The sequence below is a fragment of the Aequorivita aurantiaca genome, assembly GCF_030410135.1.
Taxonomy (GTDB): Bacteria; Bacteroidota; Bacteroidia; order Flavobacteriales; family Flavobacteriaceae; genus Aequorivita; species Aequorivita aurantiaca.
Window position 1 is genome coordinate 56,204 of record NZ_JAUGQQ010000001.1, and the last position, 57,671, is coordinate 113,874.

Sequence of the window (57,671 nt, forward strand, 5' to 3'; positions counted from 1 at the left end):
AAGCCGTGGCATGCTGCACCGCGTGACCGCATTCGTGTGCAGCTACCGCCGCGGCCGCCGCATTTCTTTGCATGTAAACAGGCTCGCTCAAATTCACCGTTTTCTTTGTTGGATCATAATGATCCGTCAATTGTCCGGGAACAGAAATTACCTGAACATCGGTTATTCCATTATCCGCCAACATTTTTTCGGCAATCTCCTTTCCGCTCATTCCATTTTGAAGATGGATTTTGCTGTATTCCTTAAATTTACTTTTTAATTTACGGCTAACGTACCAACTCACCAAAAAGATAATTCCTGCAATTATATAGTATCCAATCATTTTTTTATGCCCGCGAAGGCGGGTATCTTTTAATTAAACGTATTATTTCTATTTTCTAAAATTTCAAAATATGCATTTCTAACATAACAAAAACTATGCTAATATAAAGAGATTCCCGCCTTCGCGGGAATTTAACCCACAATATTCACGATTTTTCCGGGGACGATTATTACCTTTTTCGGTGTTCTTCCCTCTAAATACTGGGTTGTTTTCTCGTGTGCCATTACGGCAGATTCTATTTCATCCTGGGTTAAATCCAATGGAAGTTCTAAGGTAAAACGCATTTTTCCGTTAAAGGAAATTGGATATTCCTTTGTGTTTTCCACCAAAAATTTCTGTTCAAACTTAGGGAAAGGCGCTATGGAAATACTTTCCGAATGCCCCAATTTTTCCCAAAGTTCCTCTGCAATGTGCGGTGCATAGGGAGAAATAAGAATTGCCAAGGGTTCTAAAACCTCTCGCGAATTGCACTTTTGTGCCGAAAGTTCGTTCACCGCAATCATAAAAGATGAAACCGACGTATTGAAACTGAAATGCTCAATGTCTTCCTGCGTTTTTTTGATGGTTTTATGAAGCGTTTTCAAACTGTCCTTCGAAGCCGAATCATCCGAAACAAAGAAATTTTCATTTTCACCCGAATGATATAATTTCCAAAGTTTTTTGAGGAAGCCGTGCACGCCCGTAATTCCGGCGGTGTTCCATGGTTTTGCCTGTTCCAATGGCCCGAGGAACATTTCGTACATTCTTAAAGTATCGGCGCCGTATTGGTTGCAAATATCATCTGGATTTACCACGTTGTATTTGCTTTTGGACATTTTTTCTACTTCTCGGGAAACTTTGAAATCACCACCATCTGTAGTGATAAAAGTGGCATCTTTATATTGGATATCATTTTTTGCAATCAATTCAGTGTCTAAATTATTGTGAATGTCTACAAACTCAATTGAAACGTGGCTTTTAAAATAATTATAAAGCGTAATATCCACTTTACCTTTCAAACCAATTTTTTCTATTCGTTCGTAAAGAGGCCTTCTAAAATATTGATTGAGATTATTTGCAATTTCTTCATGTTTCCTTTCTTCATCGTTTTGTGGTTTAAGGTATCTCTTCCTGAAATATTTCACTAAATCATAGGATATACACACATCCTCAACTATTTGGAGAGAATCTCTTAATTCTTCAAACTTAATCTCTTCTTCCTTTGAAAAACTAATATCTCGACCAACGTATTTTCCGAGTTTTACGCCTAATCTATTTACAAACGCACTCTCCCCCAAAATCATCCCTTGGTTTATCAGTTTTTTAAATGGTTCTTCCACAGGAACAAAACCGCGGTCGTGCATAAATTTTACCCAAAAACGGCTGTACAATAAATGTCCGGTGGCATGCTCACTTCCGCCAATGTACAGATCCACATTTTTCCAATAGCTCAACGCTTCTTTTGAAGCAAAAACTTCGTCACGCTTTTCACTTTCCATATAACGGAAAAAGTACCAACTACTTCCCGCCCAACCCGGCATAGTGTTTAATTCAAGAGGAAACACAGTTTCATTATCAATCAACTGACAACTGACAACCGACAACTGTTTTTCATCCCAAGCCCAATTATCGGCGCGGCCCAACGGCGGTTCGCCCTCTTCGGTGGGCAGATATTTTTCAACATCGGGAAGGCGCAACGGCAAACATTCCGTGGGGATTGCGTGCGGCATACCGTCTTTGTAATAAATCGGGAACGGCTCGCCCCAATAGCGCTGCCGGCTGAAAACCGCATCGCGCAAACGGTAATTTATCTTTCCTTTTCCAATGCCTTTTTCTTCCAAAGCGGAAATTATTTTTTCCATCGCTTCGAAATAGTTCAATCCATTTAAAAAATCACTATTCGCAATGATTGTATTTTCCTTATCGGAATAGGCTTCCGCAGAAATATCGATATCTTTATAAATATTCGGAATCGGCAAATCGAAGTGTTTCGCAAATTCATAATCGCGCTGATCGCCGCAGGGAACGCTCATAACCGCGCCCGTTCCGTAGCCCGCCAAAACGTAATCGCCAATCCAAATTGGCAGTGGCTCTTTTGTAAAAGGATGCTCGGCATAAGCCCCGGTGAAAACGCCCGTGATTGTTTTTACATCGGCCATTCGCTCGCGTTCGCTTCGTTTTGCGGTTGCTTCAATATAATTTTCAACGGCTCTTTTTTGTTCCGAAGTAGTAATTTTTGAAACCAAATCGTGCTCGGGTGCGAGCGTCATAAAACTTACCCCGAAGATTGTGTCGGGGCGTGTTGTAAAAACTGGGATTTCAAGTGATGAGTTATGAGTTATGAGTGATGAATTTTCACCGTCTCTTCCTAACTCTGAACTCATAACTCTGAACTTAACCGTCGCGCCTTTGCTTCGTCCAATCCAATTGGTCTGCGAATCCTTCAAGGGTTGCGGCCAATCTATTTCGTTCAATCCGTCCAATAAACGCTGGGCGTATGCGGTGATTCGCATGCTCCACTGCTTCATTTTTTTTCGGACTACGGGATAGCCGCCGCGTTCGGAAACGCCGTTTACTATTTCGTCGTTCGCCAAAACGGTCCCGAGTTGCGGGCACCAGTTTACTTCGGTTTCGGCCAAATAGGTCAATCTATATTTTAAAAGAATTTCCTGTTTTTTTGATTCAGAAAATTCCAGCCATTCAAAAGCCGTGAAATGTTCAATTCCCTCGTCGGAAACCGCGTTTACGTGAACATTTCCTTCCGAAGAAAAAATGGCGCGAAGCTCTTCAATGGTACGCGCTTTGTCCAAATCCTTATCGTACCAACTTTCAAAAAGTTGCAGAAAAATCCACTGCGTCCATCGGTAATATTCTGGGTTTGACGTGCGCACTTCGCGACTCCAATCGAATGAAAAGCCTAATTTATCCAATTGTTCACGGTAACGGGCAATATTTTCCTCAGTAGTTTTTGCCGGATGTTGCCCGGTTTGGATTGCATATTGTTCCGCCGGAAGTCCGAAGGAATCATAGCCCTGCGGATGCAAAACATTAAAACCTTGGTGGCGTTTGTAACGCGCATAAATATCACTGGCAATATAACCGAGCGGATGCCCAACGTGCAGGCCTGCGCCGGACGGATAGGGAAACATATCCAAAACATAATATTTGGGTTTTTCGCTGGTATTATCGGCTTTAAACGTTTGGTTTTTGGCCCAATATTTTTGCCATTTTTCTTCTATATCGTTGAAGTGATATTTGCCCATCTTCGTATTTTTCTTTTGAATTTATTCCCAATCGGGGAAACAGCCGCAAATTTAAGGTTTATTGCAGAAGTAAAACCTTATAATTTAAAAATTTGGGTGCAAAAGGTTTCCGGAATACAGTACCCAAATCATGGAGAGGATTGCAGAAATATTGATAAAGATTCCAAACAGTTTCATTTGCTTCAAAGTGTAAGGTCTGTTTTTGAAAAAAATGAAAATATCCAAAATTAGCCAGAGTGAAAATGCTGCCAAAAATCCGGCCATAACCAAATCATCAAACCAAAATTTGAGTATGTATACTTCAAAAAGAAGAATTGAAAGCATTAATAACTTCGCCTTTTTTCGACCAATAATTACGGCTGTCGTTTTCTTTTTGGCCAATATATCCGGTTCAATATCCATAATTTCGCCGGCTATGTGTGCCTGAAATGCAAATAATGTTAGGTATAAAAAAGTCTGCCACGGGAGCATTTCCAAATCGTTCAGCGTAATGCTGAACAGCGCCGTAAAAACATAGCCCGCTTGAATTAAAATTTCAAAAGGCGGACGCTCTTTCAGCCGAAACGGTTTATAGTTATAAATAATATTGATAACGACCATAAACAGTAGCAGAATAAAAAGTTCACTGCCGCCCACGTACGCGAAAAATGCCAAAAAAGGAATTATTACCAAGCAAATGTGCCACGGAACATTGGTTAATTTCTTTTTACTATACTTTGCTCCGAATAGGAAATTTCCCTTTCTCGGGTTCAGCGAATCTGCTTTGCCGTCAGTAAAGTCATTTAAGCCATAGACCAAGAAATTCAAAGGAAAGGAAACAAAAAAGAGACCAATCCAAAAAAACGGTTTTTCCCAGAAATCGGATGCTATTTGAAAAGGAACCAAATAAATCCAAATTGTTGGAAACCAAAGTCCCGGACGGGAAATTTTTAGGGATTGCAGCAGGTGTTTGATGATACGAATAAAATTTAAAGGCGCTCCAAATTTAATGGAATTATAACAAATTGGAAACTTTAGTCGTTGTTTTACACAAGATGCAAAATTACTTGTATTTTTACGGCAAAATTCGGCAAACACTATGAGTTCCTCTTTTGAAAAATATCAAAAACGCAGACTGATTTCTTCCTATTTTTCGGTAGTTATAAGTATTTCATTGGTGCTCTTTTTGTTGGGTTTACTGGGATTGCTTGTGCTGAATTCAAAAAAAGTAGCCGATTATTTTAAAGAGCAAATTGCAATCACCGTTTTTCTAAAGGATACTGCGAAGGAAGTGGAAATTACTCAGTTAAAACAAAGTCTCGCCCTAGCGGAATATACAAAAAGTGCGGAATTTGTTTCAAAGGAACAAGCGGCTGAGGAACATCAACAAACGCTGGGTGAGAATTTTATTGAATATTTAGGTGAAAATCCACTTCAAAACAGCATTGATGTTTATGTTTTGGCAGACTACGTGACGCCGCAAAAAATGGAGGAAATAACCACGGAGCTGAAAAACAAGGATTTTGTGGATGATGTTATTTACGACAAACCCTTAATTGCGCAGCTCACCGAAAACGTGCAGCGCATCAGTTTTTGGGTGTTGGTAATCAGCGGAATTTTTACCTTCATTGCCGTATTGCTCATAAACAGCAGCATTCGGTTGAGTATTTACGCGAAAAGGTTTACTATTAAAACTATGCAAATGGTGGGTGCCACAAAAAAATTCATCCGCCAACCCTTTGTTTGGAAAAGTGTTCGCTTGGGAATAATTGGCGCCATTGTCGCAATGCTCGGGATGGGAATAGTTTTGTATTATCTTAACCAAAGTTTCCCACAATTACAATTGTTGAGCGACCCGGTGCTGTTGGCCATCCTCTTTTTATTTATCTTTCTAATGGGCGTTTTAATAACTTGGATAAGCACATTTATTGCCACCCAACGTTTTTTAAATTTACGGACGGATGATTTGTATTATTAACGCAGGACTATATTTAGTTTGAGACAATTAATTTTTGAATAAATACTTCACAAAACCTGAAACATATAGCAATGGGCGAGAAAAAAAGAAAAGAAGATTACAAACCGGATTTTGTTTTTGAAAGAAAAAACTACAAATTCATGCTCATTGGAGTGGCCTTTATTGCCTTAGGATTCATTTTGATGACCGGTGGCGGAAGCGATGATCCCAATGTTTTTAATCCAGAAATATACAATTGGAGGCGAATACGCCTTGCGCCTGCACTGGTTTTGCTCGGTTTTGCCATTGAAGTGTATGCCATTTTGTTGAAGCCAGAAAACAAAGAAGAAAATTAGTGGATTATATAGATGCCATAATCCTGGGAATTATTCAAGGTTTTACTGAATTTTTACCCGTTTCCTCCAGCGGCCATCTTGAAATTGGAAAAGCAATTTTGGGAGACACCTCCGTGCCGCAGGAAAGTTTACTTTTTACGGTAATCCTTCACTTTGCCACTGCGCTGAGCACTCTTGTGGTTTTTAGAAAAGACATTATCCAGATTTTTGGCGGCATTTTAAAATTTCAATGGAATGAGGAAACGCAATTTGCCGTCAAAATTATTCTTTCCATGATTCCCGCGGTTTTTCTCGGATTGTTTTTTGAAGAAGAATTGGAATCATTTTTTGGCGGTAGTTTGGCATTCGTGGGATCAATGCTTATTGTAACCGCCGTTTTATTATGGTTCGCAGACCGTGCAAAAAACACGGGAAAAGCAGTAACCTTAAAAGATTCCATAATTATAGGCGTTGCCCAGGCCATTGCCATGTTGCCCGGCATTTCGCGTAGTGGCGCAACAATTTCAACTTCGGTTTTATTGGGAAATGATAGAACTAAAGCTGCCCGCTTTTCCTTTTTGATGGTTGTGCCTTTAATATTCGGAAAAATTGCAAAGGATCTTTTAAGTGGTGAAATTTCCACTCAAAATACGCAATTGGGCGTTATGGGCGTAGGTTTTGTCGCTGCCTTTATTTGTGGCCTGATTGCTTGTACCTGGATGATTTCGCTCGTCAGAAAAAGTAAGCTTTGGTATTTTTCAGTTTATTGCCTGCTCGTGGGTATTATCGCCATCATTTCTAGCTTCTACGTGTAATGACTGCTGAGGATTTCAAAGAAGGCCAAGTTATTTTGATTGACAAACCATTGGAATGGACTTCTTTTCAAGCGGTGAACAAAGTTAGATGGCTGATAAGAAAATCCTTCGGAATAAAAAAAATAAAAGTGGGCCATGCCGGCACGCTTGACCCTTTGGCAACGGGACTTTTGATTATCTGCACCGGAAAATTCACAAAAAAAATTGACACTTTCCAAGCGCAGGAAAAGGAATATACCGGAACCTTTACTTTTGGCGCAACCACTCCGAGCTACGATTTAGAAACCGAAATTGATCAAACTTTTGACATTTCAGAAATCACTTCCAATAGAATACACGAGGCAACAAAGCAGTTTGTTGGTGAAATAGATCAACAACCGCCCATTTTCTCGGCTTTAAAAAAGGATGGAAAACGATTGTACGAATTTGCACGTGGCGGGGAAGAAGTAGAAATTCCATTTCGAAAAATTACGATTTCAGAATTTGAGATAACCACAATAGAAATGCCCAATGTTAGTTTCAGGGTTGTTTGCAGCAAGGGCACGTATATTCGCTCATTGGCGCATGATTTTGGAAAAGTATTGAATAATGGCGCCCATCTTACAGCCTTACGAAGAACCCGAATCGGAAACTATTCAATAGAAAATGCAGTGAGTGTTGAAGCCTTTGAAACTTCGCTCCCGAGTTAAAATAACGCTAATACCAACTTAATTTTCAGCAGTTTTGTGGAATTTTGCGCAAAAATTCGGTACTTGCAACTATGAATTTTAATTATTCATACAGAGCTTTTATTATTACCTCACTGCTAACGGGCATCTTGGTTTTATTTCTTTTTAGCGTAAAACTCTCAAGAGAAACAGTTGAAACCAATGAAGAAACTTATGACGTGGTGATGGCGCCGGAAGAGTTGCTCCCCGAAGATTTGGCCATTGTCGAATTAACGCCCGAAGTGGTAAAAGTGGAAACGAATCGCGCCTACAACGAAGCTGAAAAATTTATTTCCTCCGTAGAAAACGAGGATGAACTTACCGAAACCACCGAAGGCAAACTTGAGGAAATGAGCGAGGCTATGGAAAATTCAAAGAACGATAATGGCAACGGCACCTCCATAACCACAAAGCCGGTTAAAGAGAAAAAGAAAAAATCTTCCAATAGTGAAACTGCCAAGGACGGCGCAGCGGTCGTGAAGAGCGGCAATAGAAATACTACAATTAGCTATCAGTTAGTAAACCGAAAAGATATTGATCTTCCGAACCCCGTTTACACCTGTTACGGTTCGGGGAAGGTTGTTATAAATGTGGAAGTGGACCATCTGGGGAAAGTGGTAAAAAATTCATATAATAAAACTGCCTCTACCACCTCCAATGAGTGTTTGATTGATGCCGCTTTGGAATATTCTTCGCAATCGAGGTTCAATACTGACGCTTCAAAAAGCAGGCAGTTGGGCACAATTACTTTTAATTTTCCTGGGCAGCAGTAAAATTAGTGTGCAGTGGTCAGTTGTTCAGTAAAAAAACAATATTTTTCTGAGAAATACTTTGGAATAAATAATAAAAAATAACAACAAAAAATAAAAATGGTTTCAGAGAAAAAACGCTGTGGGTGGTGCGGAACTGATCCGCTTTATGTGAAATATCACGATGAGGAATGGGGCGTACCGGTGAAGGACGATAAAAAGATGTTTGAATTTCTTCTTTTGGAAACCTTCCAGGCGGGGTTGAGTTGGATAACCATTTTGCGAAAACGCGAAAATTTTAAACTCGCTTTTGATAATTTCGACTATAAAAAAATTGCGAAATACGACCAAGCCAAAATTGATTCCCTACTCCAGAATGAAGGTATAATTCGCAATAAATTAAAGGTACATTCCGCGGTTAATAATGCAATACATTTTATGGAAATCCAGAAGGAATTTGGCAGTTTTACCAACTATATCTGGAATTTTGTAAACCATAAACCCATCATAAATACTTGGAGTAGCCATAAAGACGCTCCGGCCACCAGCAAAGAAAGTGATGCCCTGAGTAAAGACTTGAAAAAGCGAGGCTTCAAATTTGTGGGCAGTACGGTGGTTTATGCACATATGCAAGCCACCGGAATGGTGAACGATCATATAGAGAGTTGCTTTCGTTTTCGGCAGGTGTGAACCCTTAAAAAAGCTTGCCGATCGATTTATCCGAATTGGCCACCGCCACCGCCTTTAAGGTTTGATTATATTGATGGGCTATTTCAGGATCCGTATTATTTTCTACGGAAAATAATCTCTGAAACCACGCTAAGGCCTTGCCATAGTCGCTTTTAAAATAATAAGCGGTTGCCAATTTTTTATAAATGAATGGAGTGCCGTATCCTTCCTTTACCACTTGCTCATAAACACGAACTACATCAATATCTTTATTGACGTCAGTTTTGCGAACAATAGTTTGGGAAAAAGAGGAGGAAATTACACTGAAAAATAATAGCAAGGTAAGCAGGTTAAACTTTTTATTCATGGGGAAAACAGAATTTTACGAATAGCATTTTACAATGAATGAGGCTATGCTATAGGTTCGTTTTGAACGCAAAACTTTAAAATTGACAATATATTGCCGCTACCTACATTTTTTAACAATTAGACCTCAATATGTTTTTTGTTTCCATTATAACTTTATAACCTTTCTATGAATTTTCCCGAATTCACCTTCAAAGGAAACTAACAGGGTGCCTTGCCAGTTTTGGTTAAGATCCAACGTTATTTTTCCATCGCCGCTCTCAACAATCGCTTCATATAATTTTTGGCCAAGGAGGTTATGAATTTTTACTGAAACTTCACCTTGAATGGCATTCATTTTAAATGATACTTTTCCGCTAGTAGGATTGGGAAAGGCCGCTGAAATATGTTTCTGCGCCCATTCCTCCACAGAAAGCGTTTCCACTTGAATGGTCCAATATCCTTCCGGTGCTACAATTGGTCGGTTTATTTCTTTGCCCGAAAAGGATTTCGCCCAAAGGTAATATTCTATATTGTTAGTATTTGGGATAGTCAAATCTGCGGTCCAATAATCAGAATTAGTTGGCTCCATTACAATTTCATTGTACGTAGTTTCACCTTCTTCCCTCCAAAAAACTTTGGCCTGCTCTATTAACGAAATATGTTTTATTAATGCCTCGATGGTTACTGTACTGCCGGCATTTGCCTCATCAATAGGCTGATGTACGATCCAAAGTGGTTCCGAAACCCCTATTGTGTGCGTAATACAATGAATGGCACCCGATGAACTTATTAAATTTTCACCCGGATTATCCACGTCTATCCCAACAACATTATATCCTGGCAGGAGTTCCTGATATTTAGCAAGTGCCGGGCCATCAACAGCTGGCCGATAGATAGGAACCATTATAGTTTTGTTTACAAAAATTGCATTGCTATAGGTATTATACGGGCCGCCCGTGTCGGGATAATTTCCGCCCACACTTGGTGGGGCATCAATCCATTCAATATTATAAGGAGTTCCAAAAGGTGATTCAAAATTGTCCAAAACATATTGGATGTTTGCCTCAATCTGAGGGCCATCGGCTACTCCCGTGGGATATTTGCTCACTAAAATAGTTTCTTCGTCCAACAATTTCATATGCATATCTATGTGATGGATTAGGTCATAAGGAAGTGTTTCCATCTTTATATAGCGGTTAATCCCCATATATTCCTGCATTATTCCATCTATTTGTGCTTCCGTTTTTACACTTACGCCATACGGGTTTCCGGCAGCGTTTTCGTCCAAGACTAATTTTGATGCAAAGGCATTTCCCAAACCATCACTCATATAATTTCCACCGGTGTTCACCAAATCATTCGTACCGGAATTGGTCACGTAAATTGGTATTCCAGCCTGCGTAGCGTGCGCAGTGGGCATTACATCATCACTTGGCCTGGGGCGATTGTAAATCCAATCCGAAAGCGCTAGCTCTCCCACATCGTCAGAGTATATGGTATTTCCCGCATAATCCCTAATCCAAATACTGTTCCACGGCGCGTTCATGAAAATAACATTGGTAAGGTCCACCCCATTTGTAGTAAGGTAGTTAGAAACCGAGGCTTGATTTTGTGTGGTAATAATTACCTTACATTCCTGCACGCCCGCCTGTACAATTTGCCGGAGAATGATGGGATAGGCAGGGTTCCATGTAACCAAAAGATATTCCACTTCTTCCCATTCAGCGGCAGCACGAACGGGGCCCGAGGGCGGTGGGCTGTATCGTGTACTGGTAAACTGAAAATCCGAAATGAGTCCTTTCTCAGTTTCCGTTAAATAATGCGGAAGATTAGGTTTTTCCTGTGAAATGGCAACTGTCGTCTGCAAAGCCACCAATAATACCAAAAGGTATTTTGTGTAGTTATTTTTCATCTAATTAGGGAATTGTATAATACGAAGATATGTTTTTATATTTTTTCGCTGCTAATTATTAGTTAGATTAATTTCAGAAGAAATTTTTAAACCGGAAACCCAAAAGAAATTTACGCTTTAAGCATTCGTAAAAACGCCGTTCTCCTTACCTCTTCAGCGCCCAAGCTTTCCAAATGGTCGTTATAGATTTGACAATCAATAAATTTATAATTGTGTGCTTTTGCATATTCCGATAGATGGTAAAAAGCCACTTTTGAGGCGTCGCTCACAAGGCTGAACATACTCTCGCCGCAAAACACTTTTTTATTTGGAAGATTGACGCCGTAAAGTCCGCCAACCAATTCATCGTTTTCCCAAACCTCAACGGAAACAGCGTGTCCGTCTTTGTGTAAATTTAAATAGGCATTTTGCATTTCTGCTGTAATCCATGTTCCGGCCTGCCCTTTTCTCGGGACCGTTGCGCAATTTTGAATGACTTCGGAAAAATTAAGGTTGAAGGTAATTTTGAATTTTCCATTATTTAGAATTTTCCGAAGACTTTTTGAAACCTTAAATTTTTCTGGAAACAAAACCATTCGCGGGTCGGGGCTCCACCAAAGCAGGGGCTGATCAGCCTCAAACCACGGGAAGATTCCGGAATTATACGCGAGCAACAAGCGCTCCACGGAAAGATTGCCGCCAATGGCGAGCAAACCATCCGAAGTGGTTTCTTCCGGTTTCGGAAACCAAATTTTTTCGGTTAGAAAATGCATTGGTCAAAATTCATCAAATTTTTCGCATAAAAAAAGACCCCGGAGCCTGATTCGATTCCGGGGTCTTAAAAGGTCTAATCTTAAGTTTGGCCTAGATGTTATTTAAAAGGGAAGATCGTCATGTTCCTCTTCGTTAAAATCATTTGCCGGCTCGAATGCCTCAACTGGCGGCATTGGTGGCATTGTACCATTGCCCCCTGCCTGCGATAGATTTTCCACGCGCCAACCTTGAATGCTGTTGAAATATTTGGTTTCGCCCTGAGGGTTCACCCATTCCCGACCGCGAACGTTGATGCTTACTTTCACGTCCTGCCCTACTTTAAAATTGTTCAGCAAATCGGTTTTGTCCTGTACAAATTCAATCAAAATATGTTGTGGATACTGCTCTTCAGTGGTAATTACCAATTCGCGCTTCCTAAACCCATTGTTTCCGTAGGTTTTGGTTTCATCTATCATTTTAATTTTTCCTTGTAATTCCATCGTTTTATTATTTATTATCCATTGCTATTATTTATTTCGAGACTATTGATGCCAATGATACTGTTACTGGCCACTGAACACGGATTACCGCTTATAAAGCAGCACCTTCCATGCTTCCTCAATTTTTCCATCGCAAAGAAACTCTTGTGCCTTTCTGTGGATTGCTTCTGAATTATTTGAGGAAATTATCTTTTTTAGTTCTTTCGAAGCATCGATAAAGATATTGATTTCTTCCGAATTTGGAAAATTTTCTACGTTACCCAACATTCCCAAATCATTCCCCGTCAATACTTTGCTCTGCCGGATTTCCTGAGGCAGTGAATCTATGCCCATACCCAATGTTGTTAATGGTTTTGGCACCTCAAAAAGTCCTGCTTTTGCGCGGCAGTACCAATTGCCTCCAAGCCTTGCCACGGTGTCAATTTTATGTGGATCGATGCTTCCATCTTCACTTAAAATTTCTTCTTTGATGTGAATTTTAACAACCTCGCAGATTACCAAATTTCCTGCGCCGCCTTCTTTTCCGAGGGATATAACTTCGTTCACTTTACATTCCAATTGCACTGGAGCTTGGGCCACGCGTGGAGGTTTAACTATTTCCGAAGCCAATTCACTAAAACCCGCTTTTTTAAATTCATTTACGTCTTTTGCGTATTCGGTTGAGGCAAGCGAAACCTGCTGTACCATTTCATAACTCACAATGTTTATAACCACTTCGGGCACTTCCAAAACATTTTCATAGGTATGTTTGGTAGTATTGTCGCGCCCGCGCCGAGCCGGGGAAAAAACCAGAATGGGTGGCCGTGCGCTAAATACATTGAAAAAACTAAACGGCGAAAGGTTTACATTTCCTGCCGCGTCCGTCGTACTTGCGAAACAGATTGGCCTTGGTGCAACTGCTCCCAAAAGATAGCCGTGCAGTTTCCCGGTAGAAAGTTCGTGTGGTTCAAAAGAAATCATTGCCTGCAAATGTACCCAAAGATTATAGCTTGTAAAAACATGGCTGTACAATAATATCAACATATTTGCTTTATATTTAAACCTGCTTCTTTGAAAGCAATACTGCAACAATGTTTTAATATGTTTGGCAATAAATCACTCTCCCGTTGGGGTTTTATCCTGGCTTCCCTTATAATTATTACGCTAATTTTATGGAATACCTATGTATTTTTCACTCAGCTTAAAGCTAACGAACGCGCCAAAATGGAAATTTGGGCGGCGGCGCAACAGGAACTGGCCCAAAGTGAAGCCGGTGAGGGAAATATGCTGAGCGAAACGGCGCTGACCATTATCCAAAGCAACAGTTCAACACCGATGATTCTTCACACAATAAAGGAAGACAGCTATACCGGACGAAATATTGACGAGGCAGTTTTAAACAATAAAAATGCACTGAAGAAAAAAATAGAACAATTCACCGAGGAATATAAACCTCTGGAAATTACCTATAAAGATCAAGTGCTTTCGGTGATATATTTCGGAAATTCTCCTTTAATCAACAAGTTAAAATATTATCCGGCAGCGCTTATTTTAATTATTTTCCTTTTCATTCTTGCCGTTTATCTTTTTTACAAAACCTCCAAATCTGCCGAACAAAACCGACTTTGGGCAGGAATGGCAAAGGAAACGGCACATCAAATTGGCACGCCACTTTCTTCACTTGTGGGTTGGACCGAAATCTTGAAAACGGAAAATGTGAATCAAGAATATGTTTTGGAAATGGAAAAGGACATTTCGCGATTGGAAACCATTACGGACCGTTTTTCAAAAATTGGATCTGTGCCCAAACTGGAGCTTCACGATCTGGTGGAGGAAACAAAGGCAACCTTTTATTATTTGCAAAAACGGAGTTCGAAGTTGATTGATTTTCAGTTGAAAATTCCGCAGAAACCAATTTATGTGAAAATGAATCCGCAACTTTTTAGCTGGACCGTTGAAAACCTTGTGAAAAACGGAATTGATGCTATGAAAGGAAAAGGAACCATTACCTTGGCAATAGAGGAGAATTCAAAATTTGTATTTTTAAAAATATCCGACACCGGAAAAGGTATTACAAAACGCGAATTCAAAAGAATTTTCGCACCGGGTTATACCACAAAAAAACGCGGTTGGGGCCTGGGGCTTTCATTAGCAAAACGTATTATCGAAGAATATCATAACGGGAGAATCCGTGTTTCAAAAAGCAGTTTAAACCAAGGCACCACTATGGAAATTGCACTAAAGGCTGAGAGTGAATCATGAAAAAGAAAATACACACCCTACATACGGCCCGTTTAAAAAACAACTGTCCCACCTGCTTTGGAACTGATGGTCTTGAAATAAATTTTACACAAGCGGAAAAGGAAACTATGTTTTCTACCAAACCAGCGACGGATATTGAACATACCCTCTATTGTCATACCTGCAAAAACCAGATTTTTCCAGTGAATTGGACCGAGGATATTGAGCGGGTTTTTGACTACAACAAAAAAATAGCGGAAACCAATAAACATTATTTAAAGGTTAAACCACTATTTTATATAGTGTTCATAGTCGCAATTGTTCTTGTAGCCACTACAACTTATCTATTGTTGCCCGCCTAAGACTTCAGCTTTTCGGCAATTGCTTGCGCCAAAATTTCAAATTCTTCCGCGGTCATTTTTACTTTTTTGGTGAAGCGCATATCGTCCATCTCATTTATAGGAATTAAGTGCACGTGTACGTGAGGTACTTCCAACCCGACAACGGCCATTCCCACACGCTTGCAGGCAACGGTTTTGCCGAGCGCCCTCGCTACTTTTCGGGAAAACTGCATCAATTGAAGATACATATGCTCACCCATATCAAAAATTTTGTCAACTTCTTCCTTTGGCACGCATAGGGTATGGCCTTTCGCATTAGGGTTTATATCCAAAAATGCAATGAAGTTGTCGTCTTCCGCTACTTTATAACACGGAATTTCACCCTCGATTATTTGTGTGAAGATTGAAGCCATAATTAGTCTCTGGAAATTTCTAATATTTCAAATTTAAGCAAGCCATTTGGAACTTTAATTTCAGCAATTTCACCTTTTTGTTTGCCCAACAACCCCCTTCCGATAGGAGAATCCACTGAAATTTTACCAGTTTTAAGATCGGCTTCGCTTTGCGCCACCAATTTATAGGTCATTTCCATGCCATTGGTCTGGTTTTTCATTTTAACAGTTGAATGCACCAAAACCTTACTCAAATCTAATTGCGATTCATCAATCAAACGAGCGTTTGCAAGCACCTCCTCAAGTTTTGCTATTCGCATTTCCAGCATTCCCTGCGCCTCTTTGGCAGCATCATATTCGGCATTTTCACTCAAATCGCCTTTATCGCGGGCCTCGGCAATTGCATTTGATGCCTTGGGACGTTCTACATCGCGCAGTTGGTCAACTTCATCGCGCAATTTTTTTAATCCTTCCTCAGTGTAATAAGATACTTTACTCATAACTTCATCGTTTGTTTTTTACAAACCCTTTTTTAATACTTTAAACGCCATATAACAAGATTCCCGCCGGTGCGGGAATAGAAAAATCCCATACGGTGACGGGATTGTGTTTAACAAATATACTAAAAAATTACTTGTAGTATAATTTGTTGTAATTTCGACCAAAAATTTAATTGATTGGATAAAGGGCTCTGTAATAGAATTTTTCAATCAAACCTGAATCACGTTCGAAGGTCGTAGAGGCTTTCTTCAATAAAAAAAGAAGAACCAATGAAAAATAGAATTTTTTTCCTTTTGATTTGCTTAATAATTGTATCATGTTCTAAAAATGATGATAAACAGGAGCGCAATCCATATTTGTCGGATCCTGTTGTGAGCTTGAACTTAAACCTGAATTTACCCGAATATAACTCCCTTAAGTTTCCCGGAAATTCCGTGATAACCACACAAGGCATTAAAGGAATTGTGGTGATTTGCGTGAGCGACACCCAATATTTCGCTTACGACTTAACGGATCCGAACCACGTACCAAGCAATTGTTCCCGTATGACAATTGAAGGCCCTATTGCCACTTGTCCATGCCAGAATGACGAAAATGAATATAATCTGGTGAATTTTGGAAGGCACACCTCAGAACCGGACGCTAAATACCCGATGCAATCCTATCGCGCCGAGCGCAACGGGAACACTGTTACCATCAGCAATTGATTTAGTACCTTCCTCCGTCATAAAAATATTTCATTCCCCTAAAACTTAACCGTTGCACCCACCAAAAAATTTATGGTAGCCTGCGGATAATAGCCCGCACCTTCAATGGTAGTAACCGTTCCTGGATTGGTGAAATCGTCATCGTACGTATAAAAATATCCGTTTGAAATATATTCCACGTTGAAAATATTATTCACCAAAGCTGAAAAAACTACTTCCTTTATCCACGGAAGCGTGTCCAAAGTGTACACAATATTCAAATCATTGATGAAATAGCTATCCAATTTTGAGGCATCGCTGTCAATATTCCCCATATACTGCTCCCCCACAAACTTTGAAAGAAAGCCCAACTGCAACTTTTCAATTGGTGAATATTCCAGCATATTTCCCGCAACAACAGATGGCGAAAATGAGATATTTGTATTGCCCAGATTTACCAATTCGCCATCAATGGAAGCTACAAAATCAACATTTTTATTAGTGCTTAAGGCAATATTTGGAAGCGTTTTAAGGTTTTTTAAAATTTGAATTTCAGCATCCACTTCCAGTCCCAATCGGTAACTTTTTCCGCTGCTCGTTCTCAAAGGCGCGCCCACGTCGTTCAATTCTCCCGAAAGCACTAATTGATCTTTGTAATCCATAAAATAAAGATTGGTATTCACTTTTGTTTTTTCGGAAGCGAAACGCCAGCCGAGTTCGTAATCATCCAATTTTTCGGCACTTGTAATACCTTGTTCGTAATCATTTCGGGAAGGTTCGCGGTGCGCTTTTCCGTAGGAAATATAGAATTGGTTTGACGGATTCAATTTATAGGAAGCACCCGCTTTCGGGTTGAAAAATGAATAATCTTCATCAATTGTCAACGCCACCAAATCTGAAGTGATTCCCGAAGTTTTATAATTCACGAATCTTCCCTGCAAATCACCGAAAACGCTCCATTTTTCATTGACCCGATAAGTAGCTTTTGAAAAAACCGTGAATTCACTTTTCTCTCCATTCCCATCATAATAACGGTCACGAATTTCAGAATCACTGGCGTTACGCGCCCAAATAACTTCGCCGAAATGGTCGCCAGTGTAATAACTATAAAATGCCCCGCCCGTAAAATCAATTTTATTGTTTTTGTAATTCACGTTAGCATTTGCGGCGTAGAAATCATTATCCAGCCAACGACGGCGTATCAAATCGGTCGTATTTATTGTATCTCCGCCAATTTCTATCGGCTCAAATCCGTAGGTTTCAAAATCCTCATTAGCTTTATATTGTTCAAAATAACCCTTCCCTTTTGTATAATTGAAGGAAATATTACTATTCCAATTATTATTGAAACGTTGATTCCAAAGCAATTGATAATGGTCTTGAGCATAATTATCCACTTCATTGTCATAAAACTGAATATTGCCATTTGCATCGGTATACATTCCCGCCAAATTGAAAGTTCGGTCATTCTCGAGAATTTCTAAATCCTCTATTCCATTCCACGCCTGATAAGTTTCCTCTCTTCCTCCAAAAACCAAGGCTTTAACCAAAGTATTGCCATCAACAAATGCCCCCTGCAGAAAATATGATTTCAAGTCGGAACTGGCCCGGTCAATGTATCCATCAGATTGAATGGTTGACAACCTTCCCGCTAATTCAAAATGCTCGGAAAGCAAGCCAGTGCTGAACTTGACATTGTGTTTACGTGTATTAAAACTTCCAAAGGAATTGGCAATTTCGCCATAGGCCTCATTTGAAACGGCATCGCTCAACAGATTCAAACTGGCGCCAAATGCACCCGAGCCATTCGTTGAAGTTCCCACCCCGCGCTGCAATTGTAGACTTTCAACGGAAGATGTAAAATCGGGCAGATTCACCCAAAACGTGCCCTGACTTTCCGCATCATTGTACGGTATTCCATTTATCGTCACATTCACGCGAGAGGCATCGCTACCGCGTACCCGAATGTATGTATAGCCCACGCCGGCACCGGCATCGCTCGTGGTCACAACGGACGGAAGATAATTGAGCATATACGGAATGTCCTGCCCAAGATTCCTTTTTTCCAAATCCTCCTTATCCAGATTTGAGTGCGTAATTGGCGAATCGGCATTAACGCGCACGGCTTGCACCAAAACTTCCTCCAGTGCTTCGACTTTCGTTGTATCCTGTGGCTTTGTCTGCGGTGTTTCCTGTGCGGAAATGGTAAATAAAAATAAGGTGAAAACTGCGGTAATCAATAATTTTTTCATTCGTAAAAAAAATTTTATACGAATAAAAGGGGCGTTATTCTTGATTTGTTAAAAATGGTTTTTCATAAAAAAACCCTGAAAACAATGCGCTGTGCATTATTACAGGGGGTTCCTATTTGTTTTCCCTTGGCAGCATTACCCGCCCAGGTTCTTTGGGTATAATCTCAGCTTCTTCGAGTTCAGAGTTCAGGGTTTAGAGTTAAGAGTATATCAACTCAAAACTCACAACCCATAACTCGTAACTAAAATCTGCACCCCTTTGAGATGTGCGACAAAAGTACATTTCTTTTTTCAATTTCACACTGGATTATGATTTCGATTTCGCTTTGGATTTAATTTTTACCATATCCTTAATACTTCCCCTTTTTTATAGTCTTTACATTTGGGCAATGGCCACCTCAAAGAATAAATTCACTTTAAAAATCATTCTCAGTTATCTGGTTTTAGGGGCGTTGGCGGTGCTTGTGGGAATATTCCTCTATACAGAATTTAAAAAATATACTGCCGAAAAGAACGAAACAAACGGCGAGAAAAAATTCGTTGAAACCGGAACGCTCATCAACCTAGTTTATGAAACCGATGGCTTTTCAAGACTCGCATTGTTAACCGAAAGCGATGCCGATTTTGAAAAATATATGACGAAAACCGATTCGCTTTTCAGAAAAATTGAAGATATAAAACGGCTTACAACGAACGATTTTCAGGTGAAACAACTTGACAGCGTAAAAACGCTTCTCGAGGAAAAAAACCGAAATATCGAACAACTCAGAATTCTTCGGCTTACCAATCAAAAGGATACTTCGCTGGACGATATTATGAAGGAAGTGCGAAAATTGGAAGCTTCCATCGGACTAAATTCCGTGGAATCGATGGTGAGAAATCCTGCCAATCTCAGCAAGCGCGACCGTAGAATTTGGGAAGCATATGCCGATTATCTCAACAGCAGTTGGCTTCGCGACACTTCCACCGTAAAATCCCAAACCGTAGATTCTATGCTTACCGCATCGCGCTACATTGTTGCTGAGGCGAAAAAGGAAAATTCCCGAATCCGTGAATCGTTGATGCAAAAAGAAAATGAATTAATTCGAAATGATCTTAATATTTCAGAAAGACTGCGCGAAATTATCGCCAGTTTTGACCGTGAAATCACCAAAAACAACAATCTCGAAAAACAGCAACGTGCCGATTCCATTGCACGAACTAGCGAAATCTTAAAATTTGCGGGCATTTTGGGCGGCATTGTGGTTTTGCTTTTCTCCTATTTTATCCTTTCGGATTTTTTTAAGGCGGAACGTTATAAAAAGAATTTGGAGGAATCAAAAAATTATGCCGAATCGCTGCTGAAAAGCCGTGAACAGCTCATTTCCACCGTGAGCCACGATTTAAAGACACCTTTGAATACTATAAGCGGCTATTCCGAATTGTTCGAAAACTCTTCCCTTTCCGAAAAGCAGAAATACTATTTGGCGCAAATCACTTCCAGTTCTCATTTCATTTCACATTTAGTAGACGATTTACTGGATTTTTCAAAACTGGAAGCCGGAAAATTGTCAATAGAAAGCATTCCCTTTTCGCTTGAAAATATTATTGTAGAAGCCGGAAATGCCGTTAAACAACAATTTCCGCAAAAACCCGTGGCACTAAAATTTTCCATATCGGAAGAAATTAAAAACAAAATTTTTGAAAGTGATCCGCTGCGGATTCGGCAGATTATAAACAATTTGGTGGGCAACGCCTTTAAATTTACCGAAGCCGGAAGCGTCGAAATTGAAGTGCGAGAAATTGAAAATTTTTACCAAACTTCAAAGGTGGAAATAGCCGTGAATGATACGGGCATCGGCATTTCAAAAGAAAAACAGGAAGTTATTTTTCACGAATTTACACAGGCAGAAAAAGAAATTGCAAACAAATTTGGCGGAAGCGGACTCGGTCTCGCGATCTCTAAAAAGCTTGCTGAACTTTTGGGTGGAAGTTTAAAAGTGCAAAGTATATTGGGTGACGGAAGTTCATTTATACTTACCGTTCCCTTAAAGAATTCAGAACGGGTTTTGCCCAAAATCGCTCCGGAAATAAATGAATCCTTTAAAAATTTACGTGCAGTAATCATTGATGACGACGACGCGATGCGTTCCCTTTTGAAGGAAATTTTTGAACAAATGGAGATTGCCTCGGAAGCATTTCAAAGCTTTGAAGCTTTTAACGCCTCCACTAGCTCAGCGGGACAACTTGATTATGATTTCATTTTAACGGATATCCAAATGCCAAAAACCGATGGGTTTACGGTTCTGAAAAACTTGAAAAAAGGTGAAATCAATTCATATAAAAATCAACCTGTTATCGCAATGACAGGAAGCAGGGAGCATTCCCGGCATTTTTATTTGGCGAAAGGTTTCAGTGAGATGCTTTCAAAACCATTTTCAAAACGCGAACTCGTTGCAGCTCTAACACATATTTTCCCTGAAAGAAATCATTCGATTATAAATAACGACCTAACAAAATGGAGCGAGGAATTTATAGCTGCAAACGAAAAATTTGACCTCTCGCTTTTAAAATCGTTTTTGGACACGCCGCAATCGTTAAATGAAGTTTTAAATGTTTTCGATTCCCAAACCGAAACAGATTTGCAGGAAATTAAAACAGCGATTTCAGAAAAAAACTTGGAACGAATCAAAGCAATTGCGCACAGAATGTTGACGATGTTCCGGCAAATAAGGGCGAGCGGAGTGATTCCAATATTGGAAAAAATGGAGAATTACAATGAAATCGATCCCGATAGTTATGGGAACGAAATAGAAATGAAAAAAGATTTTGAAAAATTAATTATGAATGTTCGCGAGTTGCAAAAAGCTTTGGAAACACGATAATTTTACAGCTCTATTTGATATTGCTCAATCTTATTATAAAGTGTTTTTCGAGTAATATTCAGCAATTTTGCCGCTTTGGTTTTATTAAAATCTGCCGCTTTTAAGGCGTTTAAAATAAGTTGTTTTTCATTGCTTTCCCGTGAAAAATCCATTTGGCTCCTTTTTGAATTTTCAGATAATATGACTTCGCGCGGAATCACTTCCAACGGGATAAATTGTGAATTGGTCAACAAAACCGAACGTTTTATCACATTCTTCAATTCGCGTAGATTGCCCGGCCAGGAGTAATTTTTAAATGCTTCCTCCACCTCTTTCGAAAGCCCTATTACATCCTTTCCCAATGAATTGTTGGCTTCAGCCAAAAAATATTCTATGAAAAGAAACAGATCCTCTTTCCGCTCGTGCAATGATGGAATATGGATTGAAAATTCATTCAAACGGTGGTACAAATCTTCCCGAAATTTCCCTTCGGAAACAGCCTTTTGCAAATCTTCGTTCGTGGCAGAAAGTATGCGAACATCCACATCGATCTCTGCATTGCTTCCCACTGGTTTTATGCGGCGCTCTTGAAGTGCGCGCAACAATTGTATTTGGTTTTCATAGGAAAGATTTCCAACTTCATCCAAAAAAAGCGTGCCCCCATCGGCTGCTTCAAAGTGACCTTTTTTATCATTTACCGCGCCGGTGAAACTTCCCTTTACGTGGCCAAAAAATTCACTTGCTGCAATTTCCTTCGGAATGGCGCCACAATCTACAGCTACAAAATTTTTATCTTTTCGTTTGCTATAATTATGGATTGCTTTTGCGGCAACTTCTTTACCAGTACCGCTCTCGCCCTGTATCAAAACACACATATCGGTGGGGCCGACAAGCTTTAAATATTCATTGAATTTTTTGGAGGATTCACTGATTCCAACAACAAAATTTGGTTTCGATTGAAAATTATCGGTGCTTTTAAAATCATTTTCATGGGCAACTGAATCATCATTTTCCTTTTCTGATTTCGATTTCAGTTTTGTTTTCAATTCTCGTGATTCCGCTTCTATTACCATCAGCAATTCCTCGGGACGAAAGGGTTTGGAGATATAATCAAGCGCCCCTTTTTTTATTGCCTTCACCGCAGTATCAACTTCGGCATAACCCGTCATTAATATAACTTTGGTTTTTGGCGATACTTTTTGGGAAAATTCAAGAAGGTCCAATCCCGAATCATCGGGCAAGTGTAAATCTGTAATAAGCAGATCAAAATTATTTTCGGCTATTGCCTTTCGCGCATTTTTACCCGTTAATGAAACGGATACTGCAAAACCTTTTCGCTCCAAAAAAGACGTGAGCATTTTTCCAAAGGCCACATCGTCTTCCACTATATGTATTTGCTGCGTCATTTTGTTTTGTGAAGAACGCAAAAATACTGTGTAAATGTTTGGGCATACTCTAAATTTATCATAAAAAAAAGACGTCCAAAATTGGACGTCTTTTCCAGAAGTATTGAATCTAAAATACCTGCAGCTTACTGCTTCTTCATTTCATTTTTAATCCACTCGCCTTTTGCATTTGCATACACCGTTGAAGATTTTGCATCTGCAGTGGTAAGTTGGATTTTATAATCCCCTTGGGCATTCACATAAGCCTTAGAAATAGTGGCACCGCTAAAGTCTGCAGCAACTGCATCTTGAACGGTTTTTGGTACTTCAGAAGCTTTTACTTCTTTATAATCCTGAACCGGTTCTGCTACAACCGCAGTTTCCGCAGCTTGTGCCGCCTCAATTCTATTTTCTACTTGCGCTTCAACGGCAGTTTGTTTTTGCTCGTTCATAGCGGTGGCTTCCTTGTCGGTTTGTGCTGTTGCAGCGGTTAAACCTCCCAATACGATTGCTGTACTTAAAATTAACTTTTTCATTTTTTTGTTTTAAAAATTATTATTTATTCGTTCTAAGTTTGTTGGTTGCTTAACCTATTAGAAAAAGTAGTGCCATAGAAAATTTCCTGCTGAAGAATAACATAGTGTGCTGTTTAACAGTTATTTAAAAAGATAAATGCTATTTTTAAGAATAAAAGAAACTGTATAAAAACAAATACACGTGTATAAATTTTATACAGTTTTTGTGTAAACACTATTCAATTTTTGGCGGTTTACGCGAAGATTTTCTAAGTGCGTTTTCCTTTTTTGATTTTAAACGCTTTTCAATCGCACCTTTAGAAGGTTTCGTTTTTTTTCGGGGTTTTGCCACTTTTAGGTTTTGCTGAAGCAGCGCAATTAGGCGCTCAATCACGATGGCCTTATTTTTATGCTGGCTTCGTGTCTCGCCGCATTGCAGTGTAATAATTCCTTCAGAAGAAATTTTTGTTGGAATTTTATTTCGAAGCCGTTCCTTTTCAATTTCTGAAAGAGAATGCGAGTTTTCCAAATCAAAGGAAACCTCAACCTTTGAGGCCGTTTTGTTCACATGCTGCCCGCCCGGCCCACTACTACGGACGGCCTTAAAATTCAATTCAGAAATTAAATGCTCCGTATTCATTGGGTTTGGTGCACTTCGTTCAAAAGGTCGTTTACCGTTTTTACTGGATTGAAAGTAATCAACGGCACTTCCACAAAAACCGTGTTCCAATTTGCCATCGCGCCATTCCAAAGTCCGGGAAGTTCGAGGGCCTTTATTTCCTTTCCATTGTGGGATTTATTCGAAATAAATCCGGCATCGGGATCGGAAAATTCCAAAAGATTGAATTTTTCACCTTTATAAGTACGAACGCCACAAACCAAATCCACCGGATTGAAATGTGTAGCTTTTTCAACCAAAGCCTTTTGTTGCGGATTATTTATGTCAATTTGTGACATTTCCACGATTTGAAAGGATTCGTTTCCATTTTTATCTTTTACAAGAAAGGGCCCACCGCCGGGAGCGCCCGTATTTTCAACCACGCCGCAAACTCGAATGGGTCGTTCCAAAATTTTCAAAATTGCCTCCTTAATTGTAGGCGTGCTTTTTATGTGAAGTTCCTCGGAAATAAATTTTGACGCAGCTTTTAAAACTTCTTCGGAAGAAATTTCAGAATGAAGTTTTTCTACAAAATCAAATATTTTCTGTTGAAGCGAAATCAATTTTCCGGCTAAAACCTTTTTCTGAAAAGCAATAGTTTCCACATAATTTTGCGAAACCACGTTGTCAATATTTTTAATGAAAATGATGTCGGCATCTACTTCATTTAAATTTTGCAGCAATGCGCCATGGCCGGACGGACGGAAAACCAAATTTCCGCTTTCATCAAAAAAGGGATTGTTTTCAAGTGTTGCCGCAATGGTGTCGGTTTCCTTTTTTTGAAAGGAATACGAAATATTAAATTTTGCTCCAGTTTTTTTCTCAACGATTTCCTGAATTTCCTCGTATCTTTTTTTGAACTTTTCTTCGTGCTCCTCAGAAACGGTGAAATGTAGATTTGCAACTCCGTTGGAGGTTGCATAAAAAGCAGCTTCGTACAGTTGCTCTCCAAACGCGGTCACATAATTTTCGCCGTATTTATGAAACGGAACAAGGCCTTTTGGGGTTTCGCTCAAATTGATACCAGTTTTATCGAGCGTTTCCTTTACGAACAAATAATATTGCTTTCCTTTTTCAAAATGCTGGAAATCTGAATATTTTCGATGAAGATTTTCCGTAACCAAATCCGCGAACGCAAACTTATCCGTGGAACCGAAAAACTTCTTTAATTCCCTGTTTTCTTCCTTTTGAAGAAACTCATCGATATTGTTTTTCTCAAAATTAAATCGATCCAAAAAAGCATGCAAAAATTTGAACATCCGGGTCGCTGCCCCCGAAGCGGGCACGAATTTTAACAAGCTTAGCTTTTCCTTTTCAATGTCAAAAAGTGTTGCGAACTGGTGCTGTTGATCGGGCGAAAGTGTTTCAATTCCATTGCCGACGGCAGCCGCCGCAACCACATTTGCAAACGGAATTCCATTTTTAAAAATCGTGAGTTGTCGGTTTATCTCGGCCTCCGAGAGCCCGTGGCTGTTTATTTGGAGTAAGTTTTTTTCAGTAAACATTTAATTTTTCTTCAGCAATGTGTCAATGATTTTGACTGCGTTTTTAAATCTTTCCTTTTCGTTGCCCTTTAAAATTTCATAAGGAAAACCCTGTTTTTTCAATTCGGCTTCGAAAATACGGAACATTTCCTCGCGATTGTTCGGCCTATCACGCAAAATATCTGCTTCCCAAGGCGTGTCGATATAGGTTAAAAGATAGATGTTATAATTATTTTTGGTTGCTTCTTCCTTAATTTCGTCGGGACAATATCCATCGTAATAATATTCGGAATATACTTTCAATTCGAGCAAATTTGTGTCGCAAATCAACAAATCATTAACCCGTTCCGAGCGTTCATTTTCAAGTCGCAATTGCCCTTTTGCTATGGGAATTAAGTCTTCCCTTTCAACCAATTTCTTTTTGGAATCCCATTTTTTTTGAAGAAATTCCCGCATAAATTCCGGCACCCAAAGTGTGTTGTAATGTTCCGCCAATTGCTTGGCAAGCGTAGTTTTGCCGGTGGATTCGGGACCGTATAAAACTACTTTAATCAATTCAGAAGGCTGGTTTCGGGTTTGTTCAAGTTTTTCTTCCACGCGCGGTATCCATAAATTGAAATAATGACAAAAAGCAAAAATTGAAACGATGTAAAAATCAATCCTTTGTAAAAATACAATGGTAGCGAAATTACATTTCCGACGAGCAAAAACGTCCAATTTTCAAGTTTCTTTCTCGCCAAAAGCCACATTGCAACAAAAAATATGGCCGTTGTGAGAGTGTCAACATAGGCTGTCCAACTATCCCATTTATCGAAAATTTCATAAATGACATAAATAAAAATTAGCGTTCCAACAAAAATAAAAATGCTGATTTGCTTTTCCTTTGAAGTGGTTTTCGTGATTGGCGTATAATGTTCGGCATCTACTTTTCGCGTCCAAATGTACCACCCGTAAATGCTCATTGAAAAATAATAGGCGTTGATTACCAAATCACCCAGCAAATCATAAAACCACAAAATGTAAACAAAAATGGCGGTGCTTAAAATTCCCGTGGGATAGATTAAAATATTATCCTGTTTTGAGAACCAAGCACTCAACAATCCAAACGAAACTCCGGCAATTTCAAGAATTACGATATGTGTGGGAACGTTTTGGTACTGCTGAAAAAACCAATCAAAAATGGGGTTCATAATCGCTGCGATCGGATTTTACGATTTTTATATAAAGCAAACCACGCTCCACGGCTTCCAATGCAACTTTCATTTCCTTTTGAAGCAAATCCATAACAGCGTCATAATCGCCATAAACCTGTGTACTTAACGGATTTTCCAAAACGGCAAGTCCCGAATTTCGTAAACTTTTTATGAAATTGATGATTGCCGGTTCGTAATCGTCCTGCAAAGGTGTGAGGGTAAGTTCAACTGAAATTTTCATTTTCTTTAATTTTTTTCAAAACTACAATTTTAAAAAGTATTCAGTCGAAGTCGCAGTTTGCAGTTTTGGAATTTGGATTTTGAGATTTATGTATTCCCCCCTTGGGGGTTAGGGGGCATTTTCAAATGCAGTTCCCATAACAACCATATCTGCGCCGGAATTATAGGCGGCTTGTTTTTGATTATCGGTTTTAATTCCGCCGCCTACGATTAATGGGATATTTATTGCTTTTTTAACTTCGCAAATAATTTCTTGTTTTACTGGAAATTTCGCCCCACTACCCGCTTCCAAATAAATAAGTTTTGCGCCCACAAATTGACCGGCCAAAGCCGTGTGCACAATGATTTCAATATTTTCCTGTGGAAGTGGCTCCGTATTTGTCACTTTTGAAACTGAGGAATTTTTGCCGCCGTCAATTAAAATATAGCCCGTCGAAATGATTTCCAAAGGGGAATTCTTCAATTTTGAAATGGACTTAATTTGCTGTCCGATTAAATATTCGGCATTTCTTCCCGATAGTAATGTCAAAAACAGTAGCGCATCCGCCAAATCCGAAATCTGCGAATGATTTCCCGGAAATAGAAAAATGGGAAGTTTTGTTTCAGCCTTTAAAGCTTTTACGGTTTCTTCAGTTTCCCCATTTGCAACGGTGCTTCCGCCGACAAATAGATGTGTAGTTTCTTTGGGAATTTTCTTCAGAAATGTATCGATTTCGGAATTATTGAATTTATCGGGATCAATCAAAATGGCGAGTTGCTTTTCTTTTTCGGCAACCGATTTCAGAAAAATTTTGTAAAAAATTCCTTCCATCTATTATTTTTCTGAAATAAGGGCGTAGGCACAGGTGAAACCTTCAAATTCCAGAAAATCAACATCGTATTTTTGTTGTTTATCCTCATAAGTCACGGCTGCTGTGGTTTTGGATTCGTCGAGCGCAAAATCTTCCACATAAATATGTTCTAAAAAGCTCACTCCTTTTTCGGCAAAACTTTTATATAAAGATTCTTTTGCGCACCAAACAATTGTTAGTTTCCGCATCATTGCATCTTCATTTGCAATGGTTCGGTACTCTTCGATTGGCGTGAACTTATGTGCAATTTTCAGAATTTTATTTCGTTGTTTTTCAATGTCAATTCCCACTTCGACATCGCTAACAATTATCGCCGAAAAGTTGAATGAATGGGTTATTGAAATATTTTTGCCGTCCGTTAAATGTGGCTTCCCATTTTCATCATAGCGCAAATCGTGATCGGTATATCCTTCCAAAGCGAGCAAATGCCGAATACTCATAAATCCCCGCCTGTGAAGTTCACTTTTCATATTCGCCACACGATTGCTGCAATTGCTTGTAAGGTCGGTGCCCTTGGAAAGCGCTTCAAAAGATTCTTCAATCTTCCAAATGAAGACTTTAGTTGCAGGATTTACTGTTATAGTTTTGTAAAGTGGCATAAAATTTCAAAGGATATTTAGTACTTTCGCAGACTTAAAACTAGAAAATTAATTTTTAATTAATGACCGCTTTTGCGGTATAAAGATAACAAATATGTCAACGAAAACTGTGCCTTACACGGCCTACAAAGTAAAAGATATTTCTCTGGCAGACTGGGGAAGAAAGGAAATTGAGCTAGCCGAAGCTGAAATGCCGGGGCTTATGAGCCTACGCGAAGAGTACGGAAATGAACAGCCGTTGAAGGGTGCGCGCATTGCCGGATGCCTTCACATGACTATCCAAACTGCCGTATTAATTGAAACATTGCAAGCTTTGGGTGCGGAAGTTACTTGGAGTTCTTGTAACATTTTTTCCACACAAGATCACGCTGCCGCTGCGATTGCCGCTGCTGGAATTCCAGTGTATGCTTGGAAAGGAATGACCGAGGAAGAATTTGATTGGTGCATTGAGCAAACGCTTTTCTTTGGTGAAGACCGCAAACCATTGAATATGATTCTTGACGATGGCGGCGATTTAACGAATATGGTTTTGGACAAATATCCGGAGCTTGCCGCGGGCGTAAAAGGTATTTCGGAAGAAACAACTACTGGCGTGCACCGTCTTTACGAGCGCATGAAAAAAGGCACGTTGCCAATGCCGGCCATCAATATTAATGACAGCGTTACCAAAAGTAAATTCGACAATAAATACGGATGCCGTGAAAGCGCTGTGGATGCAATTCGCCGCGCTACTGATATTATGCTTGCCGGAAAACGCGTAGTTGTTTGTGGTTATGGTGATGTTGGTAAAGGAACTGCCGCTTCTTTTAAAGGTGCGGGAAGTATTGTTACCGTTACCGAAATTGACCCAATTTGTGCATTACAAGCTGCAATGGACGGTTTTGAAGTGAAAAAATTGGAAACTGTTATAGCTAATGCCGATATCGTAATCACTACAACCGGAAATAAAGACATCGTGCGCGGAGAACATTTTGAAGCGATGAAAGACAAAACCATCGTAGCCAATATTGGTCATTTTGACAACGAAATTGCCGTTGCCTGGTTGAAGAAAAATCACGGACATACGCATGTTGAGATTAAGCCGCAAGTTGATAAGTACACCATTAATGGAAAAGATATCATCCTTTTGGCCGAAGGTCGTTTGGTAAATCTTGGTTGTGCCACGGGCCACCCAAGTTTTGTGATGAGTAATAGTTTTACGAACCAAACATTGGCGCAAATCGAGCTTTGGAAAAATGGTGAAAACTATGAAAACGAAGTTTATATGCTTCCAAAACATTTGGATGAAAAAGTAGCGAAACTTCACCTTGAGAAGATTGGGGTTGAGCTTACAGAACTTCGTCAAGACCAAGCCGAATATATTGGTGTAGAGATTGAAGGACCTTTTAAGCCTGAGTATTACAGATATTAAGAATTCCCGCGAAGGCGGGAATCTCTTAAGTTGAAATTGAACCCTCGCATTTTGTGAGGGTTTTTATTTGGAAAATATTTAACTTTTGGGACCGGCGATTATTCTTATTTTAAGTGATGGTTTATGAAGAAGAAAAAATAATTGTTCCAAGATTCAACGAAGAGTCCGGCTTTTACACCACGAAAAAGCGCTCAAAAATGATGGGCAAAATCCGTGGGAAGAATACGAAGCCCGAATTGCTTTTCAGAAAAGCCATTTGGAAAAAGGGGATCCGGTATCGCGTGGACAATAAAAAACTTCCCGGAAAACCTGATGTTTCCATCATAAAATACAAACTTGCCATTTTTATTGATGGCGAATTTTGGCACGGTTACAATTGGCCGGAACGAAAGGAAACCTTGAAAACCAATAGAGGGTTTTGGATTCCGAAAATTGAACGCAATATGCAGCGAGACCGCGAAGTAAATAGTCAACTCGAAGAATTGGGCTTCACTGTTTTCAGGTTTTGGTCCAATGAGATAAAACAAGATTTAGAAAAATGCATCAACGATATTTTAGTGTACATAAATACAGGACAAAATGATTAACTCAAAACTCCCAAACGTTGAAACTTCCATTTTCGCCAAAATGAGCAAAATGGCGACAGACTTTGACGCTATAAATCTTTCCCAGGGTTTTCCAAATTTCCCCAGCGATCCTGCTTTGATTGCCTTAGTTGAAAAAGCGATGAACGATGGTTATAATCAATACGCACCCTTGGCAGGCGATTTTGAATTGCGCATGGAAATTTCAAAAAAGATTGAAAAACTTCACAACCATTTTTACAATCCCGAAACGGAAATCACGATTACGGCCGGCGCTACGCAGGCTATTTTTACAGTAATTGCGGCAACCATAAACAAAGGCGATGAAGTAATTAATTTCACACCGGCCTATGATTGCTATGCCCCGACGGTAGAATTATTTGGAGGAAAAATTATTCCAATTCAACTGGAACCTCCATATTATAAAGCGGATTGGCAAGAAGTCGCTGATAAAATTTCGGCAAAAACAAAAATGATAATCATCAATTCGCCTCACAATCCCACCGGAATGCTGTTTTCTGAAGAAGATATGCTTCATTTGCAAGATTTAGCCGAAAAAAATAATCTTTTGGTCTTAAGCGATGAGGTTTATGAGCATATTATTTTCGATGGAAATGTGCATCAAAGCGCCTCAAAATTTGAAGCCCTGGCAGCGCGAAGTTTTGTTACGGCTTCCTTCGGCAAAACATTTCATAACACTGGGTGGAAAATGGGGTATTGCGCCGCGCCCGAAAAATTGATGAAGGAATTTCAAAAAGTGCATCAGTTCGTGGTTTTCTGCGTAAACCATCCCATTCAAAAAGCTATGGCTACATATTTAAAAGATGAAAACCACTATTTAAAACTGGGAGATTTTTATCAACAAAAGCGGGATTTCTTTTTGAATTTATTGAAAGGTTCTAATTTCAAAATTATTCCTTCCAAAGGAACTTATTTCCAAATGCTTGATTTTTCGGAAATTTCAGATGAAAGTGATATCGCCTTTGTGGAACGGCTTTCGAAAGAATATAAAATAGCCACCATACCCACTTCAGTTTTCAACGAAGGCGGAAGGGATTTTAAGCAAATTCGGGTGTGTTTTGCAAAAACGGATGAGACGTTAGCCGAAGCGGCATTGATTTTAAAGAAATTCGAAATTTTAAAGAATAAGTAAAAATGGAAAATGAATTAAAAGTTACAATTATTCAAAGCGAACTACAGTGGGAAAATGCCGAGGCGAATCTCTCTATGTTTTCTGATAAAATGAACAATCTTCACGCGGAAACAGATTTAATTGTCTTGCCAGAAATGTTCACTACCGGATTTTCAATGAACGCCAAAAAACTTGCTGAGGAAAATAAAGGCAAGACGCTTCAATGGATGAAAGATGAAGCACAAAAACACAATGCAGCGATTTGCGGAAGTGTGATTATTTCAGAAAAGAACCAATTTTATAACCGGTTATTTTTTGTTTTTCCTAATGGCACCTATAAAAAATATGATAAACGGCATACGTTCACTTTGGCAAAAGAAAATGAAACCTACGCCGCCGGCACTGAAAAGCTGATAGTGGACTATAAAGGGTGGAAAATCTGCCCGCTTGTTTGTTACGATTTGCGTTTCCCTGTTTGGGCGCGAAATACGGAGGATTACGATGTTTTAATTTATGTAGCTAATTGGCCAAAAGTACGAACCCTCGCGTGGGACACGCTGCTTAGAGCACGTGCTATTGAAAATATGGCGTATTGCATTGGCGTGAACAGAATAGGTTTTGATGGAAATGATCACGAATATGTGGGCCATTCTGCAATTTATGATGTTTTGGGGAAACAAATTTCTACCGAAAATTTTGAAACGGAATTTTGGGAAACGATAGTTTTATATAAACAGGAAATTGAAACCAACCGTCAAAAGTTGCAGTTTCTAAATGACAGAGATTCCTTTACTTTAATGTAAATGTTTCATTCAAACTCCAATTGGCGCGCACTTCTATTTGTTTTGGATAATAAATTATTCTTTCCGGGGCCATTCTGTTTAAAAAACTACCCGTGTCCCATTGTTTATTTCCGTTATCATCATATACTATTCTTAGGAAATATTTATCCGGCGAAAGTTCGTCAAAAAATACGTTTTTGCTCTGGGTCAAATATTCTTCCGCAACAACATTATATTTAGAATCAATTATTTGAACTATAATTGGAAACCGGTTTGCATTATTTAAAGTAAGATTGAGCGTGCCGTAATCTGAAGCAAGCCGTGTATTCACGGAATATTGGAGAGTATCATTGTTTCTTTCAAAAAAATCTGTGATGGCGCCGGGCAGGAGTTGTATCGAATAAGTTTGCTCCTCTGTTTTTGGGAAAAAAACCTCAGCCAAATTATATTTTTTATTTATTTGGACCGTGGCATCAACCAAAGTCGAATCCTTTGTGATAACCTGAAATTTTTCCGCATCAACAATTGTGATGGGCGTATTTACGCGAAGTTTGAATGTATCTCTTAGTTTTAATACTCCAGTTTTAACTGCCGAAATATTTAGCGAATCTTTATAAAGTTCGCGCATTCTTACTGTAACAGTATCTAGCCGAGCTCCATTCGCAACCATAAAGTTGAGGGAATCGGCTTCAATTGAGGGTTTATACCAATAGTGGATTGTATCTTTCTTTTCATCTTTATAGAAGGTGGAAATGAAATCCTGTGGACTCGCAGAAAGCAGCTGTACATTCAGACTGTCCACTTGGCCTTCATACCCAAAAATAATGTGGTTTTGGCCTATTTGGTTTGGTCGCGCAACTTTATAATCGGAAGTTTCCTTGAACAGTGTCAAGGAGTAAAAGGAATCTGTGGGTATGGTTATTGGTTTTTCAATAAATCCAATTTTATCATTTTGAGGTTGAAAGGTATAGTCATTATTTTTTTCCTTTAAAGCAACTAACATATATTGGCCTCCCTTTAAATTCGCGAATTCGAATACGCCAGTAGTATCCGTGGTTACCGTTACGTAAGTAGGTTTTTGAAAATAAATTAGGGAATCACTATAGGTTTCTCCAGTTTCATAGAGCATTACGGTGGTGGGAATTTCCGGAAAAATAAGTTGTGCATCCTTTGCTCTTCCGGATAACTTTAGGCTGTCAATATAACTGCCGGTGGAAAAAATATATTTATAATAATCAAATTGGTTTCCTTCGTTATTGTCCACAATACTTCTTCCAAAATTGAAAGAATAGGTAGTGTTTGGCTTTAAGGTATCCAATATTTTAATTTTCAGCGTTTTTGAAGTACTCAACGGAGTTATGATGGGCGTATATTCCATGGGTGGCGAAATAATGAGCTCCTTTGATAAATCTTTCAACTTTATATATTCGTCAAAACGGATTTCTATTTCGCTGCCATTAAAATTTGTATTATAATTTTCGGGGTTGCTTTTAACAATTATCGGCGGAATTGTATCCCGTGGTCCGCCAGAAGGAGTTCCCTTTTTGGCACAATCCACAAAGGAAAGTATAAAAAGAAAAGCGATGGGTAAATAAAGAAGGCGGTGTTTCACTTACTATTTTTATGAAATTTAACGGGAATTTTCTTTTAAGCTCCCAAAAATAAACAATAACCAAATACCAACTATAAATTACTTTAGGTTGTTGCGATTGTTGCAATGCTGATGCTCACATTTTCCCCCTTCAACAATTGAAGCGCACATTTTTCCAAAGTGGCGCCCGTGGTAATAATGTCATCCACCAATAAAACATGCTTATTTTTAATATCGTCCAGATTTTGGGTAAAGAAAACTTCTTCAGCTTCAAAACGAAGAATCCTTGTTTTGAAAACCTGCGATCCGGTTTTGGAAATTTTTATCAAAATATCATCGCGATAGGGAACATTTAGGGCCAGCGCAATTTCCTTTCCAAAGCCCTCCACTTGGTTGAAACCTCGCTTTTTCAATTTTTGCTTATGCAAAGGCACGGGAATTACCATTTCCACCTGCGTATAATCTGAATGTTCCGCCAATTCGGCGCCCATCCATTTACCGAAAAAAAAGCTAATCTCCTTTTTTCCCCGATACTTTAAGTTGTGAAGCAATTGCTGAGTCAAGCCACGCTTGTGAAAATATAGTAATGCCGTGGCATTTTTCAATAAGAATCGACCATAAAACTTATCCTTCAGCGTTTCGCTGCCAGTTTTGTGAAATGACGCGATTGGAAGCGAGTGGAGACAGTCCAGACACAACACGTTTTCCCCCGAATTCAGTAGCTCCGTGCAGCAAACGCACACCTTTGGGAAAAGTAGATTTAACATACTTTAAGAATTTTTACCATTTTGTAAACATATGTTAAACGAATACCTACCTACATTTACCGCCTAAACTTAACTTATTAATTATGAGTACTGAAAACGAAAACAATAGTGGCAAATTCAAGATTCTCATTGGGGTCCTTTCGGTTTTGCTTATTGCCTTGGCAGTTTATACCGTTACATTGTTCAACGACAATAAATCTACGATTTCAAATCTTGAAACGCAAAAGGCAGATATCGAACAAGAACTGGAAGGTTTAATTGCCAATTATGATGAAGTAATAAAGGACAACGAATTAAAGGACAAGGACCTATTAGCCGCTCGTGAAAGGATAACGGTTCTTTTGGATTCAGTGAGGGATGCAAAAGCGAATGTTGGTTTAATTGAAAGATACAAAGCCGAAGTTGGAAGACTAAAACAAGAGCGCGCCATGCTCTTCAAACGTGCCGATAGTTTAATAGCTGCCAACAAACAACTCGCAATGGAACGCGACAGCACATCCACGGAATTAACAAATACCCGTATGGTAGTGGATTCGGTTAGCCAGGAAAACATGGCAATGACCGAAACCATTAAAAAAGGGTCAATTGTAAAAGCAACAGATTTGCGCGGAGAAGCCGTTATCATTAGAAACAGCGGAAAGGTTGTGGATACCAAACGTGCCAGCCGCGCCGACAAAATTAGAGCCTGCTTTACCTTAGCCCCCAACGCTATTGCCCAAAAAGGAGACAGAATTTTTTACGTTCAGGTTATCAATCCTAGAAATAAAATGATGGGTGACAATACCGTAAAACAGTTTGAGGATAAAAATCTTAACTACAGTGCCTCATCCAATGTTTATTATGAAAATGACGAACTCGATGTCTGTATTCTTGTAAATGCATCCGACACAGATCTTGTTGAAGGACGATATACTCTCAATCTTTATGATGGTTCCAGCCTAATTTCAACAACCACCATGGAGCTGAAATAACCTTATTTTATAAAGAGTAGGTAATTTATAAAATAAATGATACCGCCGTGAAGTTATCACGGCGGTTTTTTTATTTTTGCGCTATGGCAAACAATGAAGACCAATTCAAAAAAGTAGTCTCCCACGCAAAGGAGTATGGGTATATTTTCGCATCCAGTGAAATCTATGATGGCTTGAGCGCCGTATATGATTATGCGCAGAACGGAGTGGAATTGAAAAAAAATATTCGTGAATATTGGTGGCGCAGTATGGTTTACATGCACCAAAATATTGTGGGAATCGATTCCGCAATATTGATGCACCCCACCACTTGGAAAGCTTCGGGCCACGTTGATGCTTTCAATGATCCGCTAATTGACAATAAGGATTCCAAAAAAAGATATCGCGCCGATGTGCTAATTGAGGAATATGCGGAAAAACAATATCAAAAAGCTCAAAAGGAAATTGAAAAAGCGAAAGTTCGTTTTGGCGATAACTTTGACGAACAACAGTTCATAACAACCAATCCCCGCGTTGTTAAATATTTGGAGGAGCAGCGGAACGTTCTGGCGCGAATGGCCCATTCTTTAGAAAAGGAAGATTTGGCCGATGTAAAGGCTCTTATTGAAGAGCTTGAAATTGCTGATCCCGAAACAGGTTCTAGAAACTGGACCGAGGTGCGCCAATTCAATTTAATGTTTGGTACAAAATTGGGCGCTTCCGCAGAAAATGCCATGGATCTTTACCTTAGGCCCGAAACGGCACAAGGTATTTTTGTGAATTTCTTGAACGTTCAAAAGAGCGGAAGAATGAAAATTCCTTTCGGCATCGCACAAACCGGAAAAGCCTTCCGTAATGAAATAGTGGCCCGACAATTTATCTTTCGTATGCGAGAGTTCGAACAGATGGAAATGCAATTCTTCGTTCGTCCGGGCGAGGAACTGAAATGGTATGAATACTGGAAAGAAACACGATTAAAATGGCATCTTTCATTGGGAATGGGCGAAGAAAATTACCGTTTCCACGACCACGAGAAGTTGGCACATTACGCCAATGCCGCCGCCGATATTGAGTTTAACTTTCCTTTCGGTTTTAAGGAATTGGAAGGAATCCATTCCCGAACCGACTTCGATTTAAAGGCTCACGAAAAATTCTCTGGAAAAAAGCTACAATTTTTTGATCCGGAACTTAATGAAAATTACGTTCCCTACGTTGTGGAAACCTCCATAGGCCTGGATAGAATGTTCCTGGCGGTTTTGAGCCACTCGCTCCAGGACGAAACTTTGGAAGATGGAAGCGTGCGCACCGTTCTTAAACTGCCCGCAATTCTGGCGCCTGTGAAGGCTGCTATTCTTCCATTGGTGAAAAAAGATGGGCTTCCCGAAATTGCCCAAAATATAATCCAAAATCTTCAATGGGATTACAACGTTATTTATGACGAAAAGGACGCCGTTGGTAGACGCTATCGTCGCCAAGATGCCGTTGGAACTCCATTTTGTATTACCGTGGACCATCAAACCCTCGAGGACAACACGGTAACCATACGTTATCGAGACTCCATGCAACAGGAACGAATTAAAATTGAAGAGATTTCAGAAAAAATGAAGGAAACCATCTCATACAAAAATTGGCTTTCCGAATAAATTTTTTTAAGTGGTTAATTCTATATTTCAAGAGGGGAGGATATTAGTTTATCCTCCTTTTTTTCCACCTATTCATCTCGGTTTTTTATCTCTGTAATTGATACCGGCGCGGCTTTCTCACAGCGGTTCATTCTTCGTAAACCATTAAATTTTACCCAAATCGTGAGATTGTTTCTTCTAAAGATTTCATCCAAATTTATGGGATCTACATAATAAAAATCCTTATCGCCATCTTTTAACTGGATGGTGTATTCACAATCATCGGCCAAATCAGAATAAATTATTCTGCCCGGTAAGTAGCCATCGGCCATCATTTTTTCTCCAAGAATTTTCTTGGCCTCAATTTCGGCCGGACTATTTGTTTCCACATTTAGTGATTTGTTTTGCGAAGACACGCAGGATAAAACCGAAAACCCAAAAAGAAGTATTGAAATGGAAATTTTGGACAACATTTTAATTTTTTTTAAGTGGTTTATGAAGATACAAAAATTAAAAATAAGCCCGTAATTGAATACTTCCCGTATGAACCGTATTGGTTGTTTCGCTTTTTCTGCCAAAATAGGATAGATTTGCGTCCAGATATTTGGTTAATCTTTTTTGAAAAAGCAAGCGCCATGTAAAATTGGTGCCCGGCTGCAGCCCTTCCAACATTTGGTAAGCAACGGGAGAAAAGGGACTTCCATCAAATTTATTATCGATATAATTAAACTCGCCGTTAATCGAAATTTTTTCGGCATTGGTATATGCAAATGAAAATCCTATGGTTTGCTGGTCCAGTTTTTCCATTTCGCCCAATTGGTTTTCCTGGTTTGCGAATTCATAGAACACGTCAAACCGGGCCTGCTGGCTGAATAAATATGAAAGCTTCGGGTTGAATTCATATCCATCCAAGCGATAATTTCTGTTGGCAAAATTCTCTGAAATACTTTCATTGCTGCCCGTGGCGGCTTTTAAATTCAACAACCAACTTTCCCAAAATTTATGGTTGAAGTTAAACTGGTGGCTTTTCAATTCATTTCGCTGTAAACCCACGGCCAACAAATTGTCGCTGGAGGTGGAAATAAAAGTATAGCTTGTGGTGAAGTATTGCTTCCCCCGATTAAAGAACAACGCATTCCGAAAATTCAATGTCAAGCCCAATTGATCTTCACCGCCATCCTCAAATGGATTTATGTTGAAACCATCATTTTTTCGCCTCACTTTTCGGTCCAAAACATACGAAGATTGATTGTAGAAATGGGAGAGCACTTTTCGGAAACCTTCCCTATTGGACCAATTTTGGGGGTTCAACGTTAAAATTTGACTGAACTTATTCTGCCTTATTTTTAGGAATATTTGGTTCGGAAGCAAAATCCGAATATACTCCGCTTGATCCTGAAACTGCGCAACCTCAAACTCCTCGAGCTCTTGAATACCATTGTTGTTATAATCTATCCACGTATAAACCCCCTGACCCGGTTCGGTTTTTAAATAGGTAAATTCCTGCTGCGGTATCACCCCGTTGTTGGATTCCAGGGCGGTATTGAAGCGAACGCCGCCATCAAAAAGCGATTGATTGTAAATTATTCGCGAATTTAGGGAGCGCTCGGTTTCGCGGTTATTACTGGTTGTGGGAAGAGAATCATTTGGGTCAAAACCAGCACCTGCAACATTTTCATACTTTAAAGTCCGGTAATTGGCAAAGGCCGAAAGTTCGGTATTTTCGGTATTTATCAACTTCGATTTTAAATAGTAGGTATTCGACGAATTTACTTTTTGAAGCATATTGTTGCGCACGCTATCATTCACCCGAAATTGATAGCCCGCTTCCACGAAAACCCGCGTGCTGTCGCCAATGCCCGAAAACACTTCAAAGGCTGTAAATTTTTGACTTATGGGAGAAATGCTATCTCGCGAAACATCCTTAATTTCATTATTTTCCAAAGCCACCTTTCCCCCAACCCAGGCCTTTTCAAATGAATAGGTGGAGGTATTATTCAATCTGAAAAATCTGGAAGTTATGGTATCTGCCTTACTGTCCAAAAAGCTTCCGTAAGTAAGCAATCGTAAGTTTTTCATTTTTATATTGGAAGCAATAACATGCCGCGTACCATTAAAATTTTCGGAATAATTCAGATTTTGGAACTCATATCGCCCACCGCCAATTTTTGGATGCGAAACTTCGAAACCGGAAATAACAAAACTTTGATTTCCCATAGGATTTATAAGATTCCAATCACGGCTGAATTCAATATTATATAGCCTTTCAATGGTTCTAAAATCCTTTTGAACAAAATCCAAAGAGCCAAAGGCATCCAATTTAAGGGTATCTGCTGTTGTCAGTACACGCTGTTTAAAAGCCAATCTGCCAGCAAAACCATCATTGTTATTGTCATCAATATCACTGAATAGATTGAGATCGTTTTGGCTTCCCGCAACCTCAAAGTCAATTCTGGTTTTTTCCGAAGGATGAAAACTGCCGTTTAAGCCACCAACCTGCAGTTTTACTGGCGCATTGAGCCTAATTACCGGTTCGTAATTCCCCTGCATTACCCCATTTATGGGCGGTACATATTCAAAAATACGACTTATGGCATTTGCATCGCCAATCACATAATTGCCGTTGTTATTGCCTACCAGCGAAAACCGCACGCTAAAAAGTTCATCCTCCGGATTATTTGAAAAAACGAAAATTTCCTCACCATTGCTGATTTCCTTTTTATAGAGAATTTTATTTTCGGAATATGTGTCCGGCACCGCAGAAGGTGCCACCATTGAATCCTTGTCATCGCCAGCTGATTTCAATATGTCCACTTGCTCCTCGGTTAAATTTTGTTGCAACGGTTGGTTTTTCGCATCATTTTCTGAATAAACATACACGCCCAAATCTAGTTTTTCACTAGTATAATTTCCGCCGCCATAGCCTATAAATCGAGTATAGCTTCGGTCCGTGTATTGATATTCCACAGTAATGCGCATATTGCTGGTTATTGGATAAGTGGGATTAAATTTTATTTCGCCGGCGTTGTAATCAATAACATAATCTTCGTTTTCGCCTCTTTTCAAAAGAAGACCATTCACATAAACCCGCTCGCTCCCCGAAACTACCAAAATATAAAGTTCGCCATTTGGCCCCACCAATTTGTACGGGCCCTGATTGCCCTCCTGGCCAATAAATTCGCTTTTGGAAAAAACGCCACGTACCAAAGCCCCAGAGGCAAAAGCCGAAATTTTTGAACCATCTTCATTGTTAAAAGTTCCGCCAAGGGAAATTCCCTGTACTTTTTTGGTGAACCTTCCGAAGTAACTATTGTTGTTTTGAAGATCTATATCGCCTGCACGGATGTTCCAGTTTTCACCAAAAAGCTCGATGAAAATTTGATCAAATTCATTCAAACTCTGGGAATAGCCACCTTCTTGAGTGGGAATATTGGCATCTTGAATGGACGCGCGGATGGAAACTTTATCGCTCAATTTTCCCGTGATTTGAAGATCCAATTCACTATTCACAACCGCATTTTGATTATTGCCAATAGTAATGCCGCGCGAAATGCTTCCCGAGGTATTCAAACCGTCAAAAGGAGTAAAAATATTTTTATTCGTATTCTCGTCCAACGAATATAATTTATCCATTTGACCTGTATTTTCAACAATAATGCTTGGGTCGAGGACAAAATAATCCCGGGTCAGAAAATCGGGATATTGTAAATATTGTATGGTGAGGGAATCTTGCTGCTGTTGCAGTTCTTCAGAAAAAATAATGGTTCCTTTTTTAAAATCAATTCTATAACTAAAAGGGCTTGGCGTATTTCCGGCATTATCCGTTATTATAAATCGTGTGGGGTTTATGCCGGCACTGTCCAAAACCACAGTATCCTTCACCGCCACTTTTTTCTGGCGATAATTTGATGAAATATCCTGCGCTTGGCCAATTGCCGCAAGGAAAAGAAAAGATACAAACAGGTAAAACTTCATCAACTATTAAACTAAACACTTAGGTTTTTATTTTGTCGGTTTTTTGGTGATAACCTTTTGGGAAATGATTGGCGTAAAAATACAATCTTATTTACTTTAGCAAACGCAAACCCTCCGTGGAACTCTACGGGCCTCCGCGAAACTCTGTGGAATAATCATAACGGAGCTTTTCGCAGGAAAATACTGAAAGAAATACAGAAAAACTTCAATTTTGAAAATAATATCATACAACGTAAATGGCATCCGCGCCGCAATGCGCAAAGGTTTTATAGATTGGCTAAAAGCTGCAAATCCGGATGTTATATGTCTGCAGGAAACAAAAGCGAATTTTGACCAAGTGGAAATTGAGCAAATTGAAGCCGCCGGATATCCCTATCATTATTGGTACAGCGCCGTAAAAAAAGGCTACAGTGGCGTAGCAATTTTTTCAAAAATAAAACCGAATCACGTGGAATACGGCACCGGCATTGAATATATGGATGCCGAAGGAAGAAATATTCGTGTAGATTTTGACGATGTTTCGGTGATGAGTCTCTATTTGCCCAGCGGCACAAACATAAACCGGTTGGAGCACAAATTCACATATATGGCCGATTTTCAGAAATATATTGACAGTCTGAAAATGAAAATCCCAAATTTGGTGATTTGCGGCGATTACAACATTTGCCACGAATCGCTTGATATTCACGACCCAATCCGCAACGCCAATGTTTCCGGATTTTTACCCGTTGAACGGAAATGGCTCGATGGATTTATGAAAAGTGGCTTTATAGACAGTTTTCGCCATTTCAACAAAGAACCGCACAATTATACGTGGTGGAGCTACCGTGCCAATGCGCGCAACAATAACAAAGGTTGGCGAATTGATTATTGTATGGTTTCTGAACCGTTGCAGAAAAATTTGAAACGTGCCGTAATTTTGCCTGATGCGATGCACAGTGACCATTGCCCGCACTTGGTGGAACTCGAATTTCCTGCGTAGCAAAAGGAATCTTTCTTATTAGCAAATTACAATGAAATACACAACCCTACCCAACACCAATTTAAAAATCAGCAAACTTTGCCTCGGCACAATGACTTGGGGGCAACAAAACACTGAAGCCGAAGCACACGAGCAACTTGATTTCGCCATTGAAAAAGGAATTAATTTTATTGATTGTGCCGAAATGTATCCCGTGCCAGCGAACCCTAAAACCCAGGGAAGAACTGAAACCTACATTGGGAACTGGCTTTCAAAAAATAAAAATCGGGCCGATTTAATTATTACTTCAAAAATTGCCGGGCCCAGTCGAAATATGGATCACATCCGCACACCTTTGGATTTTAGCAAAAAATCTTTGGAAGATGCTATTCATTCTAGTTTAAAAAGATTGCACACGGATTACATCGATTTATACCAACTGCATTGGCCGGAGCGAAACACGAATTATTTTGGGCAACGCGATTATTCACATAAAGTAGATGAGAAATGGAACGATAATTTTTCTGAAGTTTTAACTCATTTAGAGGAATTTGTAAATGCTGGAAAAATCCGCCATATTGGACTTTCAAACGAAACTCCTTTTGGGGTAATGCGTTGCATTGAGGAATCTCGAAAGGGGAAAATGAAAATTGCTTCGGTACAGAATCCATATAATTTGGTAAACCGAAAAGATGAAATTGGTCTTTCGGAAATTCTTCATCGCGAAAACATTGGCTATTTGGCTTATTCTCCATTGGGTTTCGGAACACTTACCGGAAAATATTTAGTCGGTAAAGCTGATGAAAATTCAAGAATAAACCAATTTAAACAATACACGCGCTACAGCAGCAAGCAGGCTTTTAAAGCCATCGAAAAATATTTTGATATATCTAAAAAACACAATTTAAGCTTTGCGCAAATGTCTTTGGCATTTATTCTTCAAAAGAAATTTGTGACAGCTCCAATCATCGGTGCCACTTCCATCGAGCAACTTTCCGAAAACATTGACAGCATCTACATTTCACTTTCAAAAGAAATTTTAAAAGAGATTGATGCGGTTCATCATCAAATTCCGAATCCGGCGCCTTAGGCTTCGCTGGAGTTGGCTTTACACAAACGCACTATATCCAGTAATGGCCCGCCCCACAATCAAAGAATTGATTTCCTTGGTACCCTCGTAACTATAAATTGCTTCAGCGTCGGCTACGAAACGGGCAACATCATACTCCAAAAGTATCCCATTTCCGCCCATAACTTCGCGAGCTTGGCTAACTACATCACGGGTTCGCATACTGCAAAAAACTTTTGCGAGTGAAGCGTGTTCATCGGTCAACAAACCGTCATCCTGCAGTTCGGAAAGGCGGAAACACATGGTCTGCATGGCTGTAAGGTTCGCAACCATTTCCACCAAGTGGTTTTGTATCAATTGAAAAGAAGCAATTGGTTTTCCAAACTGTTCACGTTTTTTTGTGTATTTCAAAGCTGCTTCATACGCTCCGCGCGAACAACCCACCGCCTGCCACGCTACGGCAGCGCGAGTCATCTTTAAAACTTTAGCGGTATCTTTAAATGAATCACATTTTTGGAGTCTATCGCTTTCCGGCACGCGGCAATCAGTCAATGTTATAATTGCATTTTGCACGGTTCGCAGTGCCATTTTATTTTCGATTTTTTCAGCCACAAAACCTGGATTTCCCTTTCTTACCAAAAATCCCTTCACCTGGTCCGAAGCTTCATCGCGCGCCCAAATGATGGTAACATCAGCAAATGTGGCGTTTCCAATCCATTTTTTCTGTCCGTTTAATACCCAATCATCACCTTCCCGCCTGCACGTTGTTCCCAAACCACCCGCTACGGCTGAGCCCACTTCTGGTTCCGTCAAACCAAAGGCGCCAATTGCTTCCATCCGTTGCATTTTCGGCAACCATTCCTGCTTTTGTTCCTCGCTTCCGCATACGTAAATGGAGCCCATCGCCAACCCGCTGTGAACGCCAAAAAATGTGGAAATAGAAACGTCCACCCGGGCCAATTCCATTGCAATGATTCCTTCCATTAAAAATGGCTGTTGATATTTCCCGATTCCTTCGTAAGAAATTCCGCAAATGTCGAGTTCAGCCATTTTTGGAATAATTTGAAATGGAAATTCCGCCCGGTTCCAATATTCATTGGCAATTGGGCGGATTTCATCTTCCATGAAATTTCGGACTTTTATTTGCAGTTCGCGTTGCTCGGGTGAAAGTTTTAAGGCCAAATCATAAAAATCGCCATCAATGGGCGGCAATTTGTGCTGCCCTTTTTTTCCGCCTTTGTGTTTCAGCATTTTCATTAAACCCGCCAATTGTCTATCATCAAGTTCACCCACGGTTTTCATAATTTCGGAAAGATCTACCTTTTGCGAGAGTTTCCCCAACGCATCAAGGTCAATTTCTTTCATTAAATGTATGGTCTGCTTAATTTTGGAGAAAATGGACATAACGGAGTTTTTCAGAATTGAATTCTAAAGATAATGTTATGACCTTTTTAAATGGCTAAAAAAAAGTTAATTCAATGGAAGCTCCTTCAGCAAGGATTGGTGTACAAAACCCTTTAAACTGTCGCGAACCTGAATGTGGAACCACTGTTGATTTTTCCCGAGAATAAAAACTGTGTCATTTTTTTTCAACGATGCGAATTGCTTAAAAACCGCGGCAGGACCTTTCCGCAACTCCGCCCTATTTTTTGAGACGGTGGCGGATACACTTTTTACAGTATCCTTTACCTGCTGGATTTCGGTCATTTTTATATATGGATACGGATTTACGGCGCCGGTATTTCGATAAATCCCAAAATGAAGATGGGGTGCAGTGGTTTTGGCATTGCCGGTATTGCCAACAAAACCAAGGGTATCGCCTAATTTAACACGTTGCGCCGAAGAAACTGCTACACTGTCTAAATGTGCATAGTACACATTTTTGCCAAAAAGTCCGTCCCGAAGCCAAACCTGTTTACCACCCAAACCGCGCTCGCCCGTAAAACCAATTCTGCCATCGGCAACGGCCACAACCGGTGTGCCGCGGGCAGCGAAAATATCAACCCCTTCGTGCGAACGCCGGCCCGCATCTCGTGGATCTGCCCAAAAGCTCTGTACATTTTCGTTGGTTGCGCCGCTTACAGGAAAGGCATACATGGGCTGCGAATAGATTTTTAAAACAAAGGGGATTTCCCGTTTCATTTCGGGCTGTACGATTATTTTATATACGTCACTTTTGTCAATTTCAAAAGAAAGAGATGCAGATTTTTTTTCAGAACTTTTCACTAATTGAAAAGTTTGAATCGAGTCATTTTGCTGCTGAAATAAATCGATAAAAACATTGGCAGTATCGGGATTTTTTTCAACCTCAACTACTAATTTTTCACCCTCTTTTAATTGAAGATTGTAACTGTACACGAGAAAATTTTCCGAAGAAAAAATCCCACTTTCCGAATAAGGGAGTGTTATTTGAAGACTGTCCCTTTTCGCTTTTTCAAAAGCATTTTGCCACCGTACCAAAAGTGGGTCATCTTTCTTGAAATTGCGTTCGTAAACCTCACGGGCAGTGGGTTGGATTACCACATCCGCAACTTTTTGGACTTGCTTACAGCTTACAATTATTAAACTGAAAAGAATTAAAATATAAGATAAATTTCTGTTTTTCATAGCATCGCTAATTTAGCAGAAATTGTACCAAAATTATTCAAAAAGATGGCGAACAACATCGTGCACTTTGGCAACTTTAATAATATTAATATGAAAATTTTGCTTCGGAATTTTGCAGTATTTTGAAACAACGATGGAAGTGAAACCAAGCTTTTCGGCCTCCAAAATACGTTGCTCCACACGGGTTACGGGGCGTACTTCACCGGCGAGTCCCACTTCAGCAGCAAAACATAGGCGCTTGTCAATGGCAATGTCAATATTTGAGGAAAGCACGGCGGCGACCACGGCCAAATCTATTGCGGGGTCGTCAACGGTTATTCCACCGGTAATGTTTAAAAACACATCTTTTGCACCAAGTTTGAAGCCCGCGCGCTTTTCCAAAACAGCGAGAATCATATTCAAACGTTTTGCGTTGTAGCCCGTGGCGCTGCGTTGCGGGGTGCCGTAAACGGCGCTGCTTACCAAAGCTTGAATTTCGATCATAAGCGGACGCATGCCTTCCAAAGTTGCGGAGATTGCGGTGCCGCTTAAATCTTCGTCATTTTTCGATATCAATATTTCCGAGGGGTTGGAAACTTCGCGAAGACCGCTGCCCTGCATTTCGTAAATACCCAATTCATTTGTACTTCCGAACCGATTTTTATTGGCTCGGAGGATTCGGTAAATGTGGTTTCGATCGCCTTCAAATTGCAAAACAGTATCAACCATATGTTCCAAAATTTTTGGACCGGCGATGTTTCCGTCTTTTGTAATGTGGCCAATTAAAATTACGGGCGTGCCGGTTTCCTTTGCAAATTTTATAAGCTCGGCAGTAGTTTCCCGAATTTGTGAAATGCTTCCGGCGGTACTTTCAATATGATCGGTGTGCAGCGTTTGTATGGAATCAATCACCACAATATCGGGTTCAATTTCTTCAATATTTCTGAAGATATTCTGGGTTTTTGTTTCGGTTAAAATGAAACAATTCTCAGAAATCGGTTGTATTCTTTCGGCCCTCATCTTTATTTGCTGCGCACTTTCCTCGCCCGAAACATACAGCGTTTTATAGGGAAGTTGCAGCGCAATCTGCAACATCAGCGTACTTTTGCCAATGCCGGGTTCACCTCCCAAAAGCGTTAACGAACCCGGCACCAAGCCGCCGCCAAGCACTCGATTCAGTTCATTGTTTTTTGTATTTAACCGTGCTTCGGATTGGGTTGAAATTTCTGAAATGCGCTGTGGTTTGGCCACTCTTTTTGAAATGTTTTCAGAAGATTTCCAACTTACTTTTTCGGCTTTTTGGATAATTTCCTCCGCAATGGTGTTCCATTCCTTGCAACTATTGCATTGTCCTTGCCATTTGGCATATTGGGCGCCGCAGTTTTGGCAGAAAAAAGTGGTTTTTGTTTTGGTCATAATGTTTGGCTAAAATAAATATATTTACGCTACAAATCTTCATTAAATGAAATGCCTTTTCCTCACATTTTTTCTATTTTTTAGTTGTACAATTTCAATAAATGCCCAGCGGTACCAGTTTAAAAAATACAAAACTGAGGAAGGATTGGTCAATAATGAAACCTTCGCAATAATCCAAGACAGCCAAAATAGAATTTGGGTGAGCAGTACCGGTGGAATTAGCTGCTTTAACGGGAAAACTTTTAAAAACTTCACGACGGATGAGGGTTTAGCATCAAACATTGTGTTCAGCATTTTTGAGGATTCCAAAGGCAGAATTTGGGCCGGCACGTTGGACAATGGCATAAGCATAATTGAAAATGGGAAAATAACCAACCCCACTGGGGTGGATTTTAATTTTTTGGGAAGTGCCACCAAAATTTTGGAAGGTGTGGACGGCACAATTTACCTCATTTTTTTAAATGGGATTGTAACTTACAAAAATGGAAAATTAGATTATTTATTAAAGGGTACAGAAGACAATCAGATTGCGGGGTTGCAGTACGCCGCTTGGTACGACAGCAATACCATCTTTTTGGCTTCCTTAAAGAAAGGTATTTTTAAGATGACCCTAAACCCGCTGAATATTGAAAATATTTATAATGAAAAAGACGGCGTAAATAATATTTGCTACTCGGTTTTCGTGGATTCCAAAAAAGATGTTTGGGTTGGCGCATATGGCGAATTGTATCAAATTTCCCAAGGGAAATTAAATAAATTCAGATTCAAACCTGAGGATTTTGACAACAACCGGATATATGGAATATACGGAGAAAATGAAAATGAACTTTATTTAAGCTTCGAGGGCAACGGATTTGGAATATTCAATAAGCAGACCGGTGATTTAAGAACTATTAATGAATCGCAAGGTTTGCCCACAAAATACATTTATCGGATGATTAAGGATACCGAAGGTAATCACTGGATGACCAGTTTTGGCGAAGGGATTATTCGATTCAGGGATACTGCTTTCAAAATTTATGATAAAACCCAGGGTTTGCCCTCGGTGAATGCCGTTGCAGAATGGAATAATAAATTGACCATAGCCAGTGATGAAGGCCTTTTGATGATGGATGCAACTGGAAAAATTAGCCCAGTAATAAAAGGGGATGCAGTAAAAACGCTTTTCGTTACTCCAGAAAATAATATGCTGTTCAATACCAATCGTGCTGTTTTTGAGCTGTTAGAAACCAGCGCGAATCCTACACTTATAGACGAAGGTGATTACAATCAATTGTTCAAGGCAAAGGAAAAAACTTATCTTTTTGGTACTGATAACATCAAGATTCTAGCAAAAGATTCCACTTATTTTATAAACACGAGAAGATCAATATCCATTAAACCAATTGGAGACCGTTATATACTTTGCAAATTGGGAGGATTGTTTCAAATGGATGAAACCGGCACCGATACTATTCCGGGCCTTCATCCGAAAGTTCATTTTGATTTCAGAAGTCTGGATGCCATCAATGAAAATGAAGTGCTTGCCGGAAGCGAAAAAAATCTATACCACATTTCGTTGGATCGCGGCATTTTCAAAATACGGAAATTTAACCTGGATCGGTTTACCGGTTTAAAACATTTTCGCGCATTGAAAGTGGATGGCAACAATTTATGGTTGGCGGGAAGGGACATGCTTTTGAAAGTGGATTTGAATCTTCTGCTTAAAAAGGATACAATAAAGGCGGAGAAATTCAACACTACCGCCAATTTTCTGGAAAATCATATTGATTTAAATTCACTTCTGATTACGGGTGATAAAACTGTACTCGCAACCTCTCTAAGCGGAATATTAGCCTTTAACGAGAAAGCATATATTCCCAACACACAACCTCCCAAGCTTGCCATTTCAGAGATTCTCCTATTTTCCGAACCTCTTGCCGATAGCTTATACCGAACAAAAAATGGTATTGTCCTACCCTATCAAAAAAATTATTTAAGCTTTTCAATGGAGGCAATTACATTCACTAATCCGGAGAATGTTTACTATCAGTACCGAATGAGGGGTCTTCGAGATGGAGATGAGTGGTCCCTACCTACTAAAGATCCGAACGTCGTTTTTTCATATTTACCTCCGGGCGATTATTCGTTTGAATTCCGGGCGGACAATGGTAATGGAGTTTGGCAAACTGCACCTTATGAATATTCGTTCAAAATATCTGTACCATTTTGGAAAACTTGGTTTTTTTGGGTGTTCTTGATTTTTGGAACTTCAATAGCTGTTTTTCTTTTTTATTATTATAAAAATCAGGCCGAACGAAAAAGAAACGAGGCCTTCACCCATAATTTAATAAAAGCACAAGAGGAGGAGCGAACCCGCGTGGCACGCGAACTGCACGACAGTGTGGGTCAAAAACTTATGCTCCTCACAAAAAAAACGAAATCTACAGGAAACCAGGAAATGGAATTCTTGGCAACAAATACGTTACAGGAACTTCGGTCCATTTCCAAAGGGTTGCATCCCGCAACACTTGAACGTTTAGGACCCACAGTAGCCATCAGAAATATGGTTGATGAAGTGGACTCTAATACCAGCATTTTTTTTACGCACGAAATTGAGGACATAGATGCATTGTTAAGCAAGGAAGCATCGCTACATTTGTATAGAATTATTCAGGAAGTGCTAAACAACATGGTAAAACATGCTGAGGCCAAAGCTGCCTCAATAACCATTGAAAAGAAGAAGAATAGTATTGAAGCTATTATTTCTGACAATGGAATAGGGTTTGAATTTTCCGAAAAAGTTAAAACCAGTGATAGTTTAGGTATGAAAACAATCTTGGAACGCGCCAAAATACTTCATTCAAAAATTGACATCAAAAGCCAAATCAATAAAGGAACCACCGTCACTTTAACCATTCCACTAATAAATGCATAAAAAAGATATTTCAATAATAATAGCGGACGACCACCCGATGATCCTCAAAGGGCTACACGATGAATTGGCGGCCAGCAATTATAACGTGGTCGGGCAGGGTGCAAATGGAATGCAGGCGTTGGAACTTATTTTAACCCATAACCCAACACTAGCTCTTTTAGATATTGATATGCCACTTTTAACAGGGTTTGAGGTAATAAAAATGGCCAAACAGAAAAACGTGCAAACCAAATTTATAATATTATCCTTTCACAAAGAGAATGAATACATTTCCCAAGCCAAGGCGCTTCAAATTAATGGTTATCTGCTAAAGGAAGATTCCTTTTCCGAAATCGAAACTTGTATTGATACCGTATTAAAAGATGAAACTTATTTTAGTCATTCCTTCGTTCCAGCCTCACTAGTCAGCGTTTCGGAGGAATTAAAAAAAATGAAACATTTAACTTCTTCGGAAAAAACTGTACTGAAATTGGTGGCAGAGCAAAAAAGCAGCGGTGAAATTGCCGAAAAGCTTTTTATCTCCATTCGGACCGTTGAAAAACACCGCAGCAACATTATTTTGAAATTGGAAATGGAAAATACCCACACTAATGTTCTTACCAATTGGGCTTATTTAAACAGAAATCTTATCAAGGAGCTTTAGAAATTAATACCCGAAATCACTTTTTATTTTGTCCGCTCTATCCAATAATTTATCAATCGTAATAAAATCAACTTCTTCCTTGTCATAAGCTCCTTGGTAGATTTTCATCGCCTTTTTTGGCTCCCCAGTTTCTTCATAATAGCGTCCTAAATAATAATCTCCAAGCACCGTATTCGGGTATTGTCTTTTGGCGAGTGTCGCAATTTCACGAAGCGATTCCCACTGACTTTTCTTTTCTGCAGCGGTTGCGGTAGCTATAAAATCGTTAACCCGAATGTTGTTCGTTATTCCGAAAAGATCTTCAATCACTTTATATTTATCCAACAAATATTGGTGAATCGGCGTGTCCATTTTCAACAAAACCTCATTGTATTCCTTTTTGCTAATAGGCCTATAAACTGAAAATATTTTTTCCAATGCGTTGGGAATACCGCGGCCGCCAAGGGAATAATGCGTGGCGCCGTCAAAATTGTCATAATAGTAACTGAAGGAATTACTTTTCAGTCCGCTCAAACGGCTGTTCAGATCTTCGGCCGCTTCCATTAATCCCTTAATATCGTCCGTCCCCGTTGCAACATAATAAAATATCTTCCCCGGTATTTTCGGAATGCGCTCTATAAGTCGATCTTCCATCATCGGTGCCATATCCGGGCTTAGGTTAATATAACCGTTTAACAAAGGCGGATCCTTAAAAAGATAATAATTCAGAAAATTTGCCGTAAAATCGTGCCCAACGCCAATTATGAATTTTGCGGTACGATATTTTCCATCAATATACGGCAGCAGTTCCATACCGATAAATTCGAAAAATTTAGCGCCTTTTTCCCCCGGCATAAAAGTATTGTCATCATAAGCGCAATCGTCATAACGGCTGTCTCCCTGCATAATTCCAACTACGATAGACTCCGGCATGTCTTCCCAATAGCTGAAATAATCCACATTTCCAGCAACGGGCTCAAAAAGATAATCGGCGTCCAGCACCAAAACTATGGGATATTTTTTTTCAACGTTTGAATCGTAATTCCGTGGAAGTTGAATTTTCAATCTTCGGGATTCGCCCAATTTGGAGGAGTTGAATTCCTCATAAATTATTTGGGAAATTGAGGCATGGCTGATAAAAGCGCATAAAGCGAAAAGCAACAATTTTTTCATTGGGTAGATTTTTTTTTAATCTTCGGAAAGATAACAATTTTTGAATTTGTGGTTTTTTCGAAGTAAAAAAATAAAAAAGAAACTATAGTTTCAATCGCCTGCGGTTGTAGAGAGGAAGGAACACGAGCGAAAGTACCCCGAAGAAAACAATGGACGCAATGTTTGATATCCACACGATCCATCCGAAAGCGGTGCCAACAGTTTTTAAAACTCCGAAAACAACCAAAATTCCGGCCACCGCTGCTGGATAGGTTCCAAAACCGCTATTGGTAAAGGCGAAGGTGAAACTGCCCACAACGAAGGCTATGATTATGGTTCCTAATGGAATGTTCGAAGTTTCGGGAAGCGCGTAAAGTGCGGCATAGAATGATAGCACATAAAGCCCCCAAATGGCGCACGTATGCATTAGGAAAGGCAACTTTTTTTTCATTTTCACAATGCTGAAAACGCCTTCCTTTAAACCGATTATGAAACTTTTCAGTTTTTTGTGTATGTTCGATTTTGAAAATTTGATGTAGAGCAAAGTAATGATGGTAATAAAAAGAATTCCGAAAATGAGCAGGTATAAAATTGAGGGCGGAATACTTTGCATTACATAGCCATACAGCACATCAAATTTGATTGCCATTGCCAAAACCGTAAAAATTAAAAGAAAAATAAGGTCAACAATTCTTTCAGAAATTATAGTTCCGAAGCCTTTTTGAAAAGGTACGCCTTCGTATTTGTCCAAAATAATGCCGCGGGAAACCTCCCCACTTTTCGGAATAAACACATTCATTAGATACGCCACGGAAATTGCCATAAAATTATTGGCGAGTTTTGTGCGATAGCCCAACGGCTGCAACATAAAATTCCAGCGATAGGCGCGAGAGATGTGGCTGAGCAAACTTAGCGCGACCGACAACAGTACAAACCAATAATTAGCATCGGCAAAATATTTTTTTGTTTCGGTAAGTTGTTGCGGGGTGAAGGATTGGTAAATATACCAAATCAGGAAAATCCCCAATGCCAGGGGAATGGCAATCTGCAAAAATTTTGAAAGGGAGCGGCCCACTTAACGAAGCAAGTTTGTCTCTTCGTCGGGAAAGACCATTGAGGGCTTGAAGGTTTTAGCTTCTTCCAACTCCATCAAGGCGTAGGTTATAAGTATCAACACATCGCCGGGGGCCACGCGTCGGGCAGCGGCGCCGTTTAGCGTAATTTCGCCACTGTTCCGCGGGCCGGGAATGGCGTAAGTCTCAAGGCGTTCGCCGTTGTTGTTGTTTACTATCTGCACTTTTTCGCCTTCAATAATGTTGGCGGCGTCCATTAAATCTTGGTCAATGGTAATGCTGCCAATATAATTTAGGTCGGCGCCGGTAACTTTTACTCTATGGATTTTAGATTTTACTACGTGTATTTGCATGGTGCAAAGGTATTAATTTAAAGGCATATTGTCTATCAACCTAACTTCGCCCGCAAACGCTGCGATGAAAGCCCTATATTTTGTGGCCTTATTTTTTCGCTTTGCGGTCTTGAGGGTTTTTTCGTTGGCGATTTCAAAATATTCCAATTTCAAGTCGGGGTTTTGCAAAAATCGTTCCGCAACCAAATGGTTCAAATCTGTAATGGATGTGGAACCGAATTTATCCCGCACTTCGTTTAAAGTTTTATAAATAGTTGCAGCTTCTTCAAACTGTTTTGTGCTTAGTCGTTTGTTTCGCGAACTCATTGCAAGGCCGTTTTCTTCCCTTAAAATAGGGCAACCAATAATTTTTGTATGAAGCTTTTCAAGAGCGACCAATTTTTTTACGATTTGCAATTGCTGATAGTCCTTTTCTCCAAAATATGCCGCATCTGGCTTTACAATTCTGAAAAGTTTGTTTACGATTGTCCCCACTCCGTCAAAATGCCCTTTTCGGTGCTTTCCTTCCATTTCTTTTTCAATGTTTCCAAAATGATATTTTTTGGCAGCAACCGTATCTTCATACAAATCAGAAACTTCGGGCAGAAAAACAATTATTTCTTCATTTAAATCCTTTAAGAGGGAAATATCGGCATCGGGGGTGCGGGGATATTTTTGAAGATCGGCACTGTTGTTGAATTGGGTGGGGTTAACGAATATGCTTACCACCACAATTTCGTTTTCGCTTAATGCTCTTTTTACCAAGGAAATATGGCCGGCGTGCAATGCTCCCATCGTTGGCACAAAACCTATTTTGTCAATTTTGTTAGCGAAAGACAAGGCCTGCACCAATGATTTTTTCTGGGTGTGTATTACCATAAAATTGGTTTAAGAGCGGGCAAAATTAATATATTAAAGACAATCTACATAAATTTTCGTAATTTTGCGTGTTTTTAATTCCCTGCCCAATGCACGGAGGAAAATAGCATTAATACCTAAAACCCAATAGATGAAAGATAAAAGAGTCTTGTATGTGTCTTCCGAAGTTATACCGTACCTTCCCGAGACCGAGATTTCTTCAATGTCGTTTGAAGCTCCGCGAATGATCAATAACCATGGTGGCCAAATTAGAATTTTTATGCCTCGATATGGCAATATTAATGAAAGAAGGCACCAACTGCACGAAGTGATTCGCCTTTCCGGAATGAATTTGGTAATTAACGATCTTGATATGCCGCTTATAATCAAGGTTGCCTCAATCCCAAAAGAACGGATTCAAGTTTATTTTATTGATAACGAGGATTACTTTAAACGAAAGGCGACCTATACTGATGAAGATGGCAATTTCTATAAAGACAACGATGAACGCGCCATTTTTTTTGCAAAAGGCGTTATCGAAACCGTTAAAAAACTGAACTGGTCACCAGACATCATCCATGTTCACGGGTGGCTAGCTTCCTTTTTACCTCTATATCTTCGCAATTATTATGGCAATGAGCCACTTTTCGAGAACAGCAAAATAGTTACCTCGGTATACAATCAAGGCTTCGATGGAACGTTAGCCAATAATACTATTGACAAGGTTCGGTTTGATGCAATTGACGATGAAGCAATTGTAGAACTTGACGAGCCCAACTATGTAAACCTAATGAAGATTGCCGTCCGAAATTCAGACGCCGTAATTGTTGGATCGGAAGTTATACCGGATGAACTGGAAAAATATCTTAACACTTTGGACAAACCGGTGTTAAAATATCATAATATGGAAAATTTTTCACAGGCATATTTGGACTTTTACCGCGAAAAAGTTTTAATATAAAAATCTTCATTCTATAGGATGAAATGATAGCAATTGTTTTCATCAAAAAAAGAATTAAATCAAAAATGGAATGCCTCGTTACAATGAACGAAACAACCGAAAATGAAATCCTGGGGCGTTCAAAAATCTATCTCTCAAACATTTGCAAATGAAAATTAAAAATCTGTTGCCAATAGCCGGCACTATTCTATTCCTGATTATTGCCCTGTCCTCTTGTCAAGAAGATGTAAGTACCATTGGTTCTGAAATTTTGGGAGATGAAACCCCAAATGGCATTTTAGACGATTCGCAATCAATTATCTCCTATAGCAGAAAATTGGGACCCGTGCAAAGCAACCGGCTTCCGGCATACCAACTTGGCGTATATAACGATCCGGTGTATGGAAAATCTACGGTAAACTTACTGTCGCAGCTCACTTTGGACCAAAGCGATCCAACCTTTGGCGACAGTGCCGCGGTGGATAGTGTGTATGTTTATCTGCCATTTTTCAGCACAGCTACAACGGCTAATGACATAACAACATATGAACTGGATTCCATTTACGGCTCTTCGCCAATAAATGTAAATATTTCCGCTTCCAATTATTTTTTAAGGGATTTTGATCCCAACACCGGATTTGAAGAACTCCAAAATTACTATACCGACCAAGGGCCAACCTTTGAGGCGAATCTTGGCGAACAATTGGGCGCGGTGGATAATTTTGTGCCAAGTAACCGAGGCTTTGTCCTAAATGCGGGAACGGATGACGAAGAGAAATTAGGCCCGGGATTTCGCATAAAATTGGATTCTGCATTTTTTCAGGATAACATCATATTAATGGAAGGAACGGAAGAATTGCGCAACAATAATAACTTTAAAAATTTCTTGAGAGGAATTTATTTTGATGTAACAACATCTTCCAACGACGGGAGCCTATTTATTTTTGATATTACCAAAGCGCATATTTCTATTTTTTATACCGCAGATAACGCATCCAACCCGGACGAAAAAGAAAACAAAGTATTCAAATTGAATTTTGGAGGAATTAACGTAAATACTTTTGAAAATGAACTGTCACCCGAAATCCAAACTGCCATCGCCAATCCGAATATAGAAACCGGAGAGGAAAATCTTTATTTAAGAGGGGGCGACGGTATCATGTCGGTAGTGGAACTATTCGGAAAGGATAATGACAACAACGGCGTTGCAGATGAACTTCAAACGCTCCGAGATAAAAAATGGATTGTAAATGAAGCAAATCTAATTTTTTATGTAAACCAGGAATTAATGGTTGGCGGCGCCACCGAACCGGAAAGAATTATGATCTACGACCTCAAAAACAGCAATGTTTTGGCAGATTATCTTTTAGACACCACCAATGGTTTGGAACCCATTGATGCCTTTACAAACCACTTTGGAAGATTAGAAAGAGGAAGCGACGGCAATGGAAAATACTACAAATTGAAAATAACCGCCCACATAAGCAATCTTATTAATAAAGATAGCACCAACGTGCCATTGGGAATTGTAGTTTCGCAGAACGTAGCCATCCGTACTACCCAAAAACTTCAAAATCCGATGGAACCTAATATTGAACAGATTCCATCAAGTTCAGTCGTTTCACCGGAAGGAACGATTCTATACGGCAACGCGGCGTCAGATCCAGCGAAAAGATTAAAACTTCAAATATATTATACCGAACCAAAATAAACCTCGCATATGTGTGGAATAGTAGGCTATATTGGCAAAAGAGAAGCATACCCAATCATCCTTAACGGTTTAAAACGTTTGGAATACCGAGGTTATGACAGTGCAGGAATTGCACTTTTTGACGGAACCGACATCCAACTGTGCAAAACAAAAGGCAAGGTTGCAAGTCTTGAGGAAAAAGCCGAAAAGGAAATAACCCGAAAAGGAAATCTTGGAATTGGCCACACCCGTTGGGCAACCCACGGAGTTCCGAATGATGTTAACAGCCATCCGCATTATTCAAATAGCGGTGATTTGGTAATTATCCACAATGGGATTATAGAAAATTACGATTCGCTAAAAAAAGAATTGAAAAACCGCGGTTACACATTTACCTCCGATACCGATACCGAGGTTTTGGTAAACCTAATTGAAGACATTCAAAAAAACGAAAATGTAAAACTTGGAAAAGCAGTTCAAATTGCATTAAACCAAGTTGTGGGCGCCTACGCAATTGCACTTTTTGACAGAAAAAAACCCGATGAAATTATAGTTGCAAAACTGGGTAGCCCATTGGCCATTGGTATTGGAAAGGATGAATTCTTCGTTGCCAGTGATGCCTCGCCTTTTATAGAATTTACGAACAATGCCATCTATTTGGAAGATGAGGAAATGGCCATAATCCGCCTCGGAAGAGACGTAAAGGTTCGCAAAATTAAAGACGATAAATTGGTTGCACCTTACATTCAAGAACTTCAGCTTAATCTTGAGCAGATTGAAAAAGGCGGTTACGATCATTTTATGCTGAAAGAAA

General features: G+C 39.6%; 54 protein-coding genes (2 of these 54 running past the window's edge). 23 read left to right on the forward strand and 31 right to left on the reverse strand.

What is annotated here, in order from left to right:
• The 3 genes from QRD02_RS00325 to QRD02_RS00335 form a co-directional block, all read right to left on the reverse strand.
• A protein-coding gene (locus QRD02_RS00325; protein ID WP_290252898.1) for a zinc metallopeptidase crosses the window boundary here: on the reverse strand, positions 1-322 show its beginning. Its footprint begins 371 nt before the window's first position; 322 of the gene's 693 nt are visible here — the first part of the coding sequence; its start codon is at positions 320-322; its stop codon lies beyond the left edge, outside the window.
• 131 nt (positions 323-453) lie between these two features.
• A complete protein-coding gene (locus QRD02_RS00330; protein ID WP_290252899.1) occupies positions 454-3,564 on the reverse strand; it encodes a leucine--tRNA ligase in 3,111 nt (1,036 codons plus the stop codon).
• 84 nt (positions 3,565-3,648) lie between these two features.
• Entirely contained in the window at positions 3,649-4,641 is a 993-nt protein-coding gene (locus QRD02_RS00335; protein WP_290252900.1) for a UbiA family prenyltransferase, read from the reverse strand.
• A gap of 1 nt (position 4,642) precedes the next feature.
• On the opposite strand from QRD02_RS00335, the gene QRD02_RS00340 reads away from it, so the two are divergent.
• From QRD02_RS00340 to QRD02_RS00365, 6 genes are all read left to right on the forward strand, one after another.
• Positions 4,643-5,521 carry a cell division protein FtsX gene (locus QRD02_RS00340; RefSeq protein ID WP_290252901.1) on the forward strand — a complete coding sequence of 293 codons (879 nt, stop codon included), beginning with the start codon at positions 4,643-4,645 and terminating at the stop codon, positions 5,519-5,521.
• Between the two features lie 71 nt (positions 5,522-5,592).
• On the forward strand, positions 5,593-5,856 hold the full coding sequence (locus tag QRD02_RS00345) for a DUF3098 domain-containing protein (protein WP_290252902.1): 264 nt from the start codon (positions 5,593-5,595) through the stop codon (positions 5,854-5,856).
• Positions 5,856-6,650, forward strand: coding sequence for an undecaprenyl-diphosphate phosphatase (locus QRD02_RS00350; RefSeq protein WP_290252903.1), 795 nt, complete (start codon positions 5,856-5,858; stop codon positions 6,648-6,650). Before QRD02_RS00345 ends, QRD02_RS00350 begins: the two co-directional genes overlap by 1 nt.
• Positions 6,650-7,339: a tRNA pseudouridine(55) synthase TruB gene (gene truB / locus QRD02_RS00355; protein WP_290252904.1), complete on the forward strand. Its 690-nt coding sequence runs from the start codon at positions 6,650-6,652 to the stop codon at positions 7,337-7,339. Before QRD02_RS00350 ends, truB begins: the two co-directional genes overlap by 1 nt.
• Positions 7,340-7,410: 71 nt before the next feature.
• A complete protein-coding gene (locus tag QRD02_RS00360; RefSeq protein ID WP_290252905.1) occupies positions 7,411-8,130 on the forward strand; it encodes a hypothetical protein in 720 nt (239 codons plus the stop codon).
• A gap of 96 nt (positions 8,131-8,226) precedes the next feature.
• Complete coding sequence (locus tag QRD02_RS00365) at positions 8,227-8,796, forward strand: DNA-3-methyladenine glycosylase I (protein ID WP_290252906.1); 570 nt, start codon at positions 8,227-8,229, stop codon at positions 8,794-8,796.
• Positions 8,797-8,800: 4 nt separating this feature from the next.
• Here QRD02_RS00365 and QRD02_RS00370 read toward each other — a convergent pair whose 3' ends face one another.
• The 5 genes from QRD02_RS00370 to QRD02_RS00390 all read right to left on the reverse strand — a co-directional run bounded on the left by QRD02_RS00370 (position 8,801) and on the right by QRD02_RS00390 (position 13,227).
• The gene (locus QRD02_RS00370) at positions 8,801-9,142 is read right to left on the reverse strand and encodes a hypothetical protein (protein WP_290252907.1); all 342 of its coding nucleotides are present in this window, start codon (positions 9,140-9,142) and stop codon (positions 8,801-8,803) included.
• Positions 9,143-9,289: 147 nt separating this feature from the next.
• Positions 9,290-11,035: an agmatine deiminase family protein gene (locus QRD02_RS00375; RefSeq protein ID WP_290252909.1), complete on the reverse strand. Its 1,746-nt coding sequence runs from the start codon at positions 11,033-11,035 to the stop codon at positions 9,290-9,292.
• A gap of 110 nt (positions 11,036-11,145) precedes the next feature.
• Complete coding sequence (aat, locus tag QRD02_RS00380) at positions 11,146-11,787, reverse strand: leucyl/phenylalanyl-tRNA--protein transferase (RefSeq protein WP_290252910.1); 642 nt, start codon at positions 11,785-11,787, stop codon at positions 11,146-11,148.
• 102 nt (positions 11,788-11,889) lie between these two features.
• Positions 11,890-12,267 carry a DUF3127 domain-containing protein gene (locus tag QRD02_RS00385; protein WP_290252911.1) on the reverse strand — a complete coding sequence of 126 codons (378 nt, stop codon included), beginning with the start codon at positions 12,265-12,267 and terminating at the stop codon, positions 11,890-11,892.
• Between the two features lie 84 nt (positions 12,268-12,351).
• Positions 12,352-13,227, reverse strand: coding sequence for a flavin reductase family protein (locus tag QRD02_RS00390; RefSeq protein WP_290253476.1), 876 nt, complete (start codon positions 13,225-13,227; stop codon positions 12,352-12,354).
• Between the two features lie 120 nt (positions 13,228-13,347).
• Here QRD02_RS00390 and QRD02_RS00395 point away from each other — a divergent pair, with 120 nt between their 5' ends.
• Together QRD02_RS00395 and QRD02_RS00400 are read left to right on the forward strand one after the other, a co-directional pair.
• Positions 13,348-14,508: a sensor histidine kinase gene (locus tag QRD02_RS00395; protein WP_290252912.1), complete on the forward strand. Its 1,161-nt coding sequence runs from the start codon at positions 13,348-13,350 to the stop codon at positions 14,506-14,508.
• Positions 14,505-14,849 carry a hypothetical protein gene (locus QRD02_RS00400; RefSeq protein ID WP_290252913.1) on the forward strand — a complete coding sequence of 115 codons (345 nt, stop codon included), beginning with the start codon at positions 14,505-14,507 and terminating at the stop codon, positions 14,847-14,849. Before QRD02_RS00395 ends, QRD02_RS00400 begins: the two co-directional genes overlap by 4 nt.
• Here QRD02_RS00400 and QRD02_RS00405 read toward each other — a convergent pair.
• Both QRD02_RS00405 and greA read right to left on the reverse strand, forming a co-directional pair.
• Positions 14,846-15,241 (reverse strand): HIT family protein, encoded by a 396-nt coding sequence (locus QRD02_RS00405; RefSeq protein ID WP_290252914.1) that lies wholly within the window; start codon positions 15,239-15,241, stop codon positions 14,846-14,848. The two genes, QRD02_RS00400 and QRD02_RS00405, sit on opposite strands and share 4 nt — an antisense overlap.
• A gap of 2 nt (positions 15,242-15,243) precedes the next feature.
• Positions 15,244-15,720 (reverse strand): transcription elongation factor GreA, encoded by a 477-nt coding sequence (greA, locus tag QRD02_RS00410; protein ID WP_290252915.1) that lies wholly within the window; start codon positions 15,718-15,720, stop codon positions 15,244-15,246.
• A 270-nt stretch (positions 15,721-15,990) separates the two neighbouring features.
• Here greA and QRD02_RS00415 point away from each other — a divergent pair, with 270 nt between their 5' ends.
• Positions 15,991-16,428, forward strand: a complete 438-nt coding sequence (locus QRD02_RS00415; protein WP_290252916.1) for a hypothetical protein — start codon at positions 15,991-15,993, stop codon at positions 16,426-16,428.
• A 38-nt stretch (positions 16,429-16,466) separates the two neighbouring features.
• On the opposite strand, the gene QRD02_RS00420 is transcribed toward QRD02_RS00415, so the two are convergent.
• On the reverse strand, positions 16,467-18,659 hold the full coding sequence (locus QRD02_RS00420; RefSeq protein ID WP_290252917.1) for a TonB-dependent receptor: 2,193 nt from the start codon (positions 18,657-18,659) through the stop codon (positions 16,467-16,469).
• 389 nt (positions 18,660-19,048) lie between these two features.
• On the opposite strand from QRD02_RS00420, the gene QRD02_RS00425 reads away from it, so the two are divergent.
• Positions 19,049-21,523, forward strand: coding sequence for a hybrid sensor histidine kinase/response regulator (locus tag QRD02_RS00425; RefSeq protein ID WP_290252918.1), 2,475 nt, complete (start codon positions 19,049-19,051; stop codon positions 21,521-21,523).
• Between the two features lie 2 nt (positions 21,524-21,525).
• Here the strand turns inward: QRD02_RS00425 and QRD02_RS00430 are convergent, their stop codons facing one another.
• The 9 genes from QRD02_RS00430 to QRD02_RS00470 form a co-directional block, all read right to left on the reverse strand.
• Positions 21,526-22,908 carry a sigma-54-dependent transcriptional regulator gene (locus tag QRD02_RS00430; protein ID WP_290252919.1) on the reverse strand — a complete coding sequence of 461 codons (1,383 nt, stop codon included), beginning with the start codon at positions 22,906-22,908 and terminating at the stop codon, positions 21,526-21,528.
• Positions 22,909-23,033: 125 nt separating this feature from the next.
• Positions 23,034-23,423 (reverse strand): hypothetical protein, encoded by a 390-nt coding sequence (locus tag QRD02_RS00435; RefSeq protein WP_290252920.1) that lies wholly within the window; start codon positions 23,421-23,423, stop codon positions 23,034-23,036.
• A gap of 214 nt (positions 23,424-23,637) precedes the next feature.
• Positions 23,638-24,042: an alternative ribosome rescue aminoacyl-tRNA hydrolase ArfB gene (gene arfB / locus QRD02_RS00440; protein ID WP_290252921.1), complete on the reverse strand. Its 405-nt coding sequence runs from the start codon at positions 24,040-24,042 to the stop codon at positions 23,638-23,640.
• Complete coding sequence (locus tag QRD02_RS00445; RefSeq protein ID WP_290252922.1) at positions 24,039-25,565, reverse strand: DUF4301 family protein; 1,527 nt, start codon at positions 25,563-25,565, stop codon at positions 24,039-24,041. The genes arfB and QRD02_RS00445 overlap by 4 nt, the downstream gene beginning before the upstream one ends.
• Positions 25,566-26,099 (reverse strand): AAA family ATPase, encoded by a 534-nt coding sequence (locus QRD02_RS00450; protein ID WP_290252923.1) that lies wholly within the window; start codon positions 26,097-26,099, stop codon positions 25,566-25,568.
• The gene (pnuC, locus tag QRD02_RS00455) at positions 26,096-26,734 is read right to left on the reverse strand and encodes a nicotinamide riboside transporter PnuC (protein ID WP_290252924.1); all 639 of its coding nucleotides are present in this window, start codon (positions 26,732-26,734) and stop codon (positions 26,096-26,098) included. Before pnuC ends, QRD02_RS00450 begins: the two co-directional genes overlap by 4 nt.
• A complete protein-coding gene (locus QRD02_RS00460) occupies positions 26,718-26,978 on the reverse strand; it encodes a YkoF family thiamine/hydroxymethylpyrimidine-binding protein (RefSeq protein WP_290252925.1) in 261 nt (86 codons plus the stop codon). Before QRD02_RS00460 ends, pnuC begins: the two co-directional genes overlap by 17 nt.
• A gap of 108 nt (positions 26,979-27,086) precedes the next feature.
• Positions 27,087-27,788, reverse strand: coding sequence for a phosphoglycerol geranylgeranyltransferase (locus QRD02_RS00465; RefSeq protein WP_290252926.1), 702 nt, complete (start codon positions 27,786-27,788; stop codon positions 27,087-27,089).
• Positions 27,789-27,791: 3 nt separating this feature from the next.
• Positions 27,792-28,427 (reverse strand): 4'-phosphopantetheinyl transferase family protein, encoded by a 636-nt coding sequence (locus QRD02_RS00470; protein WP_290252927.1) that lies wholly within the window; start codon positions 28,425-28,427, stop codon positions 27,792-27,794.
• A 94-nt stretch (positions 28,428-28,521) separates the two neighbouring features.
• Between QRD02_RS00470 and ahcY the strand changes: the two genes are divergently transcribed.
• The 4 genes from ahcY to QRD02_RS00490 all read left to right on the forward strand — a co-directional run bounded on the left by ahcY (position 28,522) and on the right by QRD02_RS00490 (position 32,357).
• Positions 28,522-29,838 (forward strand): adenosylhomocysteinase, encoded by a 1,317-nt coding sequence (gene ahcY, locus QRD02_RS00475; RefSeq protein ID WP_290252928.1) that lies wholly within the window; start codon positions 28,522-28,524, stop codon positions 29,836-29,838.
• 116 nt (positions 29,839-29,954) lie between these two features.
• Positions 29,955-30,425, forward strand: coding sequence for a very short patch repair endonuclease (locus QRD02_RS00480; RefSeq protein ID WP_290252929.1), 471 nt, complete (start codon positions 29,955-29,957; stop codon positions 30,423-30,425).
• The gene (locus tag QRD02_RS00485) at positions 30,418-31,575 is read left to right on the forward strand and encodes a methionine aminotransferase (protein WP_290252930.1); all 1,158 of its coding nucleotides are present in this window, start codon (positions 30,418-30,420) and stop codon (positions 31,573-31,575) included. Before QRD02_RS00480 ends, QRD02_RS00485 begins: the two co-directional genes overlap by 8 nt.
• Before the next feature lie 2 nt (positions 31,576-31,577).
• Positions 31,578-32,357, forward strand: a complete 780-nt coding sequence (locus QRD02_RS00490) for an amidohydrolase (RefSeq protein WP_290252931.1) — start codon at positions 31,578-31,580, stop codon at positions 32,355-32,357.
• Here the strand turns inward: QRD02_RS00490 and QRD02_RS00495 are convergent.
• Together QRD02_RS00495 and QRD02_RS00500 are read right to left on the reverse strand one after the other, a co-directional pair.
• A complete protein-coding gene (locus QRD02_RS00495) occupies positions 32,344-33,948 on the reverse strand; it encodes an Ig-like domain-containing domain (RefSeq protein ID WP_290252932.1) in 1,605 nt (534 codons plus the stop codon). The two genes, QRD02_RS00490 and QRD02_RS00495, sit on opposite strands and share 14 nt — an antisense overlap.
• Positions 33,949-34,031: 83 nt before the next feature.
• On the reverse strand, positions 34,032-34,694 hold the full coding sequence (locus QRD02_RS00500; protein WP_290252933.1) for a ComF family protein: 663 nt from the start codon (positions 34,692-34,694) through the stop codon (positions 34,032-34,034).
• A gap of 83 nt (positions 34,695-34,777) precedes the next feature.
• Between QRD02_RS00500 and QRD02_RS00505 the strand changes: the two genes are divergently transcribed.
• Positions 34,778-35,665, forward strand: coding sequence for a DUF8428 domain-containing protein (locus QRD02_RS00505; protein ID WP_290252934.1), 888 nt, complete (start codon positions 34,778-34,780; stop codon positions 35,663-35,665).
• An 83-nt stretch (positions 35,666-35,748) separates the two neighbouring features.
• The gene (locus QRD02_RS00510) at positions 35,749-37,287 is read left to right on the forward strand and encodes a glycine--tRNA ligase (RefSeq protein ID WP_290252935.1); all 1,539 of its coding nucleotides are present in this window, start codon (positions 35,749-35,751) and stop codon (positions 37,285-37,287) included.
• Between the two features lie 68 nt (positions 37,288-37,355).
• Here QRD02_RS00510 and QRD02_RS00515 read toward each other — a convergent pair whose 3' ends face one another.
• Together QRD02_RS00515 and QRD02_RS00520 are read right to left on the reverse strand one after the other, a co-directional pair.
• Positions 37,356-37,739, reverse strand: coding sequence for a hypothetical protein (locus QRD02_RS00515; RefSeq protein WP_290252936.1), 384 nt, complete (start codon positions 37,737-37,739; stop codon positions 37,356-37,358).
• A 37-nt stretch (positions 37,740-37,776) separates the two neighbouring features.
• Entirely contained in the window at positions 37,777-41,241 is a 3,465-nt protein-coding gene (locus QRD02_RS00520; protein ID WP_290252937.1) for a DUF8818 domain-containing protein, read from the reverse strand.
• Positions 41,242-41,452: 211 nt separating this feature from the next.
• Between QRD02_RS00520 and QRD02_RS00525 the strand changes: the two genes are divergently transcribed.
• Positions 41,453-42,223 carry an exodeoxyribonuclease III gene (locus QRD02_RS00525; RefSeq protein ID WP_290252938.1) on the forward strand — a complete coding sequence of 257 codons (771 nt, stop codon included), beginning with the start codon at positions 41,453-41,455 and terminating at the stop codon, positions 42,221-42,223.
• A gap of 31 nt (positions 42,224-42,254) precedes the next feature.
• A complete protein-coding gene (locus QRD02_RS00530) occupies positions 42,255-43,292 on the forward strand; it encodes an NADP(H)-dependent aldo-keto reductase (protein ID WP_290252939.1) in 1,038 nt (345 codons plus the stop codon).
• Between the two features lie 18 nt (positions 43,293-43,310).
• Here QRD02_RS00530 and QRD02_RS00535 read toward each other — a convergent pair whose 3' ends face one another.
• The 3 genes from QRD02_RS00535 to radA all read right to left on the reverse strand — a co-directional run bounded on the left by QRD02_RS00535 (position 43,311) and on the right by radA (position 47,273).
• Complete coding sequence (locus tag QRD02_RS00535) at positions 43,311-44,675, reverse strand: acyl-CoA dehydrogenase family protein (protein ID WP_290252940.1); 1,365 nt, start codon at positions 44,673-44,675, stop codon at positions 43,311-43,313.
• 66 nt (positions 44,676-44,741) lie between these two features.
• Complete coding sequence (locus QRD02_RS00540) at positions 44,742-45,878, reverse strand: M23 family metallopeptidase (protein WP_290252941.1); 1,137 nt, start codon at positions 45,876-45,878, stop codon at positions 44,742-44,744.
• Positions 45,879-45,911: 33 nt separating this feature from the next.
• Positions 45,912-47,273: a DNA repair protein RadA gene (gene radA, locus QRD02_RS00545; protein WP_290252942.1), complete on the reverse strand. Its 1,362-nt coding sequence runs from the start codon at positions 47,271-47,273 to the stop codon at positions 45,912-45,914.
• Positions 47,274-47,319: 46 nt separating this feature from the next.
• On the opposite strand from radA, the gene QRD02_RS00550 reads away from it, so the two are divergent.
• Positions 47,320-50,190 carry a sensor histidine kinase gene (locus tag QRD02_RS00550; protein ID WP_290252943.1) on the forward strand — a complete coding sequence of 957 codons (2,871 nt, stop codon included), beginning with the start codon at positions 47,320-47,322 and terminating at the stop codon, positions 50,188-50,190.
• On the forward strand, positions 50,183-50,833 hold the full coding sequence (locus tag QRD02_RS00555) for a response regulator (RefSeq protein ID WP_290252944.1): 651 nt from the start codon (positions 50,183-50,185) through the stop codon (positions 50,831-50,833). Before QRD02_RS00550 ends, QRD02_RS00555 begins: the two co-directional genes overlap by 8 nt.
• 3 nt (positions 50,834-50,836) lie before the next feature.
• Here QRD02_RS00555 and QRD02_RS00560 read toward each other — a convergent pair whose 3' ends face one another.
• The 4 genes from QRD02_RS00560 to panC form a co-directional block, all read right to left on the reverse strand.
• Positions 50,837-51,985, reverse strand: coding sequence for an alpha/beta hydrolase (locus QRD02_RS00560; protein ID WP_290252945.1), 1,149 nt, complete (start codon positions 51,983-51,985; stop codon positions 50,837-50,839).
• Between the two features lie 82 nt (positions 51,986-52,067).
• Complete coding sequence (locus QRD02_RS00565; RefSeq protein WP_290252946.1) at positions 52,068-53,015, reverse strand: lysylphosphatidylglycerol synthase transmembrane domain-containing protein; 948 nt, start codon at positions 53,013-53,015, stop codon at positions 52,068-52,070.
• 24 nt (positions 53,016-53,039) lie between these two features.
• The gene (panD, locus tag QRD02_RS00570; protein WP_290252947.1) at positions 53,040-53,390 is read right to left on the reverse strand and encodes an aspartate 1-decarboxylase; all 351 of its coding nucleotides are present in this window, start codon (positions 53,388-53,390) and stop codon (positions 53,040-53,042) included.
• A 12-nt stretch (positions 53,391-53,402) separates the two neighbouring features.
• On the reverse strand, positions 53,403-54,248 hold the full coding sequence (gene panC, locus QRD02_RS00575; protein WP_290252948.1) for a pantoate--beta-alanine ligase: 846 nt from the start codon (positions 54,246-54,248) through the stop codon (positions 53,403-53,405).
• A gap of 130 nt (positions 54,249-54,378) precedes the next feature.
• Here panC and QRD02_RS00580 point away from each other — a divergent pair, with 130 nt between their 5' ends.
• The 3 genes from QRD02_RS00580 to glmS form a co-directional block, all read left to right on the forward strand.
• Entirely contained in the window at positions 54,379-55,188 is an 810-nt protein-coding gene (locus QRD02_RS00580; RefSeq protein ID WP_290252949.1) for a glycogen/starch synthase, read from the forward strand.
• Between the two features lie 148 nt (positions 55,189-55,336).
• Positions 55,337-56,878 carry a BamH family beta-barrel-assembly machinery protein gene (gene bamH, locus QRD02_RS00585; RefSeq protein ID WP_290252950.1) on the forward strand — a complete coding sequence of 514 codons (1,542 nt, stop codon included), beginning with the start codon at positions 55,337-55,339 and terminating at the stop codon, positions 56,876-56,878.
• Between the two features lie 9 nt (positions 56,879-56,887).
• A protein-coding gene (gene glmS / locus QRD02_RS00590; RefSeq protein ID WP_290252951.1) for a glutamine--fructose-6-phosphate transaminase (isomerizing) crosses the window boundary here: on the forward strand, positions 56,888-57,671 show its 5' end (the start). It continues 1,064 nt past the right edge of the window; 784 of the gene's 1,848 nt are visible here — the first part of the coding sequence; it begins with the start codon at positions 56,888-56,890; its stop codon lies beyond the right edge, outside the window.

What these genes read in the sequence shown, in the direction of transcription:
- QRD02_RS00445 (WP_290252922.1), bottom strand. Translation starts at nt 25,565, where the DNA reads ATGTTTACTGAAAAAAACTTACTCCAAATAAACAGCCACGGGCTCTCG.
- QRD02_RS00415 (WP_290252916.1), top strand. Translation starts at nt 15,991, where the DNA reads ATGAAAAATAGAATTTTTTTCCTTTTGATTTGCTTAATAATTGTATCA.
- QRD02_RS00500 (WP_290252933.1), bottom strand. Translation starts at nt 34,694, where the DNA reads ATGTTAAATCTACTTTTCCCAAAGGTGTGCGTTTGCTGCACGGAGCTA.
- QRD02_RS00555 (WP_290252944.1), top strand. Translation starts at nt 50,183, where the DNA reads ATGCATAAAAAAGATATTTCAATAATAATAGCGGACGACCACCCGATG.
- QRD02_RS00510 (WP_290252935.1), top strand. Translation starts at nt 35,749, where the DNA reads ATGGCAAACAATGAAGACCAATTCAAAAAAGTAGTCTCCCACGCAAAG.
- QRD02_RS00515 (WP_290252936.1), bottom strand. Translation starts at nt 37,739, where the DNA reads ATGTTGTCCAAAATTTCCATTTCAATACTTCTTTTTGGGTTTTCGGTT.
- QRD02_RS00535 (WP_290252940.1), bottom strand. Translation starts at nt 44,675, where the DNA reads ATGTCCATTTTCTCCAAAATTAAGCAGACCATACATTTAATGAAAGAA.
- QRD02_RS00420 (WP_290252917.1), bottom strand. Translation starts at nt 18,659, where the DNA reads ATGAAAAAATTATTGATTACCGCAGTTTTCACCTTATTTTTATTTACC.
- ahcY (WP_290252928.1), top strand. Translation starts at nt 28,522, where the DNA reads ATGTCAACGAAAACTGTGCCTTACACGGCCTACAAAGTAAAAGATATT.
- QRD02_RS00560 (WP_290252945.1), bottom strand. Translation starts at nt 51,985, where the DNA reads ATGAAAAAATTGTTGCTTTTCGCTTTATGCGCTTTTATCAGCCATGCC.
- QRD02_RS00435 (WP_290252920.1), bottom strand. Translation starts at nt 23,423, where the DNA reads ATGAAAAAGTTAATTTTAAGTACAGCAATCGTATTGGGAGGTTTAACC.
- QRD02_RS00485 (WP_290252930.1), top strand. Translation starts at nt 30,418, where the DNA reads ATGATTAACTCAAAACTCCCAAACGTTGAAACTTCCATTTTCGCCAAA.
- QRD02_RS00370 (WP_290252907.1), bottom strand. Translation starts at nt 9,142, where the DNA reads ATGAATAAAAAGTTTAACCTGCTTACCTTGCTATTATTTTTCAGTGTA.
- arfB (WP_290252921.1), bottom strand. Translation starts at nt 24,042, where the DNA reads ATGAATACGGAGCATTTAATTTCTGAATTGAATTTTAAGGCCGTCCGT.
- QRD02_RS00425 (WP_290252918.1), top strand. Translation starts at nt 19,049, where the DNA reads ATGGCCACCTCAAAGAATAAATTCACTTTAAAAATCATTCTCAGTTAT.
- QRD02_RS00520 (WP_290252937.1), bottom strand. Translation starts at nt 41,241, where the DNA reads ATGAAGTTTTACCTGTTTGTATCTTTTCTTTTCCTTGCGGCAATTGGC.
- QRD02_RS00330 (WP_290252899.1), bottom strand. Translation starts at nt 3,564, where the DNA reads ATGGGCAAATATCACTTCAACGATATAGAAGAAAAATGGCAAAAATAT.
- QRD02_RS00540 (WP_290252941.1), bottom strand. Translation starts at nt 45,878, where the DNA reads ATGAAAAACAGAAATTTATCTTATATTTTAATTCTTTTCAGTTTAATA.
- QRD02_RS00390 (WP_290253476.1), bottom strand. Translation starts at nt 13,227, where the DNA reads ATGATTTCTTTTGAACCACACGAACTTTCTACCGGGAAACTGCACGGC.
- QRD02_RS00430 (WP_290252919.1), bottom strand. Translation starts at nt 22,908, where the DNA reads ATGACGCAGCAAATACATATAGTGGAAGACGATGTGGCCTTTGGAAAA.
- QRD02_RS00480 (WP_290252929.1), top strand. Translation starts at nt 29,955, where the DNA reads ATGGTTTATGAAGAAGAAAAAATAATTGTTCCAAGATTCAACGAAGAG.
- QRD02_RS00405 (WP_290252914.1), bottom strand. Translation starts at nt 15,241, where the DNA reads ATGGCTTCAATCTTCACACAAATAATCGAGGGTGAAATTCCGTGTTAT.
- panD (WP_290252947.1), bottom strand. Translation starts at nt 53,390, where the DNA reads ATGCAAATACACGTAGTAAAATCTAAAATCCATAGAGTAAAAGTTACC.
- QRD02_RS00400 (WP_290252913.1), top strand. Translation starts at nt 14,505, where the DNA reads ATGAAAAAGAAAATACACACCCTACATACGGCCCGTTTAAAAAACAAC.
- QRD02_RS00365 (WP_290252906.1), top strand. Translation starts at nt 8,227, where the DNA reads ATGGTTTCAGAGAAAAAACGCTGTGGGTGGTGCGGAACTGATCCGCTT.
- QRD02_RS00505 (WP_290252934.1), top strand. Translation starts at nt 34,778, where the DNA reads ATGAGTACTGAAAACGAAAACAATAGTGGCAAATTCAAGATTCTCATT.
- pnuC (WP_290252924.1), bottom strand. Translation starts at nt 26,734, where the DNA reads ATGAACCCCATTTTTGATTGGTTTTTTCAGCAGTACCAAAACGTTCCC.
- QRD02_RS00375 (WP_290252909.1), bottom strand. Translation starts at nt 11,035, where the DNA reads ATGAAAAATAACTACACAAAATACCTTTTGGTATTATTGGTGGCTTTG.
- QRD02_RS00470 (WP_290252927.1), bottom strand. Translation starts at nt 28,427, where the DNA reads ATGCCACTTTACAAAACTATAACAGTAAATCCTGCAACTAAAGTCTTC.
- greA (WP_290252915.1), bottom strand. Translation starts at nt 15,720, where the DNA reads ATGAGTAAAGTATCTTATTACACTGAGGAAGGATTAAAAAAATTGCGC.
- QRD02_RS00530 (WP_290252939.1), top strand. Translation starts at nt 42,255, where the DNA reads ATGAAATACACAACCCTACCCAACACCAATTTAAAAATCAGCAAACTT.
- QRD02_RS00465 (WP_290252926.1), bottom strand. Translation starts at nt 27,788, where the DNA reads ATGGAAGGAATTTTTTACAAAATTTTTCTGAAATCGGTTGCCGAAAAA.
- QRD02_RS00395 (WP_290252912.1), top strand. Translation starts at nt 13,348, where the DNA reads ATGTTTGGCAATAAATCACTCTCCCGTTGGGGTTTTATCCTGGCTTCC.
- QRD02_RS00580 (WP_290252949.1), top strand. Translation starts at nt 54,379, where the DNA reads ATGAAAGATAAAAGAGTCTTGTATGTGTCTTCCGAAGTTATACCGTAC.
- panC (WP_290252948.1), bottom strand. Translation starts at nt 54,248, where the DNA reads ATGGTAATACACACCCAGAAAAAATCATTGGTGCAGGCCTTGTCTTTC.
- bamH (WP_290252950.1), top strand. Translation starts at nt 55,337, where the DNA reads ATGAAAATTAAAAATCTGTTGCCAATAGCCGGCACTATTCTATTCCTG.
- radA (WP_290252942.1), bottom strand. Translation starts at nt 47,273, where the DNA reads ATGACCAAAACAAAAACCACTTTTTTCTGCCAAAACTGCGGCGCCCAA.
- truB (WP_290252904.1), top strand. Translation starts at nt 6,650, where the DNA reads ATGACTGCTGAGGATTTCAAAGAAGGCCAAGTTATTTTGATTGACAAA.
- QRD02_RS00345 (WP_290252902.1), top strand. Translation starts at nt 5,593, where the DNA reads ATGGGCGAGAAAAAAAGAAAAGAAGATTACAAACCGGATTTTGTTTTT.
- QRD02_RS00385 (WP_290252911.1), bottom strand. Translation starts at nt 12,267, where the DNA reads ATGGAATTACAAGGAAAAATTAAAATGATAGATGAAACCAAAACCTAC.
- QRD02_RS00360 (WP_290252905.1), top strand. Translation starts at nt 7,411, where the DNA reads ATGAATTTTAATTATTCATACAGAGCTTTTATTATTACCTCACTGCTA.
- QRD02_RS00490 (WP_290252931.1), top strand. Translation starts at nt 31,578, where the DNA reads ATGGAAAATGAATTAAAAGTTACAATTATTCAAAGCGAACTACAGTGG.
- QRD02_RS00460 (WP_290252925.1), bottom strand. Translation starts at nt 26,978, where the DNA reads ATGAAAATTTCAGTTGAACTTACCCTCACACCTTTGCAGGACGATTAC.
- aat (WP_290252910.1), bottom strand. Translation starts at nt 11,787, where the DNA reads ATGCATTTTCTAACCGAAAAAATTTGGTTTCCGAAACCGGAAGAAACC.
- QRD02_RS00550 (WP_290252943.1), top strand. Translation starts at nt 47,320, where the DNA reads ATGAAATGCCTTTTCCTCACATTTTTTCTATTTTTTAGTTGTACAATT.
- QRD02_RS00340 (WP_290252901.1), top strand. Translation starts at nt 4,643, where the DNA reads ATGAGTTCCTCTTTTGAAAAATATCAAAAACGCAGACTGATTTCTTCC.